Raw genomic sequence first — 54,590 nt, 5'->3', positions numbered from 1 at the left:
AAGCCGTCGAAGCGCCCCTCGTCGACCAGCGTGCGCGCGGCGCGGATGAATCCGCCCCAGGCCGCGCGCGCCATCGCGCCGCCCACACTGACGCGGCGCACGCCGAGCGCCTCGATGTCCTTCATCGTGAGTTCGCTGGTCGCGCCGACCAGCAGGTTCACCGGCTTGGGCGCGACCGCCGCGACCACGGCCGCGATCTGCTCGCGCGTCTTGATGCCGGGCGCATAGAGGCAGTCGGCGCCGGCCTCGGCATAGGCCCTGAGGCGCGCGATCGCGTCGTCGAGGTCGGGCCGGCCGGCGAAGAAGTTCTCGGCGCGACCGATCAGCAGCGTGTCGCCGCCCGCCGCATCGATGGCGCCGCGCGCGGCGCGCATGCGCTCGACCGCGACCTCGATGGGGAACAGCGGCGCATCGGCGTTGCCGGTCGAGTCCTCGATCGACAGGCCGGCCACGCCGGTCTCGACCGCGAGCCGCACGCTCCGGGCCACGGCCTGCGGATCGGCGCCGAAGCCGTTCTCGAAGTCGGCATTGACCGGCAGCGAGGTCGCGGCCACCAGTTCGCGCAGGTGCGCGAGCACCGCGTCGCGCGCGATGGCGCCGTCGGCCTGGCCGTGCGACCAGGCGAAGCCCGAGCTGGTGGTGGCGAGCGCCTTGTAGCCCAGGCCTTCGAGGTAGCGCGCGCTGCCGGTATCCCACGGGTTGGGGATGACGAAGCAGCCCTGGGCATGCAGCGCGCGGAAGGCCGCGCGTTTCTCGGCGACGGTAGGGTTCGTGGGGGTCATGGAGTCTCTTCCTTCTTTCGATGAAATTCGATGCCGGGGCGGCGAAGGGCGCGAAGCCGTTCAGGATAAGCCAGCGCCCGGCTGCGAAGCGCCGGGCGGATGGGCCAGCAGGTGGTCGATGAAGGCGCGCACCGCCGGCAGCATGCCGCGGCGCGTGGCGAAGGCCGCCTGGATCTCGCTCGCGGTGCAGGCCCAGTCGGGAAACAGGCGCACCAGGCGGCCCTCGCGCAGCGCGTCGCGGCACAGGATCTCGGGCAGCAGCGCCACGCCCAGGCCCTGCAGCGCCACGTGCCGGAGCGCGAACATGTCGTCGGTGACCAGGCGCGGCACGAAGCCCAGCTCGTGCACCTGCCTGCCGCGCTCCAGCCGCCACAGGTGGCGCTCGCCGGTGTCGGGCAGCGAGAGCATCGGCCACGCGGCCAGGTCGTCGAGGCTCGCGGGCGTGCCCAGGCGCTCGAGCAGCGCCGGGCTCGCGAGCAGCACGTCGACCGTGCGGCCCAGCGGCCGCGCGACCAGGCTCGAATCCTCGAACGGCGGGCGCCGCACGCGCAGCACCACGTCGACGTTCTCCTGCAGCGGATCGACGCGCCGGTGGCTCACTTTCAGCGAGAGCCGCACCTCGGGAAAGGCGCGCATGAAATCGGGGATCAGCGGCGTGAGCCAGAACTGCGCGAGCGTGAAGGGCGCGCTCACGCGCAGCGGCCCCTGCGGCCGCGCGACGGCCTGGCGCACCACGTCGAAGGCCTCCTCGCCCGCGGCCACCGTGGCCTGGCAGCGCTCGTAGAACTGCTCGCCGACATGGGTCAGCAGCAGCCGGCGCGAACTGCGCTGCAACAGCCGCACGCCCAGCCGTTCCTCGAGCTGCGCGACGCGGCGGCTCAGGCGCGACTTGGGAATGCCCAGGTGCCGGCTCGCGGCGCTGAAGCCCTGCTGCTGCACCACGTGCGCGAACAGCGCGAGGTCGTTGAAATCGTCCATGTCTCCTGTTCCGCTGGCAGAACGATCCGTTCTTTTTTGGCGGATTGTTGTCGCTTCGTTCCATCAGCATCATCGATCGCCTCGTATCGGTCAATGTCCACGCCCATGAAAATCGCCAGCTTCCATCACCGCGGAGCCCTTCGCTTCGGCGTGGTCCGAAACGACGAAGTGCTCGACGCCAGCGCCCTGCCCGGCGCGCCGGCCGGCGTGCGCGAGCTGCTGGCGCGCGGCGACGAGGGCCTGGCCTGGCTGCGCGCGGCCATCGAGACGGCGCCGCGCCTGCCGCTGGCCGATGTGAAGCTCGCGGCGCCGGTGCCCGCGCCGCGCAAGTTCCTCGGCCTCGGCGGCAACTACGCCTCGCACCTCGAGGAGGCCGCGAAGCTGGGCCTCGTGCGGCCGCCGGGACAGGTGTGGTTCAACAAGCAGGTGTCGTGCGTGGCCGGCCCCTTCGACGAGGTGCACCGGCCGCGCGTGTCGGCGCAGTTCGACTACGAGGGCGAGCTCGGCGTGGTCATCGGCCGGCGCTGCCGCCATGTGCGCGCCGAGGAAGCGATGGCCATGGTCGCGGGCTACGTGGTGATCAACGACATGAGCGTGCGCGACTGGCAGCTGCGCGCGCCCACGCACACCCTGGGCAAGTCCTTCGATACCCACGGCCCCTTCGGCCCCTGGCTGGTGACGCGCGACGAGATTCCCGATCCGCATGCGCTGCGGCTGCGCACCTGGGTCAACGGCGAGCTGCGCCAGGACGGCAACACCGCCGGGATGATCCATCGCATCGAGGCCATGCTGGTCGAGCTGAGCACCGCCTTCACGCTCGAGCCCGGCGACGTGCTGAGCACCGGCAGCCCCGCCGGCGTCGGCGGCCTGATGGACCCGCCGCGCTACCTGGTGGCGGGCGACGTGGTGCGCGTGGAGATCGAGGGCATCGGCCACATCGAGAACCGCGTGGTGCAAGAACCCCTGGAGACCGCCCGATGAACGCCCCCCAGCGCACCCTGCCCGACCTCGCCTCCTCCGCACTGCGGCCCGTGAAGCTCGCCCACGTGGTGCTGCGCGTGGCCGAGCTCGCGCGTTCGCGCGCCTGGTACCTCGCGGTGCTGCAGGCGCGCGTGGCCTTCGAGAACGAGATGCTGTGCTTCCTGAGCTACGACGACGAGCACCACCGCATCGGCCTGATCGCGCGCCCCGACCTCGGCCGCGAGGCCGATGCGAACACCGGGCTCGAGCACATCGCCTTCACCTACGGCTCGCTGGCCGCGCTGCTCGCCAACCACCGTCGGCTGGCCGCGCTCGGCATCGTGCCCTACTGGTGCATCAACCACGGGCCGACGATCTCGATGTACTACCGCGACCCCGACGGCCATCGGCTCGAGCTGCAGCACGACGTGTTCGAGACCGCCGCCGAGGTCGATGCCTTCTTCGCGGGCGGTGCCTATGCCGAGAACTTCATGGGCGTGGTGTTCGACCCCGCGGACCTGGCCGCGCGCTTCGAGGCCGGCGAGCCGCTGGCCTCGCTGACCGCGCGGCCCGGCCTGCCAGTAGGCAAGGGGCCGTGGGACATGTTCGTGCCCTGACAAGGTGTGGGGCGGGCTCAGCACTCGACCACGTTGACCGCGAGCCCGCCGAGCGAAGTCTCCTTGTAGGTCGACTTCATGTCCTCGCCGGTCTGCTTCATGGTGCGGATCACGGCGTCGAGCGAGACATAGTGGCTGCCGTCGCCGCGCAGCGCCATGCGCGCCGCGTTGATGGCCTTCACCGCGCCCATCGCATTGCGTTCCACGCAGGGGATCTGCACCATGCCGCCGACCGGGTCGCAGGTCAGGCCGAGGTTGTGCTCCATGCCGATCTCGGCCGCGTTCTCGACCTGCGCCGGCGTGCCGCCGAGCACCGCGGCCAGCGCACCGGCGGCCATCGAGCAGGCCACGCCGACCTCGCCCTGGCAGCCGACCTCGGCGCCCGAGATCGAGGCGTTGGTCTTGTAGAGCATGCCGATCGCCGCGGCCGTGAGCAGGAAGTCGACGATGCCCGCGTCGCTCGCATTCGGCACGAAGCGCTGGTAGTAGTGCATCACGGCCGGCACCACGCCGGCCGCGCCGTTGGTGGGCGCGGTCACCACGCGGCCGCCGGCCGCGTTCTCCTCGTTCACGGCCATCGCGAAGGCATTGACCCAGTCCATGGCCGCGAGCGGATCGGCCGCGCCGGCCTGCGCCAGCAGCTCGCGGTGCAGCTCGCCCGCGCGCCGGCGCATGCGCAGCGGGCCGGGCAGCGCTTGGGCGGCCAGCGGGTTGTCGATGCCGAAGCCGCGCTGCACGCACTGCTGCATCACGCCCCAGATGCGCAGCAGGCCCGCGCGCACCTCGGCCTCGGGGCGCCAGGCGCATTCGTTGCGCAGCACCAGCGCGGCCACCGAGAGGCCGTTCTCCCGGCATTGCGCCATCAGTTCGTCGCCCGTCGAGAACGGATGCGGCACCGCCACCGCCGCGGTCTGGGCCACGGCCTGGCCGCCCTCGACGACGAAGCCGCCGCCGACCGAGAAATAGCTGCCCTCGGCGAGCACCGCATCGTCGGTGGCGAAGGCGGTGAAGCGCATCGCGTTGGGATGCTCGGGCAGCGACTCCTCGCCGCGAAACACGATGTCGCGCACGCGGTCGAAGGCGATCGGCGTGGTGCCGAGCAGCATCAGCGTGCCGGTGCGGCGCAGCGCCTCGAGCCGCGGCTGCACGGTCTCGGGTCGCACCGTGTCGGGCGCGTCGCCGAACAGGCCGAGGATCACGCCCTGGTCGGTCGCATGGCCGTGGCCGGTGGCGCCGAGCGAGCCGAACAGGTCGACGCGCAATCGCGCGACGCGCGCGAGCAGGCCCCGCTGCTCGAGCGAGCGCGCGAACAGCAGCGCCGCGCGCATCGGGCCCACGGTGTGCGAGCTCGAGGGCCCGATGCCGATCTTGAAGATGTCGAAGGCGGACAGCATCAGCGCATCATGCGGCCGGAAGCTGCTGCTTGACCAGTGCCACCCAGTAGGCCGCGCCCAGCGGCAGGATGTTGTCGTTGAAGTCGTAGTAGGGGTTGTGGACGTTCGGATCGTTCGGGCCCTCGCCCGCGCCGATGCCGATGTAGGCGCCCGGGCGCTTCTGCAGCATGAAGGCGAAGTCCTCCGAGCCCATGGCCGGCGGGATGTCGGTCAGCACCTGTTCGCGCTCGACCAGGCTGGCGGCCGCGGCGATCGCGGCATCGGTCTCGGCCGGCGTGTTGACCACACCCGGATAGCCGCGGCGGTAGTCGAGCGCCACCTTCGCGCCGTGGGTGGTGGCCACGCCCTCGCAGATCTGCTGCATCGCGGCCTGGGTCTTGTCCTGGATCGCGGCGTCGAGCGTGCGCACGGTGCCGCGCAGCACCACGGTCTCGGGGATCACGTTCCAGGTGTCGCCGCCATGGATCTGCGTGACGCTGACCACGGCCGAGTCGGTGGCGCCGGTGCGGCGGCTCACGATGGTCTGCAGCGCATTGATGAGCTGCGCGGCGACCACCACCGAGTCGATGCCGGTCTCGGGCATGGCGCCATGGCTACCCTTGCCGGTGACCACGATCTCGAAGGTGTCGAGGTAGGCCGTCATGGTGCCCTTGCGGATCGCGAAGCGGCCGCGCGGCAGGCTCGGGAAGTTGTGCATGCCGTAGACGGCATCGGCGGGGAACTGGTCGAACAGGCCTTCCTCGACCATCACGCGGCCGCCGCCCTCGTTCTCCTCGGCCGGCTGGAACACGAAGTGCACCGTGCCCTTGAAGGGCTTGTGGCGCGACAGGTGCTCGGCCGCGCCGAGCAGCATCGCGGTGTGGCCGTCGTGGCCGCAGGCGTGCATCTTGCCCACGCACTTCGAGGCATGGGCCTGCGTTCCCAGCTCCTGCATGTTGAGCGCGTCGAGGTCGGCGCGCAGCGCGATGCTCGGACCGTCGCCGTTCGAAAGCGTGCCGACCACGCCGGTGCCGGCCAGGCCGCGGTGCACCGGCAGGCCCATCAACATCAGCGCATTGGCGACCACGTTGGCGGTGCGGTGCTCCTCGAACGCGGTCTCGGGATTGGCGTGGATGTCGCGGCGCCAGGCCTGCATGCGCGCGCGGGTGTCTTCGGCGATTTCGGGGTCGCGGTACATGGTGGGGTTCTCTCGTGGGGTCAGTGGAAGAATTCGGCGATCAGGGTAGCGCCGAGGAAGGTACCGGCCGTGGCGGTCAGCGACACCACCACGATGCGCCAGCCGAGCTGGCGGAACACCGGCAGGTCCTTCGCGACCGAGAAGCCGGCCAGCGCGAGCACCGGCGTGGTGAAGGCCAGGAAGTTGAGCTTGGCGGTGAGCGCGATCAGCGCGTCGGAGAACGGCAGCAGCCCCGGGATGCCCACCACCGTGGCCACCACCGACAGCACCAGCACCATCGGCAGGCGCGGCACCAGGCGCTTGAGGCCCTCGACCGCCAGCGCGATCGCCACCACGGCCAGCATGCCCTCGAGCGAGACCAGGAGCGGCACCTTGTAGGTCAGCGAGTTGCCGATCAGCACGCCGCCGCCCACCACGGCCCAGGCGATCAGCGTGTCGCGCAGCGGCAGCGCGCCGCCATGCGCCACGCTGACCTGCGACATGGCGGAGGTGCCCGCATCGGTCGCGCCGCGCTTCGAGAAGCGGCCCAGCACCGGCTCGAGCTTGCCGTAGAGCCACGAGCACAGCGGCAGCGAGAGGAACAGCGTGAAGTAGAAGCCCGCGACCGTGGTCAGCAGGTTCGAGGCGGCGGCGATGGCCGTGAGCTGCGGCAGCATCTCGGCCGGCTGCTGCGCGGCGATGGCGCCGAGCGCGGCCGCCATCAGGCTGCCCGAGCCCACGCCGGCGCCCATGGCCAGCGAGCGCGGATCGAAGACGTGCAGGCTGGCGATGAAGCCCGCCAGCACCGCGATGAACAGCGCGCCCAGCACGGTGCCGGTGATGTATTCGGCCAGCACGCCGCGGCCCTCGGGCGAGGCCATGCCGTACTTCTCGCCGATGATCACGAGGTTGCCCTCACGCCCCACCGAGAAGGTGGCGCCCACGGCCTCGCGCTTGATGCCCAGCAGCAGCGCCAGCGGCAGGCCCAGCGCCAGGGTGCCGAGCGCATGGCCGAACTCCTGGAACAGCAGCGCCCAGCCGGCCTGCTTGACCTGCGGCAGCGCGGCGCCGACCGTGAGGCCCAGCTTCACCACGAACAGCAGCAGGCCGGCGTTGAGCAGGCCGCCCGCGAAGGACTGCTCGGCGGTGGCGACGCGCGCCACGCCCGGCACGCGGCGGTACGCGATGCCCCAGGCCGCGGCGATCAGCAGCGCCCACAGCATCGGCAGCAGCGCCACCTTGCCCGGGCCGACGCTGAACTGCACCGGGCCGACCAGCTCGGCCACGGCCACGATGGCCAGCGTGACGGCCACGAGCTTGAGTTTTCCGGAAGCGCCGGAGGGCGCGGCCGTGACGGGAACGGAGGCGGCGGAGGTCATGGTGGGGCGTCGGTCTGGAGCCGTGGGTGAAGCCTTTGCTGGCGGATGGCGGCGAGTTTCTCCATGTAGGCCTATTGCATCAATGACCGCAAATCGGGATATTCGATGCATTGAATGCAACACTCAGGAGACCGGGCATGGACGACAGGCTCGACACGCGCCGCGTGCGCTACTTCATGCAGGTGCTCGACAGCGGCTCGGTGCGCGGCGCGGCCGACGTGCTCGACATGGACCCCTCGGCCGTCAGCCGCGCGATCGGCATCCTCGAGCAGGAGTGCGGCGTGCCGCTGCTCGAGCGCCATGGCCGCGGCGTGGTGCCCACCGACGCGGGCGAGATGCTGGCCGGCTACGTGCGCCGGCAGAACAGCCAGAAGCAGCACCTGATGGCGCAGATGGACAGCATCCGCAAGATCGAGCGCGGCCACATCGACATCGTGGCGGGCGAGGGCTATGTGGACTGGCTGATGCGCCACAGCCTGCGCGAGTTCATGACCACGCATCCGAAGATCACCATCGACCTCGACGTGGCCAGCACCGACGAGATCGTGCGCCGCGTGGTCGAGGAGCGCGCCCACATCGGCATGCTGTTCCAGCCGCCGCGGGACGAGCGGCTGACCTCGCACCAGTCGCATCCGCAGCCGATCCAGGCGCTGGTGCTGCGCTCGCATCCGCTCGCGCAACTGGGCCGGCCGCTCAAGCTCGCCGACCTGCTGCCCTACCCGGGCGCCACGCTGCACCGCAACTTCGGCGTGCGCCAGCACATCGAGGCAGCCGAGATCAGCGAGGGCGTGCGGCTGCCTTCGGTGCTGACCACCACCTCGTTCAGCGCGCTCGGCCATTTCGTCTCGGCCGGGCTGGGCTACACGCTGGGCACGCGGATCTCGCTGACGCCGAATGCCGACCACCCCGAGCTGATCGAGCTGCCGATGAAGAACCCGCTGCTGTCGCAGGGCCGCTCGCACATCGTGTCGCGCCACGGACGCCTGCTGTCGCCGGCCGCGGCCGAGCTGCTGCGCTGCGTGGTGCGCGACATGAAGCGCTACGCGGACGCCGGGCCGGCCAAGGTTCGCAAGCCGGCGCCACGCGCGCGCGCGGGCTGAGGGGCGCGCGGGGAGATCGTTGCGCGCGGCGGGCTTCGGTGGTCTGATCGCCGCCATGTCCTACCTGCTCCCGCTCTTCGTCCACCTGCTGTGCGCCGCCTTCTGGGTCGGCGGCATGGCCCTCATGCACTTCGCGGTGCGCCCGGCCGCCGTCGCCACGCTCGAGCCGCCGCTGCGCCTGCGCATGATGGCCGCGACCCTGCGGCGCTTCTTCGTCGGGGTCGATGCCTCGGTCACGCTGCTGTTCGTGACGGGCGTGGCGATGATCCTGGCCACGGGCGGCTTCCGCGGCGTGCACTGGCGCGTCGAGGCGATGATGGGCATCGCGATCGTGATGGCCGCGATCTACGTCTACATCCGCGCCTCGGTATTCCGCGCGATGCGGCGCGCGGTCGACGACGGCGCCTGGCCGGTGGCCGCGGGCCGGCTCGACCTGGTGCGCAAGCTCGTGAGCCTGAACCTGGTGCTGGGCGTGGCGGTGTTCGCGGTCGCGGTGCTCGGGCGCGGTTAGGCCGCTGGCCCCTTGAGCTCGACGCCGTTGCCGTCGGGGTCGCGCAGATAGATCGAGGGCCCCGTGCCCTCGGCCCCGTAGTTGTTCTGCACCTCGCCATCGACCTCGACGCCATGGCGCGCCATGCGCTCGCGGATCGCGGCCTCGTCGAAGGGCTCGATGCGCAGGCACAGGTGGTCGAGGTTGCGGCCCTCGCGGCCGGCCAGCGCACCACCCGCGCGGCCCAGCTTGCCGTCGTGCGCGACGAGGTCGATCAGGCTTGCGCCCGCGCGCAGGTGCACCAGGCCGAGGTCGTCGCGCCGCTTGTCGACCGTGCAGCCGAGCACGCCGACATAGAAGGCGATGGAACGCTCGGCATCGCGCACGCGCAGCACCAGGTGATCGATGCGCCGCAGCGCGAACGGCGCGGCATCGGAAGGATCGTGCGGGCGGGTCATGCCCGCCAGTGTGTCAGACCACGCCCGCGGCGCGCAACGCCTCGAAACGCGCCGCGTCGATGCCCAGCTCGCCGAGCACCTCACGCGTGTGCTGGCCCAGCGCGGGCGGCGCACGGCGCAGCACCGGCGGCGTGGCCGACAGGCGCAGCGGGCTCGCCACGCCGGTGATGGCCGTGATGCCGTCGCCCGCGTCGCGCGGCAGCGTGACCGCGAGGCCGCGCGCCTTGACCTGCGCATCGTCGAAGGCCTGCGCGATGTCGTTGATCGGGCCGCAGGGCACGGCCTTGTCCTCGAGCAGCGCGACCCAGTCGGCCGTGGTGCGCGTGCGCGTGAGCTCCTCCATCATCGGGATCAGCACGCCGCGGTGCTTCACGCGCAGGGTGTTGCTCGCGAAGCGCGCGTCGCTGGCCCAGCCGGGCTGGCCCGCGGCCTCGCAGAAGCGCGCGAACTGGCCGTTGTTGCCGATCGCCAGCAGCATCGCGCCATCCAGCGTCGGGAAGTCCTGATAGGGCGCGAGGCTCGGATGGGTGTTGCCCTGGCGCGCCGGCGCCTTGCCGGTGTTGAGGAAGGCGCTGGCCTGGTTGGCGAGGATCGCCATGCCCACGTCGAGCAGCGCCATGTCGATGTGCTGGCCTTCGCCAGTGCGGTGCCGCACCTGCAGCGCGGCGAGGATCGCGGTGCTCGCGTAGACGCCGGTGAAGATGTCGGTGAGCGCGACGCCCACGCGCAACGGGCCGCCGCCGGGCTCGCCGTCGGGGCGGCCGGTGATGCTCATCATGCCGGTCATGGCCTGGATCATCAGGTCGTAGCCCGCGCGCTCGGCATAGGGGCCGTCGTTGCCGAAGCCGGTGACGCTGCAGTAGATGAGCCGCGGGTTGGCACGGCGCAGCGTCTCCTGGTCGAGGCCGTACTGCTTCAGGCCGCCGGTCTTGAAGTTCTCCACCACCACGTCGGCCTGCGCCGCCATCTGCCTGAGCAGCGCCTGGCCGTCGGGCGTGGCCATGTCGATGGTGACCGAGCGCTTGTTGCGGTTGCAGGCGGTGAAGTAGCTGGCCTGGTCGCTGTCGTTGCCGTTCGCGTCCTTCACGAAGGGCGGGCCCCAGGTGCGGGTGTCGTCGCCGACGCCGGGACGCTCGATCTTGACGACATCGGCGCCCAGGTCCGCGAGGATCTGCGTGCACCACGGGCCCGCGAGCACGCGGGACAGATCGAGAACCTTGATGCCGTCGAGGGCTGCTTGGGTCATGTCGGGAATGCGGGGGCAGAACGCGGAAGTCGCTTGGATCTTCCTTCCGCGTTCGGCTGTCCGTTTTCAGTTGGCGAACGCGGCGATGCCGGTGATGGCACGGCCCAGGATCAGCGCATGGATGTCGTGCGTGCCTTCGTAGGTGTTCACGACCTCGAGGTTCACGAGGTGGCGCGCCACGCCGAACTCGTCGCTGATGCCGTTGCCGCCCATCATGTCGCGCGCCAGGCGGGCGATGTCGAGGGCCTTGCCGCAGTTGTTGCGCTTCATGATCGAGGTGATCTCGACCGCGGCCGTGCCTTCATCCTTCATGCGGCCCAGGCGCAGGCTGCCCAGCAGGCCCAGCGAGATCTCGGTCTGCATGTCGGCCAGCTTCTTCTGGATCAGCTGGTTGGCGGCCAGCGGGCGGCCGAACTGCTTGCGGTCCAGCGTGTACTGGCGCGCGCGGTGCCAGCAGTCCTCGGCGGCGCCGAGCGCGCCCCACGAGATGCCGTAGCGGGCGCTGTTGAGGCAGGTGAACGGACCCTTGAGGCCCTGCACCTCGGGGAAGGCGTTCTCCTCGGGGCAGAACACGTTGTCCATCACGATCTCGCCGGTGATGCTGGCGCGCAGGCCGACCTTGCCGTGGATCGCCGGGGCGCTCAGGCCCTTCATGCCCTTCTCGAGCACGAAGCCGCGGATCGGGCCGACGGCGCCGCTCTCGCTGACTTCCTTGGCCCAGACCACGAACACGTCGGCGATCGGCGAATTGCTGATCCACATCTTGCTGCCGGTGAGCGCGTAGCCGCCCGGCACCTTCTTGGCGCGCGTGGCCATGCTGCCGGGGTCGGAACCATGGTCGGGCTCGGTCAGGCCGAAGCAGCCGATCCATTCGCCGGTGGCGAGCTTGGGCAGGAACTTCTGCTTCTGGCCCTCGGAGCCGAATTCGAAGATCGGCACCATCACGAGCGAGCTCTGCACGCTGGCCATCGAGCGATAGCCCGAATCGACGCGCTCGACCTCGCGCGCGATCAGGCCATAGGCCACGTAGTTGAGGCCGGGGCCGCCGTACTGCTCGGGGATCGTCGGGCCCAGCAGGCCCAGCGAACCCATCTCGCGGAAGATCGCCGGGTCGGTCTCGCCGGTGCGGAAGCCCTCGAGCACGCGCGGTGCCAGGCGCTCCTGGCAGTAGGCATTGGCCGCGTCGCGGATCATGCGCTCGTCGTCGGTGAGCTGCTGGTCGAGCAGGAAGGGGTCGTCCCAGTGGAAGGAAGCTTTGGCGGCCATGCGGCTGTCTCCGGAAAAGGGGAAAAGAGGGGGATCGGCCGATCCTAGCGAGGCAGAGGGCGCGGCGCAAACGATGAATCCTCACCCAGATATGCGGATCCAGAATGTCTTGGGCGTTGCCGGAACCGTGCTTTCATTGATGAAAGCCCTTCGCCAGTCATACACTCGCGGCATACATGCGCCGCAAGATCCCGCCCCTGCAGACCCTCGTGTGCTTCGACGCGGCCGCGCGCCACGAGAGCTACACGCGCGCCGCGCAGGAACTCGCGCTCACCCAGAGCGCGGTGTCGCGCCAGATCGGCACGCTCGAGGCCTTCCTCGGCGTGGCGCTGTTCCGCCGCACGCGCCACGGCGTGGCGCTGACCGCGAGCGGCGCGGCCTATGCGCGGCAGACCGCCAAGCGGCTCGAGGCGATGGAGCGCGACACGCTCGACGCGATGGCGCACCAGGGCGAGGGCGGCTCGCTGTCGCTGGCGGCCGTGCCCACCTTCGCCACGCGCTGGCTGATGCCGCGGCTCAAGGGCTTCGCGGCGCTGCAGCCCGACGTGGTGGTGCACATCGAGACGCGCACCCGGCCCTTCCTGTTCGCCGACGCGGAGTTCGACGCCGCGCTCTACGCGGGCACGGTGGCGCAGGTGCAGAACTGGGCCGGCACGCACGCGCTGCCGCTGATGCAGGAGGACGTGGTGCCGGTCTGCAGCCCCGCGCTGCTGCCGCGCGGCAAGCCGGTCTCGCCCACGGCCATCGCGCACATGCCGCTGCTGCAGCAGAGCACGCGGCCCGACGGCTGGCGCCAGTGGTTCGATGCGCAGCAGGTCGACGCGCCCAACGCGCGCGGCGGCCCGCGCTACGAGCTGTTCTCGATATTGGCCGCGGCCGCCTCGCAGGGCCTGGGCGTGGCGCTGATGCCGACCATGCTGGTGGCCGACGAACTCGCGCGCGGCGAGCTGGTGGTGGCCTGCCCGCGGCCGCTCGCGGGCGAGCGCGCCTACTACCTCGTGACGCCCGAGCGCGCCGACCAGCGGCCGCTCTTGAAGTTCTTCAGCGACTGGCTGCTCGAACAGGCCCGCCAGGGTTGAAGCCGATGCCGCGCGACAGCCGCTCCGAATACGAATGGCGCATGCACAAGGTGGTGACGCACATCGACGACCACCTCGAGCGCCCGCTCGACCTCGCGGAGCTGGCCGACGTCGCGCATTTCTCGGCCTTCCATTTCCACCGGCTGTTCGCGGCCTGGGCCGGCGAGACGCTCGGTGACTACGTGCGCCGGCGCCGGCTCGAGGTCGCCGCGCTGCGGCTCGCGACGCAGCCGCGGCTGTCGGTGCTCGAGGCCGCGGTGTCGGTCGGCTTCGGCTCGGGCGAGGCCTTCTCGCGCGCCTTCCGCGCCCGCTTCGGCAGCGCGCCCAGCAGCTGGCGCGCGGCCCACGACTGGTCGCTGCTGCCCGAGGCGAACAGCAATCCCGATCAGATCGAACGGCACGGCTTCACGAAGAATGGGCCCGGTCCGCGCCGCGATCCCGACGGCGCTGCTTCCCCGGAGCCCCCCATGAACGTCGAACTGATCATCCGCCCGCCCGTCACCATCGCCTACCTGCGCTACGTGGGCCCCTTCGGCGCGCCCGTGGGCGCGTTCTGGGGCGAGCAGGTGGCGCCCTGGATCACCCGGCACCGGCTGTGGTCGGGCGCGCGCTACGGCATCAGCCACGATGACCCGAGCATCACGCCGCCCGAGCAGTCGCGCTACGACGCCTGCGTGGAAGTGCCCGAAGACTTCGTGCCCGACGGCGGCTTCCAGAAAACGGTGCTGCCGGGCGGGCGCTATGCGGCGCTGCGCTTCCACGGCCTGCCGGCCGAGATCAACACGGCCTGGACCCGCCTCTTGCGCGACTGGCTGCCGGGCAGCGGCTTCCAGTTCGACAACCGGCCGGCCTTCGAGCACTACGCGGCGAGCTACGCCTACGACGACAACACGCACGCCTTCGAGTGCGACATCTGCATTCCGATCGCGCCGCTCTGAGGCATTCCCGATCCGGAATCACCGCACGGCTGTCTTCGGTCGTCGGGCGCGGGGTGGCTTGAACGGCCCCGTGACTTTCTCGAGCCACGGATCGCAGACCGCCCGAAGCTCGGGGTCCACGTCGAATTGAGTGTCACGCGCATCGAACAACACCGTTTTCTTAGCCTGGGCCCGCACCAGCGCGAAGGCGTTCTTTTCCGAGCGGCTGTTGTCGAACATCAGCGTCATGTTCGCGATCTGCGTCGCGTGCCCGACCGCCGCCTGCGTGCGTGGAAAACGCTCGATCAACTTCTTGCGCTCCACATCGTGGCCGCCTTGCTGCTTGCGCGTGCTCACGCGAAAGACGGACATGTCGACCGAGACCAGTCCGACGAAGAGCAGCACGACGAAATAGCCCGCCTCCTGCATGGCACGGATGTCGTCCGCCTTCGACTCGTGACTGCCGCCGGGCAGCGGCTTCCAGTGGGAGAAGACCGTCTCGAACGCGAAGGGCATGCGCTGGTCCATCACCAGGCTCTTGAAGGCGCGCACGCCTTTCTGGGACAGCGCCTGCCACCGCTCGTCATCGTCGCGCAGGCGTTCGGCCCACGCCGGGATGCGCCCCGTGAGCGGGTCGGCATCCGGCAGGATGGACATCATCATGCGGTCGGCGTTGACCAGCGGCATGCGCAGCGATTCCGCGAGGCGCGAATACCAGAGTGTCGATTTGCCGGACCCGTTGTGGCCAGCCAGCACGAACGCCACCGGACGCGGCCCCTGCGTCTGCGCCAGCAGCTTCTCGAGCCGGGGTGGGCGGCGACTCACGCCTTGCTGGCGCGGAACCTGCCATCGACCATGCGGCCGATGACCTTGGTGCCATCGGCCGCCTCGCGCACGACCTTGCTCAGGTCCTGGGGGTAGGCGGAATAGGCGTAGACCTTGGCCGCGTTCGGCCCGCGAAAGACTTCCGACCGATCGATGCCGGGCTTGCCGAGTGCGCGAGCCGCCTTCTTCAACAGCACCGTGGTCTTGTCTTCGGGACGAACGACCGGACGCGGCGACTTGCCGACCTTGACCAATGCCATGCCGCGTCCCAGCGCGGCAACGGAACGCCCCTGCACCAATTGCCCGGCCGGGTTCTCGTGTGGAGTGGGTTTTTCGCGCGCCATGGCCGGATGATCGCTCAAAAGGCCGGATGACTGCCGCAAGGAAGCGGCAAAACCGTGCCGAAAGCCGCGTCCGGAAACGGCGAGCCCGAAGCCTCCGCCCGGGCCACACTCGCCCCATGCCCTCCCCCGCTTCCGTGATCGATGCGCTCGACTGGCCCCGCATCGAAGCCGACCTCGCCGCGCGCGGCTGCGCCACCACCGGCCGCCTGCTCGGTCCGCGCCAATGCGCGACGCTGGCCGCGATGTACGACGAACCGCAACATTTCCGCAGCCGCGTCGTGATGCAGCGCCATGGCTTCGGCCAGGGCGAATACCAGTACCTCGCCTATCCGCTGCCCGAACCGGTCGCGGCATGGCGCGCCGCGCTCTACGAACGGCTCGCGCCGCTGGCCAATGCCTGGGCCCAGGCGATGGGCCTGCCGGCCGACTATCCCGCCGCGCACGCGGACTATCTCGCGCGCTGCCACGCGGCCGGGCAGCAGCGGCCGACACCCCTGCTGCTGCGCTACGGCGAGGACGACTACAACTGCCTGCACCAGGATCTGTACGGCGAACTGCAGTTCCCGCTGCAGCTCACGGTGCTCCTGAGCCGGCCCGGCGAGGACTTCACGGGCGGCGAGTTCGTGCTGACCGAGCAGCGCCCGCGCATGCAGTCGCGCGCCGAGGTGGTGCCGCTGGCGCAGGGCGAGGCGGTGATCTTCGCGGTCAACCAGCGGCCCGTGGCGGGCACGCGCGGCAGCTACCGCGTGACGATGCGCCATGGCGTGAGCCGCGTGCGCTCGGGCCGGCGCCAGACGCTGGGGCTGATCTTCCACGACGCCCAATAGGCGCGCGCCAAGGCCGAATCTCCGACTGTCCCGGCACAGCTTTCGCCCACTTCGAGGGAGTGGAGCGAGAATCCGCCCCGCATCCGGCACTCGCCAGCATTTCCGACGCACTGATCGGACAGCGAGACCGCCGGCTGCCGATCCGCGGCCCTTCGGCCCCGGATGCGCGTGGGCAGACAGGGAGCAGTATGAACAGATATCCGTCCGGCGTGCCGGACCCGGCCGCGCGGCCGTCTTCCGAAGCGGCCGCTTCTGTCACACGGCCATCGGATCTCGGTCCCGCCTCGAACCCGGCGCCCTCGCGGCGCCGTACCCGTCACTTCCGGGTCGACGTGGGCACCATCGTGAGCGTGGTCGCGCTCACGCAATCGCTGCTGCTGGTCGCGCTCGGCTATTGGGGCTCGCAGCGGCTGGTCTCGCGCATCGGGATATCGGCCCACAAGTCGAACCACGACCGCACCGAGGACAAGGTCAATGCCTTCCTCGCCAAAGCCGAGTCGGTGGTCGGCGCCATCGCGGGCACGCCGAGCCTGCGGCCCGCGGGCGACCGCAGCGAATGGACGGCCGAGATGCTGTGGACCATGCTGCAGCAGTCGCCCGAGCTCGACAGCCTCTATGTCGCCAACGACGAGGGCCGGATGCTGATGGCGCTGCGCTATCCCGCGCCCGCGGTCCGCTACATCGAGGCCGGGCAGCAGGGCACCACCGAGACCTGGCAGTACAAGCGGCCGCTGGCGGCCGAGGCCGACTTCCAGCAGCGCTACGAGACGATCCGCCTCGAGGCCTTCCAGAGCGGCTACGACCCGCGCACCCGCAGCTGGTTCATCGAGGCGCGCACGGCCAGGGGCCCGGTGTGGACCCAGCCCTACGTGTTCGCGGCCGCTCAGGAGCTGGGCGTGACCTACGCGCTGCCGAGCCAGCGCCGCTACGCCGACGGCAAGCCGCAGGCGCTGGTGGTGGCCGGCGACGTGTCGCTGGGCCGGCTCTCGGATTTCGTGCGGCAGTTCAGCAGCAGCGGCTTCGGCGGCAGCGCGCTGCTCACGCGCGACTATCGCGTGCTCGCGCGCAGCGACATGCCCGGCGTGCAGCACCGGCTCGAAGCCAGCACGGGCGTGCTCGACGAACTGCATCGCCACATGGTGAACGACGGCACGGCGGGCAGTCAGGTCGACACCGCGTTCTCTTTCAGCTACCAGGGGCAGCGCTTCCTGGTGCAAACCTCGCGCATCCAGGCCACCGGCTGGGAGCTGGTGAGCTGGGTGCCCGAGGACGTGCTGCTCGGCAGCCTGCGCCGCGCGGTGCTGTGGTCGATGCTGCTGGTGCTGGGCTTCCTCGCGGTGGCGCTCGCGATCTCGCTGCGGCTGTCGAAGCTGGTGACGGCGCCGGTCGAGAACCTGTCGCGCATCGCGCGCCGCATCGGCATGCTCGAGCTCGACAGCCTGCCGCGCGAGCCGAGCCGGGTGCTCGAGATCCAGCACCTGGACCAGGCGCTCGACGAGTCGGCGCGCAGCCTCAAGGCCTTCAGCAAGTTCGTGCCGGTGGACGTGATCAACCAGCTCATCGCGCAGGGCCATGCGCTCGCACCCAACGGCTCGCCGCGCCGCGTGACCGTGATGTTCACCGACGTGGAGGGCTTCACGAGCATCTCCGAGTCGATGCCGCCGGCCGTGCTGGTGGGCCAGCTCACCGACTACTTCAACCTCGCGGCGCGCGTGTTCGCGCGCCATGGCGGCGTGATCGACAAGTTCATCGGCGACGGGATCATGGTGCTGTGGGGCGCGCCCGCCGACCTGCCCGATGCCGAGTACAAGGCCTGCCTCGCGGCGCTCGAGCTGCAGGCCGAGATGCGCGCGCTCAACCGCCAGTGGCACAGCCAGGCGCTGCCCGAGTTCCGCACCCGCGTGGGCATCCACACGGGCATGGTGATCGCGGGCGTGCTGGGCTCGAACGACCGGCTGTCGTACACGGCCTTCGGCGACGTGATCAACGTGGCGAGCCGCATCGAGGGCATCAACAAGCAGCTCGGCACGCAGCTGCTGGTGTCGGAAGTGACCCATGCCGGGCTCAAGGGCCGGCTCGCGACGCGCCGCGTGGAAGAGCAGGTGGAGCTGCGCGGCCGGCAGACGAAGATGGTGCTCTACGAGCTGCTCGCTTGACGAGGTGTGAATCAACCTGCTGCGCGCCCCGATCTCGCACCTGCGGTCCTCACCGTACAAGGTACGGCTCCGGTCCTCGGCGCGACCTCGGGGCGCTCGCTACGGTTTCTTCACACCTCGTGAGGCTCAGCGCGGCGGCGGCGCGGGCGTGACGCGCACCAGCACCAGGTCCGCGCGCGTGCCCTGGCCCTGCGTGAGCACGCTGTACTGCGTGTCGTTGATGAACAGCAGCTGTTCGCCGCGCACGATGCGCGCCGCCACGGCGTAGCGCATGCGCGGATCGATGCGGGCCGCGTCGACCTGCAGCGTGTAGGCGAACGGCGGCTGGCGACCGTCGGCGCGGATGCGCTGCTCGGCCAGCACGACCGAGGGCGCGTCCATGCGCGAGACGTCGAGCAGCTGCACGCGCACCTCGGCGGCGGGATCGAGCGCGATGCGCTCGCGGTAGCTCACGGTGCCGCTCACGACGAGCGGCGCGACCGCGGGTGCGGGAGTGGAGGAGGTGGCGCAGGCGCTCAGCAGCGTGGCGCCGGCCACGCCGCCGGCGATCGCGAGAAGGAATACGTTGCGTCTGGAAAGCATCGCGCCATCATACGGACGCGCGCTGCGCCGCGAAGGCCACGTACCAGTCGAGGCTGCCGGGGTTGGCCATCGCCTCGCGGTTCACCACCTTCTCGATCGGCTGGCCCAGCAGCAGCTTCTTGATCGGCAGCTCCTGCTTCTTGCCCGAGAGCGTGCGCGGGATCTCGGCCACCTGGAAGATGTCGTTGGGCACGAAGCGCGGCGACAGCGAGGTCTTGATCGCATGGTTGAGCCGCGCGCGCACCGCATCGTCGAGCGCGACGCCGGGGCGCAGCACCACGAACAGCGGCATGTAGCTCTCGCGGCCCAGGTACTCGAGGTCGACCACCATCGAGTCGAGCACCTCGGGCAGGCCCTCGACCGCGCTGTAGATCTCGCTGGTGCCCATGCGCAGGCCCTGGCGGTTGATGGTGGCGTCGCTGCGGCCGTAGATGATGCAGCCGCCGTCGCTGCCGATCCGGATCCAGTCGCCGTGGCGCCAGACGCCGGGGTAGGTGTCGAAGTAGCTCGAGACGTAGCGCGCATTGCCCTCGTCACCCCAGAAGTAGAGCGGCATCGACGGGATGGGCTGGGTGCAGACCAGCTCGCCGACCTCGCCGATCACCGGCTGGCCCTGCTCGTTCCAGGCCTCGACCGCATGGCCGAGCTCGCGGCACTGCATCTGGCCCGGCACCTCGGGCAGCTCGCGGTGGCCGCCGACGAAGGCGCCGCAGAAATCGGTGCCGCCCGAGATGTTGCACCACCACACGTCCTTCGAGCCCGCCTCGCGCAACTGCCGCGTGCCCCAGCGTTGCACCTCCTCGGGCAGCGGCGAGCCGGTGCTGCCGAGCGCGCGCACGCGCGAGAGATCGCCGCAGTCCTTCGCGACCAGCCCGGCCTTCATGCAGTTGCTGAAGTAGGCCGCGCCCGCGCCGAAGAAGGTGACCTGGTGCCGCGCGACGAAGCGCCACAGCACGCCCCAGTCGGGCTTCTCCTTGCTGCCGGCCGGGTTGCCGTCGTAGATGCAGATGGTGGCGCCGAAGGCCAGGCCCGAGAGCTGCGAGTTCCACATCACCCAGCCGGTGGAGCTGTACCAGTGGTAGCGCTCGCCGAAGTTGTTGGCGCCGTAGCTCGCGCCCACGTCGTTGTGCAGGCCGCAGGCATGCATGGTGAGGATGATGCCGCCCTGGCCGTGCACGATGGGCTTGGGCAGGCCGGTGGTGCCGCTCGAGTAGACGATCCAGATCGGATGGTCGAAGGGCAGCCACTCGGGTTCGAAGGCGGCGACCTCGGCGTCGTCGCGCGCGGTGGCCCGGGCCCAGTCGACGTCGTGCGCCACCTGGCCCGTGGCATGGGGCGAGGGCACGAGCAGCAGCCGGCGCACGCTCGGCAGCTGGCCGCGCAGTTCCTGCAGCACGGCGCTGCGGTCGAGCGGCTTGCCGCCGTAGTGCACGCCGTCGACCGCGATCAGCAGGGTGGGTTCGATCTGGCGGAAGCGGTCGGCCACGGCGGCCGTGCCCATGTCGGGCGCGCACACGCTCCAGATCGCGCCGATGCTCGAGCAGGCCAGGAAGGCCACCATGGTCTCGGGCACGTTGGGCATGTAGGCCGCGACGCGGTCGCCGCGCTTCACGCCGAGCGATTTCAGCGTGAGCGCGACCGACGCGACCTGGCGCCGCATCTCGGGCCACGACAGCTCGCGCACCTCGCCGCGCTCGTTGTCGCTGACGATCGCGGGCATGCCGGCCGCGTGGGCCGCGTCGACATGACGCAACACCTCGCGCGCATAGTTGACCTGGGCGCCGGGAAACCAGCGCGCGAGCGGCATGCGCGATTCGGCGAGCACGGCCGTGTGCGGCGTGGGCGATTCGATGCGGGCGTAGTCCCAGATGCTCTGCCAGAAGGCATCGAGCTCGGTGACGGACCAGCGCCACAGGGCGTCGTAGTGGTCGAAAGCGAGGCCGCGCGTGTCGCGCAGCCAGTCTTGGTAGAGGCGGATCTGGGGAATGTTGGGAGCGGGCATGGACCGAGCGTAGCGCCGTGACGGAGTGCGCTCAAGGGGGGTTGACCTCAGGGTTTGTACGTGTGTTCAACATTTTTGTACAAGCGTTCAATACACCTCCATGAGCACCCGCACACCCACCGCCAAGCGCCGCGCCGCGCGTCCGAGCGCATCGTCCGCCGCCGCTGTCGCCATCGAGACGGCGCGGCCCGATCGCAAGCAGGCGATCCTGCTGGCGGCCGAGAAGCTGTTCGCGCAGCACGGCTACCACGCGGTGACGATCCGCCAGATCGCCGAGGAGGCCGGCGTGCCGCTGGCGCTGGTGGGCTATTACCACGGCCAGAAGCACGAGCTGTTCCACGCCATCTTCGAGCACTGGGCCCACTCGATCGAGGCGCGGCTCGCGGGGCTGGCGGCGGTGAACCTCGACCCCGACGACGCGCGCACGCTGCCGCGCATCATCGAGGCCTTCATCGCACCGGTGCTGGCGCTGCGCGCGAGCTCCGAGGGCGAGTACTACGCGCTGCTGGTGGCGCGCGAACTCGCCAACACCACCGAAGAGGCCGACCGCGTGCTGCGCGCCTACTTCGATCCGCTGGCCGAGGCCTTCATCGATGCGCTGCACCTCGTGCTGCCGCATGCCACGCGCGGCGAGGTCGCCTGGGGCTACCAGTTCGCGCTCGGCGCGCTCATGAACCATCTGAACAGCAGCCGCATCGCGCGCCTGTCGCGCGGCGAGAACACGCCCGGCGATCCGGCCATGGCGCCGATGCTCGTGAACTTCATCGTCGGCGGCCTGCGCCATGCGCTGCCACGGCCGAAGAGCGCCAAGTCACCCCAGAAGAAAGCACCCCTCAGGAGAGAAAAACCATGATGAAGAGACGCACCCTGCTGTCGGCCCTGGCCGCGGCATCGACGGCCGCGGCACTGCCCGCGCGCGCTCAGCCCCAGCCGAAGATCGTGTTCGGCTACACGGCCGTGACCGATTTCGGCTCGGTGTTCGTGGCGGCCGACGAGGGCTTCTTCAGGAAGCGCAACCTCGAGGTCGAGCTCAAGTTCATCCCGCTCAACTCCACCATTCCCGCGGCGCTGCAGTCCGACTCGCTGCAGATCGGCGGCCCCACGCCCTCGGTGTTCCTGCAGGCGGTCGACGGCGGCCTCGACCTGGTGCTGGTGGCCGGCGGCGGCCTCACCTCGAAGACCCTCACGAGCACGGGCCTGGTGGCGCGCGCGGGCAGCGGCATCAAGAGCGCGCAGGACTGCGTGGGCAAGAAGATCGGCGTGCCGGGCCTGGGCGCGTTCCTGCACGTGACCTTCCGCGCCTGGCTCAAGGACAGCGGCGTCGACCACCGCAAGGTCAACTTCGTCGAGGCCGCCTTCCCGCAGCATGCCGACCTGCTGCGCGGCGGCTCGGTCGATGCCGTCGTGTCGACCGATCCGTTCATGACCCGCATCACCGAGAGCGGCGCGGGCTACGTGGCCTCGTACTACTCGACCTTCCTGCCCGACAACAACCAGACCATCGTGCACGCGGCCAAGCGCGAATGGGTGGCGAAGAACCCGGGCGCGGCACGCGCCTTCCGCGAGGCGCTGGTCGAAGCCGCGGCCTTCATGCAGCAGCCGAGGAACGATGCGAAGGTGCGCGCCTCGATCGGCAAGTACACCCGGCTGCCGGCCGACGTGCTCGCGAAGATCCAGGTCTCGCCGCCGGGCCCGGTGGTGAGCGAGAAGCAGCTCGCCTACTGGAGCGGGCTGATGAAGGACCAGGGCATGCTGCGCTCGGACATCGACGTGGCGAAGCTGTTGGCGCCATGATCGCGACGCCCCTTCCAAACCCGGCGCGCAGCGCGCTGCCGTCGGGCGCCGCGCTGCCGGGCAGCGGCCCCGCGCGGCACGCCGCGCCCTTCCTGCGCTTCGACGGCGTGACCATCCGCCTCGGTGGCCGCGAGATCCTCTCGCCCACCTCCTTCGACGTGGCGCGCGGCGAGTTCGTCTGCATCGTCGGCCCGAGCGGCTGCGGCAAGACCACGCTGCTGCGCGCGGCCAGCGGGCTGGTCGCGGCCAGCGCGGGCGAGGTGCGGCGCAACGGCGTGAAGATGCTCGAGCCCTCGCGCGAAGTGGCCTTCGTGTTCCAGGACTACGGCCGCGCGCTGCTGCCCTGGCGCACGGTCGAGGGCAACGTGAGCCTCGCGCTCGAGGCCGGCGGCGTGCCCGCGGCCGAGCGCGCGCCGCGCATCGCCGACGTGCTCGCCAAGGTCGGGCTCGCGAAGCATGCCCACAAGTTTCCGGTGCAGCTCTCGGGCGGCATGCAGCAGCGCGCGCAGATCGCGCGCTGCCTCGCGCAGAAGCCCGAGCTGATGATGATGGACGAGCCCTTCGGCGCGCTCGACGCGCTGACGCGCCAGAGCCTGCAGGACGAGCTCGCGCGGCTGGTGCGCGAGGACGGCCTCACGGTGCTGTTCGTCACGCACGACCTCGAGGAGGCGATCTACCTCGGTGACCGCGTGATCGCGCTGCAGGCCAACCCCGGTCCCGGGCGGCCCAGCCTCGCGCGCATGATCGACGTGAAGATCCCGCGCCCGCGCGACCAGCTCACGACCAAGGAGCATCCCGACTACCTGCGGCTGCGGCGCGAGCTGTTCGCCTTCATCGAGCACGGCCATGACTGAGAACCGGCTCGTGCGCGGGCTGCGGCCCTGGGTGTTTCCGGCGCTGCTGATCGGTGCCTTCGAGTGGTACGCGCGCCGCGCGGCGGCGCTGGGCAGCGATGCGCTGGCGCCGCCGAGCGCCGCGGCCAGGGCCTTCGCCGGCGCCGCGCTCGACGGCTCGCTGTGGCAGGCCACCGGCTTCACGCTCGGCACCGCCGCGCTGGGCCTGCTGCTGGGCGCGGTGCTCGGCATCGCGCTGGGGCTGGTGCTCGGGCTGTCGCGCCGCGCGGCCCGGCTCGGCTCGGTCACGATCGAGGTGCTGCGCCCCGTGCCCTCGGTCGCGCTGATCCCGCTCGCGATGCTGGGCTTCGGCTTCGGCGTGCGCATGGAGCTCGCGATCGTCGCCTTCGCCACCTTCTGGCCGCTGCTGGTGCTGGTGCAGGCGGCGGTGCAGCAGGTCGAGCCGCGGCTGCTCGAGGTCAGCCGCGTGCTGGGCCTGTCGGCGCGCGAGCGGGCCTTCAAGATCGTGCTGCCGGCCATCGTGCCGCGCCTGTTCGTCGCGCTGCGGCTCGGCGTGGCGGTGGCGCTGGTGGTGGCCGTGACGGTGGAGATCGCGGCCAATCCCAACGGCATGGGCTACGCGATGATGATCGCGCAGCAGAGCTTCGACCCCGCGCTGATGCTGGCCTGGCTGGGCTGGATCGGCGTGGTGGGCTTCGCAATCAACGCGGCCATGCTGTGGCTGCAGCGCGGCGTGTCGCGCCGCATGGGAGCCGCGCCATGAACGGCCACGACGAACGCCAGGGCCTGGAGCGGCTCGGCGCGCTCGGCGTGCTGCTGGCGCTGGTCGCGCTGTGGTGGGTCGCGAGCAACGCGGGCTGGGTCAGCCGCGTGTTCCTGCCGACCCCGCAAGCCACCTTCGCGAGCCTGCGCGAAGGACTGAACCTGTCGGGCGAAGGCGGCGGCGAGCTGCTCGCCTTCACCGGCGCGACGGTGGGCCGCATGGTGCAGGGCTGGCTGCTCGCCTCGCTGGCCGGCGTGCTGCTCGGCGCGGCCATCGGCGTCTCGCCCGCGGTGCGTGCCTGGGTCCAGCCCACGCTGGAGTTCGTGCGCCCGCTGCCGGCCTCGGCGCTGCTGCCGCTGGCGATCTCGATCTTCGGGCTCAACCCCGGCATGGTGCTGTTCGTGGTCGCCTTCGGCGCGATGTGGCCGGTGCTGCTGGCCACGGTGCACGGCTTCGCGGCCGTGGAGCCGCGCCTGGCCGAGGTGGCGCGCTGCCTGCAGATGTCGCGCGCGGCCTATGTCTGGAAGATGGGCCTGCCCAACGCGATGCCCGACATCCTGGCCGGCATGCGGCTCGCGCTGACCATCGCGCTGATCGTCGCGGTGGTGGGCGAAATGATCGCCTCGCAGAGCGGCCTGGGCCAGGCCATCCTGCTGGCCGCGCGCGCCTTCCGCGCCAGCGAGCTGTTCGCCGGCATCGTGCTGCTCGGGCTCATCGGCTTCGCGAGCAATGCGCTGCTGGCCCAGGCCGAACGGCGCCTGCTGCGCTGGCAGCAGCCCTGATTCCTCCCTTCTTCTCTTTTCCCTCCGCTCGAACGAACACCCCACAAGGAGCCCACCCATGCCACGCAAACTGGTCGACCTCTCGATCTTCCTGGAGAACGACGTGCTCTCCGACCCGCCGGCCTTCGCGCCGAAGATCCAGTACTTCACGCACGACAACACCTACGAGCAGATCGAGCCCTTCTTCCCCGGCCTCAAGAAGGAAGACCTGCCCGACGGCGAAGGCTGGGCGGTGGAGATGGTGCAGCTGTCCACGCACAACGGCACCCACCTCGACGCGCCCTACCACTTCCATTCGACCATGGACAAGGCGCTCGGCGAGAAGAAGCCCGCGATCGCGATCCACGACGTGCCGCTCGACTGGTGCTTCCAGCCCGGCGTGAAGCTCGACTTCCGCCATTTCGCCGACGGCTACGTGGTGCGCGCGGCCGACGTCGAGGCCGAGCTCAAGCGCATCGGCCACACGCTCAAGCCGCTGGAGATCGTCGTGATCAACACGCGCGCCGGCTCGCGCTACGGCAACCCCGACTACGTCTCGGCCGGCGCCGGCATGGGCTACGAGGCGACGATGTACCTGCTCGAGCGCGGCGTGCGCCTCACGGGCACCGATGCCTGGAGCTGGGACGCGCCCTTCGTCCACACCGCGAAGAAGTACGGCGAGACGCAGGACGCCTCGCTGATCTGGGAAGGCCACAAGGCCGGCCGCGACATCGGCTACTGCCACATCGAGAAGCTGCACAACCTCGAGGCGCTGCCGCCCACGGGCTTCTTCATCAGCTGCTTTCCGCACAAGATCCGCGGCGCCTCGGCCGGCTGGACGCGCGCGGTCGCGATCTTCGACGACGCATTGATGGCCTCGGTCTAAGGATTTTTCTTTCATGCACACGCTCAACCACACGCACGACGTCCACGCCCGCAGCTGGGTCGAATCGGCCAACCCCACGGCCACGACCGGCAGCGACTTCCCGATCCAGAACCTGCCGCATGCGGTGTTTCGCCGCGCCGGCGGCAGCGAGGCCTTTCGCGGCGGCGTCGCGATCGGCGACCAGGTGCTCGACCTGGCCGCGCTGGTGCATGCGCGGCAGCTCGACGGCCTCGCGCTCGAGGCCGCCACGGCGGCCGCGCAGCCCGCGCTCAACGACTTCTTCGCGCTCGGCCCCGCCGCCTGGCGGACGCTGCGCCATGCGCTGTTCGCGCTGCTGAAGAACGATGCGCCGGTCGCGGCGGTGCAGGCCGTGCGCGCCTGCCTGGTGCCGCAGGCCGAGGCCGAGTACGCGATCCCCGCGCGCATCGGCGACTACACCGACTTCTACACCTCGATCGACCATGCGCTCAACATCACGCGCCTCTTGAACCCCGGCGGCGACGTGACCTCGAACTTCCGCTGGATCCCGATCGCCTACCACGGGCGCGTGTCGACCATCGGCGTGAGCGGCCAGCAGTTCCGCCGGCCCATGGGTCAGGCGATGGCGCCGGGCGCGAAGGCGCCCACCTACCAGGCCTGCGCGCGGCTCGACTACGAGCTCGAGCTCGGCGTCTGGATCGGCACCGGCAACGCGCACGGCGAGGCCATTGCGCTCGAGCATGCGGAGCAACACATCTTCGGCATCTGCCTGCTCAACGACTGGTCGGCGCGCGACATCCAGTTCTGGGAGATGGCGCCGCTCGGTCCCTTCCTCGCGAAGAACTTCGCGACCACGATCTCGCCGTGGATCGTGACCATGGAAGCGCTCGCCCCCTACCGCCAGCCCTGGACGCGCGCGGCCACCGATCCGCAGCCGCTGGCCTATCTCGAGGACGCGGCCAACCGCGAGGCCGGCGCGATCGACATCCGGCTCGAGGTCTGGCTCGAGAGCGAGAAGGCGCGCGCCGAGAAGCGCGGGCCGTCGCGCCTGTCGTCCACCAGCTTCCGCCACCAGTACTGGAGCGTGGCGCAGATGGTGGCGCACCACACGGTGGGTGGCTGCCAGCTCAACCCCGGCGACCTGTTCGGCAGCGGCACCATCTCGGGCCCCGGCGAGGGCGAGGCCGGCGCCATCATCGAACTCGCGCGCGGCGGCCAGACGCCCGTGGCGCTGGGCGACAGCGGCGAGCAGCGCAGCTTCATCGAGGACGGCGACGCCGTGCTGCTGCGCGGCTGGTGCGAGAAGCCCGGCCACGCGCGCATCGGCTTCGGCGAGAGCCGCGGCACGGTGCTGCCGGCGCGCGGCTGAGACCCCGGACCTTTCTCAGTCGACGAAGATCAGCGAGCGGTGCAGCGAGGCTCCGGCCCGCACGCCATCGGCCGAGGCCAGCGTGGCGTTCTGCATCGCGAGCGCCGCGTCGCCGGCCGCGAACACGCCGGGCACCGAGCTCGTCTTCATCATCGGATCGGTGCGCACCACGAGGCCCAGCGGTCCCTCGTCGAAGGCGCAACCGAGTTGCGCGGCCAGCGTGCTGCCCTGGCGCTGGGCCGGCGCCACGAACAGTGCGTCGAGCGGCAAGCGGCGCCCGTCGTCGAAGCGCACCGCCTCGAGCGCGTTCGCGGGGCCTTCGAGCGCGACCACGCGGCCCGGGTCGATCGCGATGCCGCGCGCATCGAGCTGCGCGCGCGTTTTGGCATCGAGCGGCGGCATGCCGTGCGTGAACAGCGTCAGCGGCCCCCAGTCTGCCACCAGCATCGCCTGGTGCACCGACAGCTCGCCGCTGCCGAGCACGCCGAGGCGGCGGTCGATGAACTCGTAGCCATGGCAGTAGGGGCAGTGCAGCACGCTGGCACCCCAGCGCGGCGCGAGGCCCTCGATGCCCTCGGGCAGCAGGTCGTGCACGCCCGTGGCCAGCAGCAGCCGGCGCGTCACCAGGGTCTGGCCCGAAGCCAGCGTGACGGCGAAGCGGGTGTCGCCCTCTTCGGCCGGCAGCACGCGCGCCGTCTGTGCCGCGTCGGCGACGAAATCGACAGAGGGATAGGCCAGCAGTTGCGCGCGCGCCTGGTCGCGCAATGCCAGCGGCGCCGCGCCGTCGTGGCCGAAGAAGCCGTGCGAGGCCTCGGCGAAGCGGTTGCGCGGCTGGCCCGCGTCGACCACGCAGATGCGCCGGCGTGCGCGCGCGAGCTGCATCGCGGCCGAGAGGCCCGCGAAGCTGCCGCCGACGATCAATGCGTCGTAGGGGAGGGAAGAACTCGTGGAATCAGGCATGGGCAATGTCCTTGGCAGTGAAGCCGCCTTCGTGCATGCGGCGGTGGAAATCCTTCGAGAGATCGGCCAGCGTGATGCGACCCAGGCGCGCGAGCAGCAGCGCCTCGGCCTCGCGGCAGGCGCCGTCGAGGGCGGTGTTGACCGCCTGCTCGACGATGCAGCCCGGGCTCTCGGTGCGGTTGCCGAAGGCCAGCAGCGCGGGCGCGCCCACGGCCGCGTGGATGTCGGCCAGCGTCACCTTCGACAGCGGGCACGACAGCACCCAGCCGCCGCCATGGCCCTTGGCCGAGCTCACGAAGCCAGCCTGCCGCAGCCCGGCCATGAGCCGGCGCACCACCACCGGATTGGTGTGCATCGCCTGCGCGAGCGACTCGGAGGTCGCGGGCTCGTCCATCTCGGCCATGTGCAGCAGCACGTGCAGGATGGCGGAAAGCTTGCTGTCTCGTTTCATGCAACATTATGAGTTGCTTGAAATGAAAAGCGCGGCGGAGCCCGGCCAATGCCCCTTCGCGGGAAACGGTTGGGTTGCGTCGACCCGCGGCTCAGGACACCGGATGCCACGCAAGCGCCGCGGCGTAGCCCGCGGGCGCGTCGAGCCGGATCGCGCGCACCGCCCGCCAGGCCGGCACGCGCATGACGATGTCGATCGCCGCGCCGGCACCGGCCGCGATGTCGAGCGACTGCAGGTGCTCGGCGATGCCGACGCCGATCGCCTTGAGCACCGCCTCCTTGCCGGTCCAGCGCAGGTAGAAGGCCGCGAGCCGGTCGTCGGCCGCGCGCAGCGCGGCGCGCTCGGCGGGCGTGAACACGAGTTCGCCCAGGCCTTCGATGTCGATGTCCTCGCTGCGGTGCTCGATGTCCACGCCGACCTCGAGCCCCATGGCGCGATCGGCCAGCGCGATCAGCGCCTGCGTGCCCGAATGCGCGACGTTGAAGCGCGGCGCCCCGCGCACGAACGGCTTGCCCTGCGGGCCCGCCTCGAAGCGCAGCCCGAGCGGATCGCGACCCATGCGCTCGGCCAGCAGGCCGCGCAGCGCCGAGCGCGCGGCCGCGAAGCGCACGCGATCGGCGCGCTGTACGAAACGCTGCAGCCGCGCGTCCTCCTCGCTCGACAGCGCGGCGCGCAGCGCGGTGGGTTCGGTGGCCAGGTCCAGCTCGAGGCGGAACAGCTCGATGCCGGCCGGCAGGGAGTCATCGGCCCGGGGAAGGATGCGCATGCGGCATTGTCTTGCACGCGCTGCTATCGTCCGGCCCGCGGCGCCCCACCTTCGCCGCGCCCGCATGCCTCTTTCCGATCCCGCCCCCCTGCTGCTCGATGCCGCCCTGCGCGGCGTGCTGATGGCCCTGCTGCTCGTGCTGGCGCTGGTGCTCGGCCGCGACCGGCCGCGGCTGCCGGCGGCGCGCGTCGGGGTGGCCCTGGCGCTGGGCCTCGCGCTGCAGGTGGCGGGCTCGACGCCCTCCTTCGAGGCCTGGGCGCCACGGCTGTGGCAGGCGCCGCTGGTGGCGGTGGCGGCAGGCAATGCGGTGCTGTTCTGGGTGTTCGCGCGGGCCCTGTTCGACGACGACTTCGCACCACGACCGCGGCACGCCGTGGCCTGGGCCGCGGTGGCGCTGCTCGCGGGCGCCAACTGCGCCGTGTTGATCGGAAGCGGCCTGGCGATCGCACCCCTCGCGCTGGGCCTGCAGCGCGCGGCGCCGCTGGTGTTCGCGCTGCTGGCCATGGCCGCGGCGGCCGCGCGCTGGCGCGTCGACCTGGTGGAGCGGCGGCGCCGGCTGCGCGCCTTCATCGTGGGGGCCGGCGCGCTCTACAGCATCGCCATGATCGGCGCGCGCTGGCAGTCGCCGCGCTGGCAGCTCGGCGGGGCAATGGCAACGCTGGACGTGGCGCTGCTGCTGGCGATCGTGGCGGTGGTCGCCTGGCGGATGCTGCGGCTCGCGGGGTCGGACCTGTTCCCGGCGGCGGCGCCGAGGCCGGCGCTGCCAGAGGCGGTGCTGGCGCCGGTGCCCGACATCGCGCCGGCGCCGACGGTCGAGCCTCCTCCGCTCGCTCGCCCCGAACCCGCGCCCGCCCCTCCGGCACCGCCCGAGCCGGCGCCGGACGTCGATCCCGCCGAGGACCGCCTCGCCGACGCCCTGCACCGCCTCATGACGGCCGAACGCGCCTACCGCGACGAGAACCTGGGCATCGCCCAGCTCGCCGCGCGGCTCGCGGTGCCCGAGTACCGGCTGCGCAGGCTCATCAACCAGCGGCTCGGCCACCGCAACTTCAACGCCTACATCAACGGCTTCCGCCTGCAAGAAGCACTGGCGGCGCTGGCCGATCCGGCCAGGCGCGAGCGGCCGGTGCTGAGCATCGCGCTCGAGGCCGGCTTCCAGTCGATCGGCCCGTTCAACCGCGCCTTCAAGGCCGCCACCGGGCTCACGCCGACCGAATTCCGGCGCCAGAAGCTGGCCGATTCCTGAAATCGCCGGGCCCGAAGCCGCCCTTGCGGTTTTCGGCGAGACGCGGCCCGGGCGGCGCCGGCATCGTGCCGGCTTCGTTCCATCACCAGGAGTTGTCTTGCTTCACCGTTGCTCATTGCTCGGCCGGATCGCCGGCATGCTGGCGCTCTTCGCCTTCCTCACTGGCCTGGCCCAGGCCGCCACGCTGGGCCTGGGCCAGCTTCCCGCCACCCCCACCGATGGCCCCGTCACGCTGTTCTATCCCGCCGAGTCGCCGCCGCAGCGCGTGCAGCGCGGCCCCTTCGCCTTCGACGCCGCCTCCGGCGCGGCGCCCGTGCGCGGCAATGGCCGGCTGGTCGTGGTGTCGCACGGCTCGGGCGGGGCGCCGTGGGTGCACGTGGACCAGGCGCGCAGCCTGGTCGCGGCCGGCTTCGTGGTCGCGATGCCCGAGCACCGCGCCGACAACGCGCGCGACGGCAGCGACCCCGGCCCCGACAGCTGGACGCAGCGGCCGGCCGAGGTCTCGCGCGCGATCGACGCCGTGGGCCGCGACCCGCGCTTCGCGCCGCTGCTGCGGCTCGACCGGGTCGGCCTCTACGGCATCTCGGCCGGCGGGCACACGGCGCTGAGCCTCGCGGGCGGCCGCTGGTCGCCGGCGGCGTTCGCGCGCCATTGCGACGCCCACCTGGACGAGGATTTCCAGTTCTGCGTCGGCCTGATCACGCGGCTCACGGGCGGCCCGCTCGACGGCCTCAAGCGCTGGGGCGCGCGCACGGTGATCCGCCACCGCTTCGCGGCCGACACGCGGCTGCGCGAGGACCACGACCCGCGCATCGCCGCCGCGGTGGCCGGCGTGCCGGGCGCGGCCGATTTCGACCTGGCCTCGCTCGCGACGCCGCGCATCCCGCTGGCGCTGATCGGTGCCCGGCAGGACCGCTGGCTGATCCCGCGCTTTCACGGCGACGCCGTGCTGGCGGCCTGCCGGCCGCGCTGCGAACTGCTGGCCGACCTGGCGCTCGGCGGCCACGGCTCGCTGCTGTCGCCCCAGCCGCCGGCGCTCGACGGGCTGATCGGCGACCTGTTGAACGACCCGCCGGGCTTCGACCGGGCAGCGGTGCGCGCTGCAGAAACCGCGACAACCTCCTTCTTCAGCCGCCATCTCCTGCCTTGATGCCGTCATTTCCGCTTCGAACGCGCTAACGCACGAGCTCCAGATTCCGCCGACGGACAGCTCCCACAGCCAGGCGCGGCCCCGGCGCTCACGGCCCCCACCCCGCCCTTCCCTATGTTTCATTCCGAGCCGGCACCCTGCCGGCTCTGTGTTTTCAGCGATCCCCGTATCACTCGAAAAGGAAGGAATCCCAGCCATGAAACAACAACACCATCGCATCGTCTTCGGCGCCCTGCTTGCGGGGCTGCTGGCCACCGCGGGCATCCAGGCCGGCGCACAGGTCTCCACCCCGAACGTCGGGGTGGGCGTGGGCGTGAACGCCGGAGTGGGCGCCTCGGGCGGCGGCAGCGCGGGCGGCGCACAGGCCGGCGCGCGCGGCGATGCTGCGGCGCAGACCCGCGCCAATGCCGGCGGCACCGGCGTGAATGCCGGCACGAACGCCGGCGGTAGCGCGGCCGCGGCGAGCCATGCGAACGGCCATGGCGCGGGTGCGGCCGGCAACGCCGGCGCGGGCGGCAATGCCTCGGGCAACGCGAACGGCGGCGGCCTCGGCAATGCCGTGGGCGGCGTGCTCGGCGGCGCGACCGGCGCGACCGGCGCGGTGGGCAATGTCGGCAACACGGTCGGCGGCGCCACGGGGGCCGTGAACGGTGCCACCAATGCGGTCGGCGGCGTGGCGGGCACGGCCAATGGCGCGACCGGAGCGCTCGGCGGTGCGACCAGCACCGTGGGCGGCGCGGTGAATGGCGTCACCGGCGCGGCCGGCTCGGCAGGCGGCGCGCTGAAGCCGATCGGCACCGGGGCCGGCGCGGCCGGCCAGGCCGGTGGCAGCGGTGGCGTGAAGCTGGGCAAGTAAGCACGCCCGCCCGGTGCAACAAGGCCCGTGGCCCTTCGAGGCCGCGGGCCTTTTTCGTGTGCTCAGGCGGAAGCGTCTTCGCGCAGCCTGAACAGGCTCGTCACTTCCACATCGAGCACCATCAGCTCCCGCTGGTTGAACAGCCGCCAGCGCCAGCGCAGGATGCCCAGCGTGGGCTTGCTCTCGGAACGGCGCACCTCGATCACGTCGGCCACCAGCCGCAGCGCGTCGCCGGGGCGCACGGGGTTCGGCCAGCGTACGTGCTCGAGGCCCGGCGAGGCGAAGGATTCGGAACCCGCGAGCGCGGCCTCGACCACCAGCCGCATCGCGATCGCGCAGGTATGCCAGCCGCTCGCGATCAGGCCGCCGAAGGGGCTCTCGCGCGAGGCCTCGGCGTCGGTGTGGAACCACTGCGGGTCGTAGCTGCGGGCGAAGCCGACCAGCTCCTCCTCGCTGAGCAGGTAGGGGCCGGCCTCGATGACCTGGCCGGCATGGAAATCGGCGAACTTCATCGGCGCAGCCTGCCCGGCACCCGAGTGAGGGTCAGTAGGTCTCGAGATGCAGCCGGCCTTCGCGCTTGAGCGCGGCGCCCACGGTGTCCCAGTCCAGGCCCGCCTCCTTCGCCACGTCGCGCAGCGCGAGCACCACGCCCTCCTCCATGCTCTTGAGGCCGCAGACGTAGAAGTGGCTGGCGCCGTCCTTGAGCAGCGCGGCGAGGTCGGCCGCGCGCTCGCGCATCAGGTCCTGCACGTAGCGCTTGGGGCTTCCCGGCGTGCGCGAGAACGCGAGGTTGATGTCGATGAAATCCTTGGGCAGCGACTGCAGCGGGCCGAAGTACGGCAGCTCCTGCTGCGTGCGCGCGCCGAAGAACAGCATGAGCTTGCCGCCCTCGAACTTGCCGCTCTTGCGCAGCCGGCGACGCCACTCGGTCATGGCGCGCATCGGCGCGCTGCCGGTGCCGGTGCAGATCATCACGATGTGCGACTTCGGATGGTTCGGCATCAGGAACGAGGCGCCGAACGGGCCGACCACCTGCACGGTGTCGCCGACCTTGAGGTCGCAGACATAGTTCGAGGCGATGCCGCGCACCGGGTTGCCCTGGTGGTCCTCGGTCACGCGCTTCACGGTGAGCGAGACGTTGTTGTAGCCGGGCCGCTCGCCGTTGCGCGGGCTGGCCACCGAGTACTGGCGCGCATGGTGGCGCTTGCCGATGGCGTCGACGCCGGGCGGCACGATGCCGATCGACTGGCCCTCGAGCACCGGGAACGGGATGGCACCGAAGTCCAGCACGATGTGGTGGGTCTCGCTGTCGAAGCCGGCCTCGGTGCAGTTGAAGTTGCCCACCACGGTGGCGGTGGTCGGTGTCTTCGGCGGGAACAGGTTGGTGTAGGCATGCGCGGCCGACCAGGGCGGCACGGTGGCGCCGTACTGGGCCGAGTGGAAGACCGGCTCGGCCGCTTCCGCGCTCGCCTGCACCAGTGCCGGCTCGGCCACCTCCGCGGCATCGGCCGCGTCGGCCGTCACGCCCGCGGCCTCGAGCTCCTCGGGCGTGAGTTCGGCCGGCAGCGATTCCCAGCCGAGCTGCTCCTCGATCGAATAGGCGCGCACCACGGGCATGGTGCGCCAGTTGTCGATCGAGCCCGTGGGGCACGGCGAGATGCAGGCCATGCAGCCGTTGCAGACGTCGGCGCGCACGACGTAGTTGTTGTCGTCGTGCGTGATCGCGTTGACGGGGCAGGTGGCCTCGCAGGTGTTGCAGCGGATGCAGATCTCGGGGTCGATCAGGTGCTGCTTGATGACCCCGGCTTCAACGGCCATGTCCATGTTGTTCTCCATCCCCTCGCCGTGGGGACGAGGGATTCATATCCAGGCTTTCAGCCGAAGCGGACGTACTCGAAGTCCACCGGCTGGCGGTTGATGCCCATCACCGGCGGCGCGATCCAGCCCGCGAACTTGCCCGGCTCGACGACGCGGCCCATCAACGATGCCACGAAAGCGAAGTCTTCGGCGCTCGGCAGCCATTCGTCGCGCTTGGCGGCCCATTCCATGTCGTTCACCACGCGGCCCTCGGGCGACATCTTGATGCCGGCGAGCGCGCCGATCTGACGGTTGAAGGCCTTGTGCGGCACGACCAGGCGGGTGGGAATGCCGGCCTTCTCGAGCACCTTGTTCCAGCGGCCGACGCCGGCCACCGAGTCCTTGATGAAGTCGTCGCGCAGCACCTCGTTGAGCGCGTTGAGCATCGGCACGTCCTTCTCGACGAGCTGGCCGTCCTTGACCTCGAGCACCTTGTAGGTCTGGCCCTTGAGCACGTGGTCGTCGGTGCGCTTGCCTTCCTCGTAGCGGCCCTTGAGGCCCGAGCTGTAGAAGATGGCGGCGTTGCTCGACTGATCGGCACCGAACAGGTCGATGGTCACGCTGTAGTGGAAGTTCAGGTAGCGCTGGATGGTGCCGAGGTCGATGGCACCGGCCGCGCGCACCTTCTGCGGATCGTCGGTCTTCAGCTCGTTCATGACCTGCGCGGTGCGCGCGATCACGCGCGACACGCCGCTCTCGCCCACGAACATGTGGTGCGCTTCCTCGGTCAGCATGAACTTGGTAGTGCGCGCCAGCGGGTCGAAGGCGCTCTCGGCCAGCGCGGAGAGCTGGAACTTGCCGTCGCGGTCGGTGAAGTAGGTGAACATGAAGAACGCGAGCCAGTCGGGCGTGCGTTCGTTGAAGGCACCGAGGATGCGCGGGTTGTTCTCGTCGCCCGAGGTGCGCTGCAGCAGCGCCTCGGCTTCCTCGCGGCCGTCGCGGCCGAAATGCTTGTGCAGCAGGTAGACCATCGCCCACAGGTGGCGGCCTTCTTCCACGTTGATCTGGAACAGGTTGCGCAGGTCGTACATCGAGGGCGCGGTCAGGCCCAGGTGGCGCTGCTGCTCGACCGAGGCGGGCTCGGTGTCGCCCTGCGTCACGATGATGCGGCGCAGGTTGGCGCGGTGCTCGCCGGGCACGTCCTGCCAGGCCTTCTCGCCCTTGTGGTCGCCGAAGTGGATCTCGCGGTTGGCGTCGCCCGGATTCAGGAAGATGCCCCAGCGGTAGTCGCGCATCTTCACGTGGCCGAACTGGGCCCAGCCCTGCGGGTCGACGCTCACGGCCGTGCGCAGGTAGACCTCGTGGTTGATCGAGCCCTCGGGGCCGACGTCGTCCCACCAGTTGATGAAGTTGGGCTGCCAGCCTTCGAGCGCGCGCTGCAGCGTGCGGTCTTCGCCGAGGTTGACGTTGTTGGGGATCTTCTCGCTGTAGTTGATCGTGCTCATCGTTGTTCCTTGGGTTGTACGGGCTGCAGGTTCAGACGCGGTTGAGATCGAAGCCGGCCTTCTCGCCGGTGCCGTAGACCTTGAGCGCGCCCTTCTCGCCGACGGCGTTGGGGCGGTTGAAGATCCAGTTCTGCCAGGCCGAGAGACGGCCGAAGACGCGGGTGATCATGTTCTCCTTGCTCGCGAAGCGCAGGTTGGCCTCGAGGCCGGTCAGCGAGTCGGGCGACATGGCGGCGCGTTCCTCGATCGCGATGCGGATCTCGTCGTCCCAGTCGATGTCGTCGGGCGCGGCCGTGACCAGGCCGAGCTTGAGCGCCTCGTCGGCATCGAGCGGCTTGCCGGCGGCCGCGCGCGCGGCCTCGAGCGGCGCGGCCTCTTCGTAGAAGCGGCGCTGCAGGCGGCTCTGGTCGTTGACCATCGGGAAGAAGCCGAAGTTGAATTCGTTCAAGACCAGCTTGGGCGCGCGCTCGGCGTCGTCGGGCAGCGCGAGCATGTAGGTGCGGTCGGCCGCGAAGGCCAGCTCGGCCAGCGTGCCGGCGAAGCAGGAACCGGCCTCGACCAGCGCGAACAGGCTGCGCGAGGACACGTCGAGGCGCGCCAGCGTGCGGCGCAGCGCGCCGAGGGTCTCGCGCACCAGCCAGTGGTCCTTGTTCGCGAGCATCACGGCGTCCGAGGCCAGCACGGCCTGGGCGTCGCCCTCGGTCTTCAGGAGCCAGGTGCCGATGTCGAGTTCGTTGGTGCGCAGGTTGAGGATCGCGTCGTCGAGCTCGCGGCACACGGCCAGCGGCCACCAGGCGGCGCCCGCGGCCTCGATGGCGGCGATGTCGGCCGGCTGCGCGCCGCTCGGCGCCTTCACCGTGATGGAGGCGGTGCGCTTGCTGCGGTCGATCTGCACGTTCACGTGCGAGTAGGCGATGCCGTCGGCGCTGTCGGTGCGCTCGAGGCGCGTGAGGGCCACGCCCTTGGCGCCGGCGGGACGGTCGCTGCCGGCCGCGAGCTGCGAGGCGCGTTCCTGCACGGCGGCGGCGAACTGCGCGGGCTTGGCGACCGCGTCGACCAGGCGCCATTCGACGGCACGCTGGCCGCGCACGCCTTCGACGCTGGTGCAGAAGATGTCGGCGAGGTCGTGGCGCACGTGGCGCTTGTCGGTCACGCGGGTCAGGCCGCCGGTGCCGGGCAGCACGCCGAGCAGCGGCACCTCGGGCAGCGAGACGGAGGAGGAGCGGTCGTCGACCAGCAGGATCTCGTCGCAGGCCAGCGCCAGTTCGTAGCCGCCGCCGGCGCAGGCGCCGTTCACGGCCGCGAGGAACTTCAGGCCCGAGTGCTTCGAGGTGTCTTCCATGCCGTTGCGGGTCTCGTTGGTGAACTTGCAGAAGTTCACCTTCCAGGCGTGGCTGGAGACGCCCAGCATGAAGATGTTGGCGCCCGAGCAGAAGATGCGGTCCTTGCCGCTGGTCACGATCACGCTGCGCACCTCGGGGTGCTCGAAGCGGATGCGGTTGAGCGCGTCGTTGAGCTCGATGTCGACACCGAGGTCGTAGCTGTTGAGCTTGAGCTTGTAGCCGGGGCGGATGCCGCCGTCCTCTGCGATGTCGAGCGTGAGGCGCGCGATCTCGCCGTCGAAGCCGATCGACCAGTGGCGGTACTGGGAAGGCTCGATGCGGTAGTCGACGCGCGGGGCGGCGGTGGATGCGGTGGTTTCGGTCATGGCGGGGTCTCCTGGGTCTTCCGTGGGCTTGAAAGGCCGCGGGACAAGGTCGATGCACGAATAATAATGCACTTTCCTGCGGCGATGACATGCATCATGCTGCATGTTTACGGGCACGTCAATGCCTGATGCGTTTTTTTTCGAGGATGTGACCGAAACCCGTTCCGGCGCGCGGCGGCGCCGGCCGTGTCAGGCCTTCAGGCCCATCGCCTGGCGGGCCGCGGCGCGCAGGCTCTGGAAGCTCTGCGGCAGGGTCTGGCGGCTGGTGTCGACCGTGAGGTCGGCCTTCGAATAGAAGGCGGCGCGGCCGTTGAGGATGCGGCGCAGGTCGTCCATGGCCTCGCGGCTGGCGGCCATCGGGCGGGTGTCGCCCTGGGCGGCCACGCGGCCCATGTGCTCCTCGGGCGCGGCCTGCAGCCAGACGGTGGTGCAGTGCGCGAGCAGCTCGTTGAAGGTGGCGGGGTCGGAGACGATGCCGCCCGGCGTGGCGATCACCACCTCGCTGTAGATCTGGATCGCCTCCTCGAGCGCGCGGCGCTCGTAGCGGCGGTAGGCATTGGTGCCGTAGAGGTCGTGGATCTCGCGCACGCTGCAGCCGGCGAGCTTCTCGATCTCGCGGCTCAGCTCGACGAACGGCACCTCGAGGTCGTCGGCCAGCATCTGGCCCAGGGTGGACTTGCCCGCGCCGCGCAGGCCCACGAGCGCGATGCGCCGGTGCCGCGCCGGGTCGACCGAGGCCGTGCCCAGCAGTTCGCCGAGCGCCACGCGCACGCGGCGCAGGTCGGCCTCGCTGCGGTGCTCGAGCAGCTCGCGGATCAACAGCCACTCGGGCGAGCTGGTGGTCACGTCGCCGACCAGCTCGGCCAGCGAGCAGTGCAGCGCGCCCGCCACCTGCTGCAGCACCAGGATCGAGGCGTTGCCGATGCCGTACTCGAGGTTGGCGAGATGGCGCTCCGACACCTCGGCCGCGATCGCCACCGCCTTGCGCGTGAGCCCGCGCTGCGCGCGCAGGTTGCGCACGCGCTCGCCGAGCGCGACCAGCAGCGGGTTCTTCACCTCCCCGGGCGCGGCGGGGGCGGCGCCTTCCGGCGCGGTGGCCAGCACCGCGTCTACATGCTCATTCATGCCATTCCTCTTGTTTCGCCGGCATTGTGCGCGCTCAGGGTAAACACCATAGATGCACTATATTGCTTGACACTGATTGTCTCGATGCTTATTGTTCGGCCACACGCAAGATACTGCACGTGCAGCATTCCTGCAAGGCAATACCAAAGTTCGAGGCCCACGATGTCCGACAGCAGCCACCCTGCCAGCCCCAGCGGCAAGGAAGCCTTCCACCAACTGATCGCCGGCCTGACCGCCGAGATCGCCGGCCGACCGCTCGACGCCGAGCTCGACCGCTGGCTCAACGCGAACCATGGCGCCGGCAGCCCCAGCTTCGCGCGGCTCGGCGCCGCCTGCCGCCAGGGCGTGGCCGAAGGCTGGCTGTGCGAGCGCGAAGGCGGCGGCATCAAGTACGGCCGCGTCTTCAAGGCCGAGGACACGCTGCACCGCTTCTCGGTCGACGTGGTCGACATGCAGGACATCGCTGGCCCGCACCACACCCATCCCCAGGGCGAGATCGACCTGATCATGCCGCTGGACGACAGCCCCGGCGCCACCTTCGACGGCCGCCCCGCGGGCTGGTGCGTCTACGGCCCCGGCAGCGCGCATCGCCCGACCGTCGCGCAAGGCCGCGCGCTCGTTCTCTACCTCTTGCCCGAAGGGCAGATCAAGTTCACCGTATGACCGAACTCCTCGCCAATCACGTCGCCGGCCGCTGGCAAAGCGGCTCGGGCGCCGGCACGCCCCTCTTCGACCCGGTTCTCGGCACCGAGCTCGTGCGCGTCGACGCCACCGGGCTGGACCTGCCCGGGGCCTTTTCGTTCGCCCGCGAACAGGGCGGCCAGGCGCTGCGCGCCCTTGGCTACCGCCAGCGCGCTGGCCTGCTGGCCGCCATCGTCAAGGTGCTGCAGGCGAACCGCGATGCCTATTACGAGATCGCGACCGCGAACTCGGGCACGGTGAAGAACGACTCGGCCGTCGACATCGACGGCGCGATCTTCACGCTGGGCCAGTACGCGAAATGGGGCGACGCGCTCGGCGACGTGCGCGCTTTACGCGACGGCGAGGCCGCCAGGCTCGGCAAGGAACCGCTGTTCCAGTCGCAGCACCTGCAGGTGCCCACCCATGGCGTGGCGCTGTTCATCAATGCCTTCAACTTCCCCTCGTGGGGCCTGTGGGAGAAGGCCGCGCCCGCGCTGCTCTCGGGCGTGCCGGTGATCGTGAAGCCGGCCACCGCCACCGCCTGGCTCACGCAGCGCATGGTCAAGGACGTGGTCGACGCGGGCGTGCTGCCCGCGGGCGCGCTGTCGGTGATCTGCGGCAGCTCGGCCGGCCTGATGGACCAGCTCCAGCCCTTCGACGTGGTCTCGTTCACCGGCTCGGCCGATACCGCCGCGCTGATCCGCTCGCACGACGCCGTGGCGCGGCGCTCGGTGCGCGTGAACATCGAGGCCGACAGCCTCAACAGCGCGCTGCTGCTGCCCGGCGCCGCGCCCGGCAGCGAGGCCTTCAACCTGCTGGTGCGAGAGGTGGTGCGCGAGATGACGGTGAAGGCGGGCCAGAAGTGCACCGCGATCCGCCGCATCCTCGTGCCGGCCGAGCTCTACGACGCCGCCGCCGAGGCGATCGCCGCCAAGCTCGCGGGCGTGAGCGTGGGCAACCCGCGCAACGAGGGCGTGCGCATGGGCTCGCTGGTGAGCCGCGCGCAGCTCGCCGCGGTGCGCGAGGGCCTCGATGCGCTCGCCGCGCAGACCCAGGTGCTGCACGACGGCCGCGATCGCCCGCTGGTCGACGCCGACCCCGCCGTGGCTGCCTGCATCGGCCCAGTGCTGCTGGGCGCGCGCGACGCCGACGCGGCGCGGCAGGTGCACGACATCGAGGTCTTCGGCCCGGTCGCCACGCTGCTGCCCTACCGCGACACGGCCCATGCCTTCGCCCTCGCCCACCGCGGCCAGGGCTCGCTCGTGACCTCGCTCTACGGCGCCGACGAAACCGCGCTCGCTCAGGCGGCGGTCGAACTCGCGGCCAGCCATGGCCGCGTGCACGTGATCACACCCGAGGTGGCGCAGGCCCAGACCGGCCACGGCAACGTGATGCCGATGTCGCTGCACGGCGGCCCGGGCCGCGCGGGCGGCGGCGCCGAACTCGGCGGCCTGCGCGCGCTGGACTTCTACCACCGCCGCAGCGCGGTGCAGGCGAGCAACGGCGTGCTCGCCGCCCTGGGGCTGTAGCCGCCCCTTCATATAGATACAGAGCCGCAGCGCCCCCCACTGAGGCCCCAAGGAGACACACGATGAGCCTGCCACCCCGCTTCAACTTCGCCGAGCACCTGTTCGCGCTCAACCGCGAACGCGCCGCGCGCACCGCCTACATCGACGACCGCGGCACGCTGAGCTACGGCCAGCTCGAGGACCGCGCGCGCCGCCTGGCCGCGGCGCTCAAGGCCGCGGGCGTGCGCCGCGAGGAACGCGTGCTGCTCTTGATGCTCGACGGCAACGACTGGCCCGTGAGCTTCCTCGGCTGCCTCTATGCCGGCATCGTGCCGGTGGCCGTCAACACGCTGCTCACGCCCGAGGACTACGCCTACATGCTCGACCACAGCCGCGCGCAGGCCGCGCTGGTGTCGGGCGCGCTGCTGCCGGTGCTGCAGGAAGCGATGGCGCGCGGCGGCCACGAGCTGCACACGCTGCTGGTGTCGCAACCGGCGGGCGCGCTGCCCGAGGGCGCGCGGGACTTCGAGGCCGCGCTCGCCGCCGCCGAGCCGCTGGCCGCGCCCGCGCTCACGGCCTCCGACGATCCGGGCTTCTGGCTCTACTCCTCGGGCTCCACCGGCAAGCCCAAGGGCACGGTCCACACGCAGGCCAACCTCTGGTGGACCGCCGAGCTCTACGGCAAGCCGGTGCTGGGCCTGAGCGAGAACGATGTCTGCTTCTCGGCCGCCAAGATGTATTTCGCCTACGGCCTGGGCAATGCGCTGACCTTCCCGCTGTCGGTGGGCGCCACCGTGGTGCTGATGGCCGAGCGGCCCACGCCCGATGCCACCTTCCGCCGCTGGGTGGAGCACAAGCCCACCGTCTTCTTCGGCGCCCCCACCGGCTTCGCGGGCATGCTCGCCTCGCCCAAGCTGCCGGCGCGCGAGGCGGTGGCGCTGCGCATGTGCTCGTCGGCCGGCGAAGCGCTGCCCGGCGAGATCGCGCAGCGTTTCAAGACGCACTTCGGTTGCGACATCATCGACGGCATCGGCTCCACCGAGATGCTGCACATCTTCATCTCGAACCGGCCCGACGACGTGCGCTACGGCACCACGGGCAAGCCGGTCGAGGGCTACGAGGTCGAGCTGCGCGGCGAGGACGGCCGCGCCGTGCCCGACGGCGAGGTCGGCGACCTCTACATCCGCGGCCCGAGCTCGGCGCTGATGTACTGGACCAACCGCGAGAAGTCGCGCGAGACCTTCCAGGGCGGCTGGACCAAGAGCGGCGACAAATACACGCGCGACGCCGACGGCTACTTCACCTATGCGGGTCGCAGCGACGACATGCTCAAGGTCAGCGGCATCTACGTCTCGCCCTTCGAGGTCGAGGCCACGCTGATGCAGCACCCGGCCGTGCTCGAGGCCGCGGTGATCGGCAAGGAGGACGGCGAGGGCCTCACGAAGACCAAGGCCTTCGTAGTGCTCAAGGACGGCGGTGCCACCACCGAGGACGAGCTCAAGGCCTTCGTGAAGGAGCGCCTCGCGCCCTACAAGTACCCGCGCTTCCTCGAGTTCGTGGCCGAGCTGCCGAAGACCGCCACCGGCAAGATCCAGCGCTTCCGGCTGCGCGAGCGCGAGAAGCAGGCATGAGCTTTCCAGACTTCGCCACCATCGACTGGCGCGGCCGCGCGGTGCGCATCGAGTGCCAGTGGATCGCGCCCGAGCGCGCCGACGCACCGCTGGTCGTGTTCCTGCACGAGGGCCTCGGCTCGGTCGCGATGTGGAAGGACTTCCCCGCGCGCCTGTGCGAAGCCGCCGGCGTGCGCGGCCTGGTGTTCTCGCGCCCCGGCTACGGCCGCTCCACGCCGCGCGCCGAGGACGAGATCTGGGACGTGGACTTCATGCACCGCCAGGCGCACGAGGTGCTGCCCGCGCTGTTCAGCGCGCTCGCGCTCGACGGCGAAAAGCCCTGGCTGTTCGGCCACAGCGACGGCGGCTCGATCTCGCTGCTCTACGCCGCGCGCTTTCCCGACCGCGTCGCGGGCCTGGTCGTGCTCGCGCCGCACATCTTCGTGGAAGACGTGACGGTGGCGAACATCGAGCTCGCGCGCACCGCCTACCTCGGCACCGACCTGCCCCGGAAGCTCGGCCGCTACCACGACAGCGCCGACTCGGCCTTCTGGGGCTGGAACCGCATCTGGCTGCATCCGCCGTTCCGCGACTGGAACATCGAGGCCGAGCTCGACGCGATCCGCTGCCCCGTGCTCGCCGTGCAGGGGCTCGGCGACGAGTACGGCAGCCTCGCGCAGATCCGCGGCATCGCCGCGCGCGTGCCCGGCTGCGAGCTGCTCGAGATCCCCGAATGCGGGCATTCCCCGCATCGCGATCAGCCGGATCGTGTCATCGTCGCGGCCACTTCGTTCATCACCAAAAACAGGAGACAAACCTCATGACCATTCGCCACACCACCCGCCTCGCGCTGACCGCGCTGTCCTTCGCCGCGCTGTGCACGGCCGCCTCGGCCCAGGGCACGGGCAAGCTCAAGGTCGGCCTGATGCTGCCCTACAGCGGCACCTACACCGCGCTCGGCGTGGCGATCGAGAACGGCTTCAAGCTCTACGTCGACGAGCAGGGCGGCAAGCTCGCGGGCCGCGAGATCGAGTACTTCAAGGTCGACGACGAGTCCGATCCCGCCAAGGCCACCGACAACGTCAACAAGCTGATCAAGCGCGACAACGTCGACGTGATCGTGGGCACCGTGCACTCGGGCGTGGCGATGGCCATGGCCAAGGCCGCCAAGGAGAGCGGCACCGTGCTGATCGTGCCCAACGCCGGCGCCGACGCCGTCACCGGCCCGATGTGCGCGCCCAACATCTTCCGCAGCTCGTTCAGCAACTGGCAGCCGGCCTACGCCATGGGCGAGGTGGCGGCCAAGCAGCAGGGCAAGAAGAAGGTCATGACCATCACCTGGAAGTACGCGGCCGGCGAGGAGTCGGTCAACGGCTTCAAGGAAGGCTTCGAGAAGGCCGGCGGCAAGGTCGACAAGCAGCTCACGCTGCCGTTCCCGAACGTGGAGTTCCAGGCGCTGCTGACCGAGATCGCGGCGGCCAAGCCCGATGCCGTGTATGCCTTCTTCGCGGGCGGCGGTGCGGTGAAGTTCGTCAAGGACTACCAGGCCGCGGGCCTGAACAAGACCATCCCGCTGTACGGCCCGGGCTTCCTCACCGACGGCACGCTCGAGGCGCAGGGCGAATCGGCGCAGGGCATGCTCACCACGCTGCACTACGCCGACGGCCTGAACACGCCGCGCGACAACGCCTTCCGCACCGCCTACGCCAAGACCTTCAAGCTGCAGCCCGACGTGTACGCGGTGCAGGGCTACGACGCCGCGCAGATGCTGGGCGTGGGCCTCGCGGCCACCAAGGGCGACATCACGAAGAAGGCCGACTTCGCGGCCGCGGTCGAGAAGGCGAAGATCGACAGCCCGCGCGGCGCGTTCACGGTCAGCAAGTCGCACAACCCGGTGCAGGACATCTATCTGCGCAAGGTGGACGGCAAGGAGAACAAGCTGGTGAGCACGGCGATCAAGGGCCTGGCCGACCCCGCGCGCGGCTGCAGGATGTAACCCGCCCCCGTCCCTCGCTCACTTCGTGTAGCTCGACTCCCCCCTCGAGGGGGCGACGCCTGCGGACCGGCCAAGCCGGATCCGCGGTGTCTCCCGAACATCGCGGCGCTTCGCGCCCGCTTCTCCAGCCCAACCCGGATGACCTAACGTGGACTTCGGCACCTTCCTCGTCCAGTGCCTGAACTCGGTTCAGTACGGACTGCTGCTCTTTCTCGTGGCCTCGGGCCTGACGCTGATCTTCGGGATCATGGGCGTGATCAACCTCGCGCACGGCAGCTTCTACATGATCGGCGCCTACATGGCGTTCTCGCTGGCGCCGCTGTTCGGCGACCAGTTCCTTTTGATGCTGGCGGCCGGCGTGGTGCTCGCCGCCATCTTCGGCTACCTGCTCGAGTGGGCCTTCTTCAGCTACCTCTACCAGCGCGACCACCTGCAGCAGGTGCTCATGACCTACGGCCTGATCCTGGTGTTCGAGGAACTGCGCTCGATCCTGGTGGGCAACGACGTGCACGGCGTGAAGGTGCCGGCCTGGCTCGACGGCAGCTTCGCGCTGGGCAGCGTGATGAGCTATCCCTGGTATCGCCTGTTCGCCTCGGCCGCCTGCATCGTGCTGGCGCTGGCGCTGTACTGGGTGGTCAACCGCACGCGCCTGGGCATGATGATCCGCGCCGGCGCGAGCAACCGCGACATGGTGCGCGGCCTGGGCATCGACGTGAAGCGGCTCTACCGCATCGTCTTCGCGGCCGGCGTGGCGCTCGCGGCGCTGGCCGGCATGATCGCCGCGCCGATGTCCTCGGTCTATCCCAACATGGGCGCGAGCGTGCTGATCATCTGCTTCGTGCTGGTGGTGATCGGCGGCATCGGCTCGATCACCGGCGCGCTCGTCGCCTCGCTGCTGGTGGGCTTCGTCGACACCTTCGGCAAGGTGTTCTTCGCCGACCTGAGCGGCATCGGCATCTACCTGCTGATGGCGATCGTGCTGATCTGGAAGCCCGAGGGGCTGATGGGACGGCGTCCATGAGTTCGATCCCCAGGACCTCCACGCGCATGATTGCCTCCACGCCCTCTTCTTCACTCGCCCGGAACGCCGGCTCGTTCGGCGGCACGGCGCTGCCGCTGGCCTGCGCGCTGGCCATCGGCATCGCCGGCCCGCTGCTGGGCAACTACGCCTCGGACTTCATCGTCAAGGTGATGATCCTGTCGATCTTCGCGCTGAGCCTCGAGCTGCTGGTCGGCATGACCGGCCTCGTGAGCCTGGGCCACGCGGCCTTCTACGGCATCGGCGCCTACGTCACGGTGCTGGCCTCGGGCGCGGAGGGCGGCAACTTCGCGCTGCTGCTGCCCGCGGCCATGGGCGCGGCCGGGCTCTATGCCCTGTTCGTCGGCGCGCTGAGCCTGCGCACGCGCGGCGTCTACTTCATCATGGTGACGCTGGCTTTCGCGCAGATGGCCTTCTTCGTGTTCCACGACACCAAGGTCGGCGGCGGCAGCGACGGCATCTACCTCTACGTGCGCCCGGCCCTCGGTGCGCTCGACCTCGAGAACCGCACGGTGCTGTTCTACGTGGTGCTGACGGCGCTGGTGTTCACCTACGCGCTGCTCGCGCTGCTGCGCCGCTCGCGCTTCGGCGCGGCGCTCGCGGGCATCCGCGTCAACGAGCAGCGCATGCGCGCGGCGGGCTTCCCCACCTACGCCTACAAGCTCGCGGCCTTCGTGCTGGCCGGCGCGCTGGCCGGCCTCGCGGGCTTCCTGCTGGCTTCGCGCGACGGCGTGGTCAACCCCGAGCTGATGGCCTGGCACAACTCGGGCGAGGTGCTGCTGATGGTGATCCTCGGCGGCCTGGGCCACCTGCGCGGCGCGGTGATCGGCGCCATCGCCTTCACGCTGCTCAAGGAGATCTTCTCGACCCACGCGCTGCTCGGGCCGCTGGCCGACCACTGGCAGCTCACGCTGGGGCTGACCATCATCGTGTTCGTGGCGCTGCTGCCCAAGGGCCTGATCGGGCTGGTGCAGCGGCTGTCGCCGAGGAGCGGGGCATGAACGATTCCGTGCTGCTGTCCGTCGAGGGCCTGACCCGCCGCTTCGGCGGCCTGGTCGCGGTCAACGCGGTCACGCTCGACCTGCACGTGGGCGAGGTGCATGCGGTGATCGGCACCAACGGCGCGGGCAAGTCGACCCTGATCAACATGCTCTCGGGCGAAATCGAGGCCTCGGCCGGCCGCATCCGCCTCGACGGCGAGGACATCACGACGCGCGCGCAGTTCCGCCGCGCGCTCGCGGGCGTGGGCCGCAGCTACCAGCGCACCACCATCTTCCCGGAGTTCAGCGTGCACGAGAACTGCCGCCTCGCGGCGCAGGCGGCCACGCCGCGGCCCTGGGCGATCTGGCAGTCGTCGCGCGGCTGCGCCGCGAGCTCGGCCTCGGCCGACGCGGCGCTCGAGGCCGCGGGCCTCGCCGCCGAGGCGCACCGCATCGCCGGCACGCTGAGCCACGGCGCGCAGCGCCAGCTCGAGGTGGCGATGTGCCTGGCCACGCATCCGCGCGTGCTGCTGCTCGACGAGCCGCTGGCCGGCATGGGCGCGGAGGAGACCGACCGCATGCTGAACCTGCTCGCGCAGCTCAAGGCCACGCACGCCATCCTGCTGGTGGAGCACGACATGGACGCGGTGTTCCGCGTGGCCGACCGCATCACGGTGATGGTCAACGGCACGGTGATCGCCACCGGCAGCCCCGACGCGATCCGCGAGAACCCCGAAGTCCGCACCGCCTACCTGGGAGAGGAACACTGATGCCCCCACGCTCCGCACTTCGTGTCATCGCTGCCCCCCGGGGGGGCGCAGGCCTGCCTTGGGGCGGCCCGGCGGGAGGCCTCTGATGCTCAACGTCAAGGACCTCAACACCTACTACGGCAACAGCCACATCCTGCGCGGCGTGCATGCCGAGATCCCGGCCGCGACCTCGGTCGGCCTGCTGGGCCGCAACGGCATGGGCAAGACCACGCTGATCCGCACGATCATGGGCTACGTGCGCCCCGCCTCGGGCGAGGTGCAGGTCGACGGCCGCACGGTCACCGGCCTGCCGCCCGAGAAGATGGCGCGCCTGGGCATCGGCTACGTGCCCGAGGGCCGCGGCATCTTCCCCAACCTCTCGGTGCGCGAGAACCTCGTGATGAGCGAGCGCGCGGGCATCGACGGCCGGCGCGCCTGGACCTTCGAGCGCGTGATGGCCACCTTCCCGCGGCTGGCCGAGCGGCTGTCGCACGGCGGCCAGCAGCTCTCGGGCGGCGAGCAGCAGATGCTGTCGATCGGCCGCGCGCTGATGACCAACCCGCGCCTGCTGATCCTCGACGAAGCGACCGAGGGCCTGGCGCCGCTGATCGTGGCCGAGATCTGGCGCGTGATCGAGCAGATCCGCCAGACCGGCATCGCCACCCTGATCGTGGACCGCGACTACCGCAAGGTGCTGGCCCACACCGAGCTCGCGGTGGTGATGGAGAAGGGCCAGATCGTGCGCCAGGGCGCCTCGGGCGCGCTGCTCGCGCAGCCGCAGGCGCTGGAGGCCTTGCTCGGGGTCTGAGAACGTGCCATGACGCGCGAGATCAGCCTGCTCGACACCGCGGGCAAGCCGCTGCGCATGGACGGCCGGCTGCTGCTGAACGCCGGCGCCACGCCGTGGCAGGGCTTCGCGCTCGAGGTCCGCTCGATGATCGGCGACGGCGAGAACCCGGCCTGCTACAACCCGCATCCGCTGATCGCGCTGTGCGTGCGCGGCCATGTGCACGGCGTCATGACGCAGGGCCGGCGTTCGCATCGCACCGAGACGCACTCGGGCGGCATGAGCATCTTCGAGCGGGGCTACGAGGTCGACCGCGCGAGCTGGACCGGCCGCATCGAGGAGATGGTGGCGATCGAGATCCGCCCCGAGGCGCTGCGCCGCCTCATGCCCGAGAGCGACGGCGAGCTGCACCTGCAGACCCAGCTCTCGACCACCGATGCCACCTTGCAACTGCTGGCCAGCGCCATGCGCGACGAGATCGAGCGCGGCTGCAGCTCGGGCCGGCTGCATGCGCAGGGGCTGTCGATGGCGCTCGCGAGCTACCTGCAGGCGCGCTACGGCTGCGCGCGCAACGTGCAGCGCCCGCGCGGGCGGCTCTCGCAGGCCGACCTGCGCCGCGTCTACGACTGGGTGATGGCGCACCTGGCCGAGGATTTCGGCATCGACGCGCTCGCGGCCGAGCTGCAGCTGAGCGCGGTGCACTTCACGCGGCTCTTTCGCGCCAGCACCGGCGCCACGCCCTATCGCTACGTGATGGAGCAGCGCGTGCGACAGGCGCTCGCGCTGCTCGACGGCCCGCTCGCGCTGGCCGAGATCGCGCAGGCGGTGGGCTTCTCGAGCCAGGCGCATTTCACGCAGGTGTTCCGCCAGCTCGTGGGCAGCACGCCCGCGCGCACGCGTGCATCGCGGGTAAGTCCGAAGGCCGGTTGAGGGAATCCTGCAAGCGCCGATCGCATGTCGATAGACCGTGCGAGGCACGCTCGGCACATTCGATGTCTGCCAACACAGGAGACAGAAGATGCGCCACGACAACAGATCCCACACCCGTTCCGTTCCACCCTCCATCGCCCTGCTGTGCCTCGCCGCGGCCGCCGCGCTCTCGGCCTGCGGCGGCAGCGGCTCGTCGGGCACCGCGCTGCCGATCGTGCCGGCCGCGCCGCCACCCGCCGCACCGCTCGCGCTGACTTGCGACGACAGCCTCAAGACCGCGTTCAAGCCCGATGCGAACACCACCGTGCGGCTGGTGAAGCAGTTCAGGAAGGGCGACGACCTCAACCTCGACGGCAAGGCCACCGGCACGCTCGCGGCCAGCGACCTGTGCATGGTCAAGCTCAACGTCGGGCCGGGCAACCCAGGCCCCGCGGGCGCGCCCTCGACTTCGCCGGGCATCGGCATCGAGGTCTGGCTGCCGGCCAGGGCCGCGTGGAACCAGCGCGTGCGCGTGCTCGGCGGCGGCGGCTTCGCGGGCGAGCCTTCGATCGGCGCGCTCGACCGCACCGGCAGTTCCACCGGCCTCAACTCGCCCGCGCTCGTCGCCGGCATCGAGGGGTCGGTCAGTGCCGTCACCGACACCGGCCATGCCTCGTCGAACCCGGTGGCCGGCGCCGACGGCTCCTTCGCGATGAACCCCGACGGCACCATCAACACCGCGCTGTGGACCGACTTCGCGAGCCGCGGCATCCACGAGATGGCGGTCAAGGCCAAGGCGCTCGCGGCCGGCTTCTACGGCGCGGCGCCGAAGTACTCGTACTGGGACGGCTGTTCCACCGGCGGCCGCCAGGGCCACATGCAGGCGCAGGCCAATCCCGACGACTTCGACGGCATCCTCGCGGGCAACAGCGCGATCAACTGGACCCGCTTCATCACGGCCGAGCTCTATCCCCAGGTCGTGATGCAGCGCGACCTCGGCGGCACGCCGCTCACGCCCGCGCAGGCCACGCTGGTGTCCTCGGCCGCGGTCAGCGCCTGCGACAGCCAGCTCACCGGCAAGCACGAGGGCTTCATCAGCGACCCCGCCGCCTGCCGCTACGACCCGGTGCAGGACAAGGCCGTGCTGTGCACCGCGAGCGGCGGCAGCAATGCCACCGCCGCCTGCCTGAGCACCGCGCAGGCGCAGGCCGTCAACAAGATCTGGTATGGCCAGACCCGCGACGGCAGCGTGCCGCCGGCCGCGGCCGACATCGGCTACGGCCCCGTGCTGGCGTCGAACCAGCTCTGGTACGGCCTCCCGCGCGGCACCGCGCTCTCGGGCCTGGCCGGCTCGGCCGGCGGCGTGCCCGCGCCCTTCCCCGTCGCCGTGCACCAGGTCGCGCTGAACCTGCAGGACCCGACGCTCGCCACGCCCGATTTCATCAACGCCACCGGCAACGGCGCCGACCGCTGGAAGGGCCTGGGCTACGCGCAGCTCGCCAATGCCAGCGACCGCGGCAAGGCGCTGCAACGCGCGTTCGCGAACATCGACACCGACAACCCCGACCTCGCGCGCTTCCGCGACCGCGGCGCGAAGATGCTGACCTACCACGGCCTGGCCGACCAGCTGATCCCGAACTCGGGCACCGCCCACTACTACGAGCGCGCGGCCGGCGCGATGGGCGGCATCGATGCGCTGCAGAAGTTCTACCGCTACCTCGAGATCCCCGCGATGGGCCATTGCCTGGGCGTGGGCTCGGTCGACGGCCTTCCCGGCACCAGCCCCGCGGCCAACCCGCCGCTGCCCGCGCCGAACCAGTTGTTCACCGCGCTCACCGACTGGGTCGAGAAGGGCATCCCGCCCGAGAACATCGTGCTGAGCAACAGCGACAAGTCGCTCGCGCGGCCGCTGTGCACCTATCCGAAGAAGATCGCGTACCTGGGCGGCGATACCTCGAAGGCGGAGAGCTTCGCCTGCCGCTGAGCCGTGCGCTCAAGCCGCGCGCTGCTTGACGACCGTGGGCTCGATGGCCGGCGCCGGCCACAGCGCGAGGTGGTAGCGGTCCTCGCCCTCGAGCCCGTCCTCGGACAGCGTCGCGAGCCCCGCGTAGCAGGCGCGCACGCGGTAGGTGCCCGGCGCGATCGCCATGCGCGCCGCATCGGGAAAGTAATCGGTGCACCCCGCGATCGCGAGGCGCCCGCTCGCCGTCGCGAGCGTGCACTCGACCACGTGGTCCCACGCATCGGCATCGAGCGGCGGCGCGGCCTCGAGGATCTCGAGCGTGACCGGCACGTTCATGTTGCGCGCCGTGCCGATGCCGACCACGCCGGGCGCGGTCGCGAGCATGCGTTCCACGGCCTCGTCGCTCCATGCATCGGAAAGATCGCCTTCGGCGGATTCGTCCTGGATGTAGAACTGAAAGTAGTCGGCGAAGAGCTGGAAGGTGTGCATGCATCGGTCTCCGGTGGAGACCAAGCGTAGCGCGTCCCGGTGAAAGTCCGGTGGCGCACCGGGTTTCACCTCTGTGCCGCGACAGCGCGACAGCCGAATGATGTCCGGCTGCGCGGCCGCGCCCCGATCTTCCGGCGGCCGCGCGCCATCGCGAGGTCGAGCATGCCTTCCCTGCAATCGCGCCACATCGACAACGTCTATTCGATCGCCACCGGCACCGCGCTGGCCGATCCGGCGACCAGCCTGGTCCACAAGTCGTGGGCGCGCTGCGTGCGCGACCATGGCCTCGATCCCTCGCGGCCCACGCCCGCGCGCATCCTGCCGGCGCACGAGGTGCGCGCGCACCAGCAGCAGCTCGAGCACTTCCTGTGCACCGCGCGCGCGGGCATGGAGGACATCTACCGCCGCGTGGCCGACCTCGGCTACATGGTGCTGGTGACCGATGCCGAGGGCATCACGGTCGACTACATCGGCAACCCGGCCTGGGACGACCAGTTGCGCAAGGCCGGCCTCTACCTCGGCGCCGACTGGAACGAGGCGCATGCGGGCACCTGCGGCGTGGGCACCTGCCTGGTCGAGCAGGCACCGATGACCTGCCACCAGACCGAGCACTTCGACGCCACCCACATCGCGCTGACCTGCACCACCGCGCCGCTGTTCGACCATGGCGGGCGGCTCACGGCGGTGCTCGACGTGTCGGCGCTGCATTCGCCCGAGGCCAAGGAGAGCCAGCACCTGGTGCGGCACCTGGTCGCGATCTACGCGCGCATGATCGAGGACGCCGATTTCCTGCGCCACTTCCGCGGCCACTGGGTGCTGCGGCTGGGCAGCGCCTTCGGCCTGGTCGACGTGGCCGGCGAGCTGATGCTCGCGCTCGACGAGGCGGGCACGGTGGTCGGCGCGAACAGCAGCGCGCGGCGGCTGTTCGCGGCCCATCCGGTCGGCACCGGCGTGGCCGAGCTGCTGCGCATGCCGCTCGATGCGATCTGGCGCCTGGGCGCGAGCGCATCGGCCATGCCCTTCGCCCACACGGTGCTGCTGCCGGACGGCGGCGAGTACCACGCCTCGCTGCTCGCGCCGCGCGTGGCGCGCCGCACGGCCGCGCCGGTGCCGCCCGCCGAGCGCAAGCCTCTCCATGGCGTCGACCGGCTGCCGCCGCTCGAGCGCATCGCGGGCGACGATCCCGCGATGCAGTCGCTGCTCGCGCAGGCGCGCCGGCTGGTCGACCGCGGCATCCACGTGCTGATCGAGGGCGAGACCGGCAGCGGCAAGGAGGTGCTGGCGCGCGCGCTGCACGACGCGAGCCGCCGCGCGGCCCTGTCGTTCGTGGCCGTGAACTGCGCGGCCATTCCCGATTCGCTGATCGAGAGCGAGCTGTTCGGCTATTTGCCCGGCACCTTCACCGGCGGCCGCAGCAAGGGCATGAAGGGCCTGATCGCGCAGGCCGACCGCGGCACGCTGTTCCTCGACGAGATCGGCGACATGCCGATGGCCCTGCAGACACGGCTGCTGCGCGTGCTGTCCGAAGGCGAGGTGCTGCCGCTGGGCGGCGACGCACCGCAGCGCGTGGACCTCGCGGTGGTGGCCGCCACGCACCGGGGCCTGAGCGAACTCGTCGCGGCAGGCCGCTTCCGCGAGGACCTCTACTACCGCCTATGCGGCGCCGTGCTGAAGCTGCCGCCGCTGCGCGAACGCCGCGACCGCCGCCATCTGATCGACAGCCTGTTCGCCGAGGAGGCCGCCGCCGTGGATTCGAACGCGCGGCTCTCGGCCGAAGCGATCGAGGCGCTGATGGCGCACCGCTGGCCCGGCAACCTGCGCGAGCTGCGCAACGTGCTGCGGCTCGCGCTGGCGTTGTGCACGGGGCGCGAAGTGAGGATGGAGGATCTTCGGCTGCCGGAGCGTGTTGCGGTGGCGATGCCCGCGGCGGCCGTGGTCGACGCGGCCGAGGACACGGCCGCCGAATCGGACCGGCTGCTCGCGGCACTGCGCCAGCACCGCTGGCGCGTCGCGCAGGCGGCCGATGCGCTGGGCCTGAGCCGCGCCACCGTGTACCGGCACATGAAGCGGCTCGGGATCGTGGCGCCCCGGCGCGGCTGATCGCACACCGCTACAGCGCGGTCCATGCGTTCGATTCGTAGCAGGCCTTCAGGCGCTCGTGCAGCGGATGCGTCACCGGGAACTCGGTCGCATCGATGCGCCGCAGCGGCCGCACCGTGTCGGGCACGTTGGTCCAGAAAGCCAGCTCGAAATCCTTGATCTCGTCGATGCGGATGTCGCGCTCGACGAAGGGAATGCCATGCGAGCGCATGCCCAGCCGCAGCAGATGGATGGCACCGCCGGGCAGCGCGGGCGCGGTCGGCAGCACCACCCGGCGCCCGTCGTAGAAGCCGACGTTCCACGTGCTTCCCTCCGAGATGCTGCGCCGCGCGTCGAGGAACAGCGCGTCGTCGAAACCCGCCGCCTGCGCGAGCTTGCGGTGGTGGAACAGGCCGAAGGTGCCGACGTGCTTGACCTCGGGCAGCACGCGCTCGTGCTGCACCGAGCGCACGGCGCGTGGCGGCGGCGCCTCGGCCGCGAGCGGCGACTGGGTGACGAACACGCCGGCGGGCATCGGCCTGGTGAGATCGGCGAAGCCCGCCACGCGCGGGAAGACGTTGATGCGCACCAGCCAGGTCCGGTCGTCGTCGGGCACGGCCTCGCGCACCAGCCGGCGCACCCGCTCGCCATCGAGCTCGCTGCCGAACAGGAGCCGCGTGCTGCGGTCCAGCCGGGCCAGCTGGAAGTCCAGGCCCTGCACGCTGCGCCGGCGGATGCGCATGGTGCTGAAGTGCCCGTAGTTGGCGAGCGCCATCGCGCGCAGGTCGCCGACCGAGGGCGGCTCGCCGTCGATGCGACCCACGGCCGGTGCGGGTGCGGGCACATCGGCCGCGCCGACGCCGCCGACGGCCGACAGGCCCATGGCGAGCATCGCGCGACGCCCGAGGAAGGAAGCGTTCTCGAATCGCATCTCAAGCTCCTGCAGTTGGAAAACCCTGGCGCGCGCCGGCCCAGGCGTCGACGAGAAAGGCCAGCACCGCGGCGTTGAAGTTCTGCGCCTGTTCGAAGTACGGCGAGTGCCCCGCGGCCGCGATCTCGGCCACGCGGCTGCCCTCGACCTGGCGCGCGATGTCGCGCACCACCGCGGGCGTGACCACGCGGTCCTCGGCCCCGACCACGAACAGCGTCGGGCAGCGCAGGTGGCGCAGGTCGTCGAGCGCGAGCAGCTGCCCCGGTGCGAACAGCGATGCGAGGCGCTCGCCCCACCCCGGGCCGGGGGGGGGGGGGGGGGGGGGGGGGGGGGGGGGGGGG

General features: G+C 70.9%; 53 protein-coding genes (1 of these 53 running past the window's edge). 30 read left to right on the top strand and 23 right to left on the bottom strand.

Annotation, left to right across the window (positions count from 1 at the left end):
• Window positions 1–782 carry the 5' portion of an isocitrate lyase/PEP mutase family protein gene (locus tag ACODT0_RS35260; protein WP_489043370.1) on the bottom strand. 58 nt of this gene lie to the left of the window's left edge, so 782 of the gene's 840 nt are visible here — the first part of the coding sequence; its start codon is at window positions 780–782; its stop codon lies beyond the left edge, outside the window.
• A gap of 60 nt (window positions 783–842) precedes the next feature.
• Window positions 843–1,760 carry a LysR substrate-binding domain-containing protein gene (locus ACODT0_RS35255; protein WP_489043369.1) on the bottom strand — a complete coding sequence of 306 codons (918 nt, stop codon included), beginning with the start codon at window positions 1,758–1,760 and terminating at the stop codon, window positions 843–845.
• A gap of 105 nt (window positions 1,761–1,865) precedes the next feature.
• Between ACODT0_RS35255 and ACODT0_RS35250 the strand changes: the two genes are divergently transcribed.
• Window positions 1,866–2,741, top strand: a complete 876-nt coding sequence (locus ACODT0_RS35250; protein WP_489043368.1) for a fumarylacetoacetate hydrolase family protein — start codon at window positions 1,866–1,868, stop codon at window positions 2,739–2,741.
• Window positions 2,738–3,337: a VOC family protein gene (locus ACODT0_RS35245; RefSeq protein ID WP_489043367.1), complete on the top strand. Its 600-nt coding sequence runs from the start codon at window positions 2,738–2,740 to the stop codon at window positions 3,335–3,337. The genes ACODT0_RS35250 and ACODT0_RS35245 overlap by 4 nt, the downstream gene beginning before the upstream one ends.
• Window positions 3,338–3,354: 17 nt before the next feature.
• Here the strand turns inward: ACODT0_RS35245 and ACODT0_RS35240 are convergent, their stop codons facing one another.
• The 3 genes from ACODT0_RS35240 to ACODT0_RS35230 are packed head-to-tail and all read right to left on the bottom strand — an operon-like array spanning window position 3,355 to window position 7,266.
• Window positions 3,355–4,734 (bottom strand): L-serine ammonia-lyase, encoded by a 1,380-nt coding sequence (locus ACODT0_RS35240; RefSeq protein WP_413764582.1) that lies wholly within the window; start codon window positions 4,732–4,734, stop codon window positions 3,355–3,357.
• A gap of 4 nt (window positions 4,735–4,738) precedes the next feature.
• Window positions 4,739–5,908, bottom strand: coding sequence for a M20 aminoacylase family protein (locus ACODT0_RS35235; protein ID WP_489043366.1), 1,170 nt, complete (start codon window positions 5,906–5,908; stop codon window positions 4,739–4,741).
• A gap of 20 nt (window positions 5,909–5,928) precedes the next feature.
• Window positions 5,929–7,266 (bottom strand): DUF3100 domain-containing protein, encoded by a 1,338-nt coding sequence (locus ACODT0_RS35230; RefSeq protein WP_296732753.1) that lies wholly within the window; start codon window positions 7,264–7,266, stop codon window positions 5,929–5,931.
• A 137-nt stretch (window positions 7,267–7,403) separates the two neighbouring features.
• Between ACODT0_RS35230 and ACODT0_RS35225 the strand changes: the two genes are divergently transcribed.
• Window positions 7,404–8,366, top strand: a complete 963-nt coding sequence (locus tag ACODT0_RS35225; RefSeq protein WP_261212253.1) for a LysR family transcriptional regulator — start codon at window positions 7,404–7,406, stop codon at window positions 8,364–8,366.
• A 55-nt stretch (window positions 8,367–8,421) separates the two neighbouring features.
• Window positions 8,422–8,877 carry a CopD family protein gene (locus ACODT0_RS35220; RefSeq protein WP_057592357.1) on the top strand — a complete coding sequence of 152 codons (456 nt, stop codon included), beginning with the start codon at window positions 8,422–8,424 and terminating at the stop codon, window positions 8,875–8,877.
• On the opposite strand, the gene ACODT0_RS35215 is transcribed toward ACODT0_RS35220, so the two are convergent.
• The 3 genes from ACODT0_RS35215 to ACODT0_RS35205 all read right to left on the bottom strand — a co-directional run bounded on the left by ACODT0_RS35215 (window position 8,874) and on the right by ACODT0_RS35205 (window position 11,826).
• Window positions 8,874–9,314, bottom strand: a complete 441-nt coding sequence (locus ACODT0_RS35215; RefSeq protein ID WP_489043365.1) for a VOC family protein — start codon at window positions 9,312–9,314, stop codon at window positions 8,874–8,876. The two genes, ACODT0_RS35220 and ACODT0_RS35215, sit on opposite strands and share 4 nt — an antisense overlap.
• Before the next feature lie 13 nt (window positions 9,315–9,327).
• Window positions 9,328–10,560: a CaiB/BaiF CoA transferase family protein gene (locus ACODT0_RS35210; protein WP_489043364.1), complete on the bottom strand. Its 1,233-nt coding sequence runs from the start codon at window positions 10,558–10,560 to the stop codon at window positions 9,328–9,330.
• A gap of 66 nt (window positions 10,561–10,626) precedes the next feature.
• Entirely contained in the window at window positions 10,627–11,826 is a 1,200-nt protein-coding gene (locus tag ACODT0_RS35205) for an acyl-CoA dehydrogenase (protein WP_296732768.1), read from the bottom strand.
• Between the two features lie 176 nt (window positions 11,827–12,002).
• On the opposite strand from ACODT0_RS35205, the gene ACODT0_RS35200 reads away from it, so the two are divergent.
• Both ACODT0_RS35200 and ACODT0_RS35195 read left to right on the top strand, forming a co-directional pair.
• Window positions 12,003–12,905 (top strand): LysR substrate-binding domain-containing protein, encoded by a 903-nt coding sequence (locus tag ACODT0_RS35200; protein WP_057592353.1) that lies wholly within the window; start codon window positions 12,003–12,005, stop codon window positions 12,903–12,905.
• 5 nt (window positions 12,906–12,910) lie between these two features.
• Window positions 12,911–13,843 carry an AraC family transcriptional regulator gene (locus tag ACODT0_RS35195; protein WP_208507556.1) on the top strand — a complete coding sequence of 311 codons (933 nt, stop codon included), beginning with the start codon at window positions 12,911–12,913 and terminating at the stop codon, window positions 13,841–13,843.
• A gap of 18 nt (window positions 13,844–13,861) precedes the next feature.
• On the opposite strand, the gene ACODT0_RS35190 is transcribed toward ACODT0_RS35195, so the two are convergent.
• Both ACODT0_RS35190 and ACODT0_RS35185 read right to left on the bottom strand, forming a co-directional pair.
• Window positions 13,862–14,647, bottom strand: coding sequence for a zeta toxin family protein (locus tag ACODT0_RS35190; RefSeq protein WP_489043363.1), 786 nt, complete (start codon window positions 14,645–14,647; stop codon window positions 13,862–13,864).
• Window positions 14,644–14,991: a hypothetical protein gene (locus ACODT0_RS35185; protein ID WP_412179374.1), complete on the bottom strand. Its 348-nt coding sequence runs from the start codon at window positions 14,989–14,991 to the stop codon at window positions 14,644–14,646. The genes ACODT0_RS35190 and ACODT0_RS35185 overlap by 4 nt, the downstream gene beginning before the upstream one ends.
• A gap of 116 nt (window positions 14,992–15,107) precedes the next feature.
• On the opposite strand from ACODT0_RS35185, the gene ACODT0_RS35180 reads away from it, so the two are divergent.
• Window positions 15,108–15,818: a 2OG-Fe(II) oxygenase gene (locus ACODT0_RS35180; RefSeq protein WP_057592350.1), complete on the top strand. Its 711-nt coding sequence runs from the start codon at window positions 15,108–15,110 to the stop codon at window positions 15,816–15,818.
• Window positions 15,819–16,006: 188 nt separating this feature from the next.
• Window positions 16,007–17,974: an adenylate/guanylate cyclase domain-containing protein gene (locus ACODT0_RS35175; RefSeq protein ID WP_489043362.1), complete on the top strand. Its 1,968-nt coding sequence runs from the start codon at window positions 16,007–16,009 to the stop codon at window positions 17,972–17,974.
• Window positions 17,975–18,100: 126 nt separating this feature from the next.
• Here ACODT0_RS35175 and ACODT0_RS35170 read toward each other — a convergent pair whose 3' ends face one another.
• Window positions 18,101–18,556: a YbaY family lipoprotein gene (locus tag ACODT0_RS35170; RefSeq protein WP_489043361.1), complete on the bottom strand. Its 456-nt coding sequence runs from the start codon at window positions 18,554–18,556 to the stop codon at window positions 18,101–18,103.
• 7 nt (window positions 18,557–18,563) lie between these two features.
• A complete protein-coding gene (locus ACODT0_RS35165; protein WP_296738557.1) occupies window positions 18,564–20,558 on the bottom strand; it encodes an acetoacetate--CoA ligase in 1,995 nt (664 codons plus the stop codon).
• Window positions 20,559–20,658: 100 nt separating this feature from the next.
• On the opposite strand from ACODT0_RS35165, the gene ACODT0_RS35160 reads away from it, so the two are divergent.
• The 7 genes from ACODT0_RS35160 to fahA are packed head-to-tail and all read left to right on the top strand — an operon-like array spanning window position 20,659 to window position 26,964.
• Window positions 20,659–21,411 carry a TetR/AcrR family transcriptional regulator gene (locus ACODT0_RS35160; RefSeq protein WP_057592346.1) on the top strand — a complete coding sequence of 251 codons (753 nt, stop codon included), beginning with the start codon at window positions 20,659–20,661 and terminating at the stop codon, window positions 21,409–21,411.
• Entirely contained in the window at window positions 21,408–22,352 is a 945-nt protein-coding gene (locus ACODT0_RS35155; protein ID WP_057592345.1) for an ABC transporter substrate-binding protein, read from the top strand. The genes ACODT0_RS35160 and ACODT0_RS35155 overlap by 4 nt, the downstream gene beginning before the upstream one ends.
• Window positions 22,349–23,206: an ABC transporter ATP-binding protein gene (locus tag ACODT0_RS35150; RefSeq protein ID WP_261212241.1), complete on the top strand. Its 858-nt coding sequence runs from the start codon at window positions 22,349–22,351 to the stop codon at window positions 23,204–23,206. The genes ACODT0_RS35155 and ACODT0_RS35150 overlap by 4 nt, the downstream gene beginning before the upstream one ends.
• Window positions 23,199–23,969 carry an ABC transporter permease gene (locus ACODT0_RS35145; protein WP_057592343.1) on the top strand — a complete coding sequence of 257 codons (771 nt, stop codon included), beginning with the start codon at window positions 23,199–23,201 and terminating at the stop codon, window positions 23,967–23,969. The genes ACODT0_RS35150 and ACODT0_RS35145 overlap by 8 nt, the downstream gene beginning before the upstream one ends.
• Window positions 23,966–24,751: an ABC transporter permease gene (locus tag ACODT0_RS35140; RefSeq protein ID WP_489043360.1), complete on the top strand. Its 786-nt coding sequence runs from the start codon at window positions 23,966–23,968 to the stop codon at window positions 24,749–24,751. Before ACODT0_RS35145 ends, ACODT0_RS35140 begins: the two co-directional genes overlap by 4 nt.
• A gap of 58 nt (window positions 24,752–24,809) precedes the next feature.
• A complete protein-coding gene (locus tag ACODT0_RS35135) occupies window positions 24,810–25,616 on the top strand; it encodes a cyclase family protein (RefSeq protein WP_489043359.1) in 807 nt (268 codons plus the stop codon).
• Between the two features lie 13 nt (window positions 25,617–25,629).
• Window positions 25,630–26,964: a fumarylacetoacetase gene (gene fahA / locus ACODT0_RS35130; protein ID WP_489043358.1), complete on the top strand. Its 1,335-nt coding sequence runs from the start codon at window positions 25,630–25,632 to the stop codon at window positions 26,962–26,964.
• 15 nt (window positions 26,965–26,979) lie between these two features.
• Here fahA and ACODT0_RS35125 read toward each other — a convergent pair whose 3' ends face one another.
• From ACODT0_RS35125 to ACODT0_RS35115, 3 genes are all read right to left on the bottom strand, one after another.
• Complete coding sequence (locus ACODT0_RS35125) at window positions 26,980–27,924, bottom strand: NAD(P)/FAD-dependent oxidoreductase (protein WP_489043357.1); 945 nt, start codon at window positions 27,922–27,924, stop codon at window positions 26,980–26,982.
• A complete protein-coding gene (locus ACODT0_RS35120; RefSeq protein WP_093343749.1) occupies window positions 27,917–28,375 on the bottom strand; it encodes an Rrf2 family transcriptional regulator in 459 nt (152 codons plus the stop codon). The genes ACODT0_RS35125 and ACODT0_RS35120 overlap by 8 nt, the downstream gene beginning before the upstream one ends.
• Window positions 28,376–28,466: 91 nt before the next feature.
• Window positions 28,467–29,141 carry a 4'-phosphopantetheinyl transferase family protein gene (locus tag ACODT0_RS35115; RefSeq protein ID WP_489043356.1) on the bottom strand — a complete coding sequence of 225 codons (675 nt, stop codon included), beginning with the start codon at window positions 29,139–29,141 and terminating at the stop codon, window positions 28,467–28,469.
• A 64-nt stretch (window positions 29,142–29,205) separates the two neighbouring features.
• On the opposite strand from ACODT0_RS35115, the gene ACODT0_RS35110 reads away from it, so the two are divergent.
• The 3 genes from ACODT0_RS35110 (at window position 29,206) to ACODT0_RS35100 (ending at window position 32,393) form a co-directional block, all read left to right on the top strand.
• Window positions 29,206–30,387: an AraC family transcriptional regulator gene (locus ACODT0_RS35110; RefSeq protein ID WP_479671233.1), complete on the top strand. Its 1,182-nt coding sequence runs from the start codon at window positions 29,206–29,208 to the stop codon at window positions 30,385–30,387.
• 136 nt (window positions 30,388–30,523) lie between these two features.
• Window positions 30,524–31,537, top strand: coding sequence for an alpha/beta hydrolase family protein (locus ACODT0_RS35105; RefSeq protein WP_413761891.1), 1,014 nt, complete (start codon window positions 30,524–30,526; stop codon window positions 31,535–31,537).
• 196 nt (window positions 31,538–31,733) lie between these two features.
• Window positions 31,734–32,393 carry a hypothetical protein gene (locus ACODT0_RS35100; protein WP_489043355.1) on the top strand — a complete coding sequence of 220 codons (660 nt, stop codon included), beginning with the start codon at window positions 31,734–31,736 and terminating at the stop codon, window positions 32,391–32,393.
• 62 nt (window positions 32,394–32,455) lie between these two features.
• Here the strand turns inward: ACODT0_RS35100 and ACODT0_RS35095 are convergent, their stop codons facing one another.
• From ACODT0_RS35095 to ACODT0_RS35075, 5 genes are all read right to left on the bottom strand, one after another.
• Entirely contained in the window at window positions 32,456–32,905 is a 450-nt protein-coding gene (locus tag ACODT0_RS35095; RefSeq protein ID WP_489043354.1) for a MaoC family dehydratase, read from the bottom strand.
• Between the two features lie 31 nt (window positions 32,906–32,936).
• Window positions 32,937–34,217 carry a benzoyl-CoA 2,3-epoxidase subunit BoxA gene (gene boxA, locus ACODT0_RS35090; protein ID WP_489043353.1) on the bottom strand — a complete coding sequence of 427 codons (1,281 nt, stop codon included), beginning with the start codon at window positions 34,215–34,217 and terminating at the stop codon, window positions 32,937–32,939.
• A gap of 50 nt (window positions 34,218–34,267) precedes the next feature.
• Complete coding sequence (gene boxB / locus ACODT0_RS35085; RefSeq protein ID WP_057595302.1) at window positions 34,268–35,695, bottom strand: benzoyl-CoA 2,3-epoxidase subunit BoxB; 1,428 nt, start codon at window positions 35,693–35,695, stop codon at window positions 34,268–34,270.
• Window positions 35,696–35,726: 31 nt separating this feature from the next.
• Window positions 35,727–37,403 (bottom strand): 2,3-epoxybenzoyl-CoA dihydrolase, encoded by a 1,677-nt coding sequence (gene boxC, locus ACODT0_RS35080; RefSeq protein WP_489043352.1) that lies wholly within the window; start codon window positions 37,401–37,403, stop codon window positions 35,727–35,729.
• A 189-nt stretch (window positions 37,404–37,592) separates the two neighbouring features.
• A complete protein-coding gene (locus ACODT0_RS35075; protein ID WP_057595304.1) occupies window positions 37,593–38,528 on the bottom strand; it encodes a helix-turn-helix transcriptional regulator in 936 nt (311 codons plus the stop codon).
• A 162-nt stretch (window positions 38,529–38,690) separates the two neighbouring features.
• On the opposite strand from ACODT0_RS35075, the gene ACODT0_RS35070 reads away from it, so the two are divergent.
• The 11 genes from ACODT0_RS35070 (at window position 38,691) to ACODT0_RS35020 (ending at window position 50,771) form a co-directional block, all read left to right on the top strand.
• On the top strand, window positions 38,691–39,191 hold the full coding sequence (locus ACODT0_RS35070) for a DUF4863 family protein (protein WP_489043351.1): 501 nt from the start codon (window positions 38,691–38,693) through the stop codon (window positions 39,189–39,191).
• A complete protein-coding gene (locus ACODT0_RS35065) occupies window positions 39,188–40,738 on the top strand; it encodes a 3,4-dehydroadipyl-CoA semialdehyde dehydrogenase (RefSeq protein WP_261212217.1) in 1,551 nt (516 codons plus the stop codon). Before ACODT0_RS35070 ends, ACODT0_RS35065 begins: the two co-directional genes overlap by 4 nt.
• Before the next feature lie 62 nt (window positions 40,739–40,800).
• Entirely contained in the window at window positions 40,801–42,348 is a 1,548-nt protein-coding gene (locus ACODT0_RS35060; RefSeq protein WP_057595307.1) for a benzoate-CoA ligase family protein, read from the top strand.
• On the top strand, window positions 42,345–43,151 hold the full coding sequence (locus tag ACODT0_RS35055) for an alpha/beta fold hydrolase (protein WP_057595308.1): 807 nt from the start codon (window positions 42,345–42,347) through the stop codon (window positions 43,149–43,151). The genes ACODT0_RS35060 and ACODT0_RS35055 overlap by 4 nt, the downstream gene beginning before the upstream one ends.
• Window positions 43,148–44,323: an ABC transporter substrate-binding protein gene (locus ACODT0_RS35050; RefSeq protein WP_057595309.1), complete on the top strand. Its 1,176-nt coding sequence runs from the start codon at window positions 43,148–43,150 to the stop codon at window positions 44,321–44,323. The genes ACODT0_RS35055 and ACODT0_RS35050 overlap by 4 nt, the downstream gene beginning before the upstream one ends.
• 148 nt (window positions 44,324–44,471) lie before the next feature.
• Window positions 44,472–45,344: a branched-chain amino acid ABC transporter permease gene (locus ACODT0_RS35045; protein WP_057595310.1), complete on the top strand. Its 873-nt coding sequence runs from the start codon at window positions 44,472–44,474 to the stop codon at window positions 45,342–45,344.
• 26 nt (window positions 45,345–45,370) lie between these two features.
• Window positions 45,371–46,363, top strand: coding sequence for a branched-chain amino acid ABC transporter permease (locus tag ACODT0_RS35040; protein WP_489043373.1), 993 nt, complete (start codon window positions 45,371–45,373; stop codon window positions 46,361–46,363).
• A complete protein-coding gene (locus tag ACODT0_RS35035) occupies window positions 46,360–47,112 on the top strand; it encodes an ABC transporter ATP-binding protein (protein ID WP_057595312.1) in 753 nt (250 codons plus the stop codon). Before ACODT0_RS35040 ends, ACODT0_RS35035 begins: the two co-directional genes overlap by 4 nt.
• A gap of 85 nt (window positions 47,113–47,197) precedes the next feature.
• Window positions 47,198–47,899 carry an ABC transporter ATP-binding protein gene (locus ACODT0_RS35030; RefSeq protein ID WP_296740393.1) on the top strand — a complete coding sequence of 234 codons (702 nt, stop codon included), beginning with the start codon at window positions 47,198–47,200 and terminating at the stop codon, window positions 47,897–47,899.
• Between the two features lie 9 nt (window positions 47,900–47,908).
• Window positions 47,909–48,808 (top strand): helix-turn-helix domain-containing protein, encoded by a 900-nt coding sequence (locus ACODT0_RS35025; protein WP_489043350.1) that lies wholly within the window; start codon window positions 47,909–47,911, stop codon window positions 48,806–48,808.
• Between the two features lie 88 nt (window positions 48,809–48,896).
• Entirely contained in the window at window positions 48,897–50,771 is a 1,875-nt protein-coding gene (locus ACODT0_RS35020) for a tannase/feruloyl esterase family alpha/beta hydrolase (RefSeq protein ID WP_489043349.1), read from the top strand.
• A 9-nt stretch (window positions 50,772–50,780) separates the two neighbouring features.
• Here ACODT0_RS35020 and ACODT0_RS35015 read toward each other — a convergent pair whose 3' ends face one another.
• The gene (locus tag ACODT0_RS35015) at window positions 50,781–51,239 is read right to left on the bottom strand and encodes a hypothetical protein (protein ID WP_489043348.1); all 459 of its coding nucleotides are present in this window, start codon (window positions 51,237–51,239) and stop codon (window positions 50,781–50,783) included.
• A 162-nt stretch (window positions 51,240–51,401) separates the two neighbouring features.
• Here ACODT0_RS35015 and ACODT0_RS35010 point away from each other — a divergent pair, with 162 nt between their 5' ends.
• Window positions 51,402–53,339 (top strand): sigma-54-dependent Fis family transcriptional regulator, encoded by a 1,938-nt coding sequence (locus tag ACODT0_RS35010; RefSeq protein ID WP_489043347.1) that lies wholly within the window; start codon window positions 51,402–51,404, stop codon window positions 53,337–53,339.
• A 10-nt stretch (window positions 53,340–53,349) separates the two neighbouring features.
• Here ACODT0_RS35010 and ACODT0_RS35005 read toward each other — a convergent pair whose 3' ends face one another.
• A complete protein-coding gene (locus ACODT0_RS35005) occupies window positions 53,350–54,249 on the bottom strand; it encodes an aminotransferase class IV (protein WP_057595317.1) in 900 nt (299 codons plus the stop codon).
• Window position 54,250: 1 nt separating this feature from the next.
• Window positions 54,251–54,590 (bottom strand): alpha/beta fold hydrolase (locus tag ACODT0_RS35000; protein WP_489043346.1); only part of this gene is annotated, 340 nt, incomplete at its 5' end.

The sequence above is a fragment of the Variovorax sp. FG153 genome (assembly GCF_057809595.1).
The sequence above is the reverse complement of the archived record's forward strand: the minus strand, read 5'-3'. Positions and strand labels throughout refer to the sequence as shown.

What these genes read in the sequence shown, in the direction of transcription:
- ACODT0_RS35255 (WP_489043369.1), bottom strand. Translation starts at nt 1,760, where the DNA reads ATGGACGATTTCAACGACCTCGCGCTGTTCGCGCACGTGGTGCAGCAG.
- ACODT0_RS35250 (WP_489043368.1), top strand. Translation starts at nt 1,866, where the DNA reads ATGAAAATCGCCAGCTTCCATCACCGCGGAGCCCTTCGCTTCGGCGTG.
- ACODT0_RS35245 (WP_489043367.1), top strand. Translation starts at nt 2,738, where the DNA reads ATGAACGCCCCCCAGCGCACCCTGCCCGACCTCGCCTCCTCCGCACTG.
- ACODT0_RS35235 (WP_489043366.1), bottom strand. Translation starts at nt 5,908, where the DNA reads ATGTACCGCGACCCCGAAATCGCCGAAGACACCCGCGCGCGCATGCAG.
- ACODT0_RS35230 (WP_296732753.1), bottom strand. Translation starts at nt 7,266, where the DNA reads ATGACCTCCGCCGCCTCCGTTCCCGTCACGGCCGCGCCCTCCGGCGCT.
- ACODT0_RS35225 (WP_261212253.1), top strand. Translation starts at nt 7,404, where the DNA reads ATGGACGACAGGCTCGACACGCGCCGCGTGCGCTACTTCATGCAGGTG.
- ACODT0_RS35220 (WP_057592357.1), top strand. Translation starts at nt 8,422, where the DNA reads ATGTCCTACCTGCTCCCGCTCTTCGTCCACCTGCTGTGCGCCGCCTTC.
- ACODT0_RS35215 (WP_489043365.1), bottom strand. Translation starts at nt 9,314, where the DNA reads ATGACCCGCCCGCACGATCCTTCCGATGCCGCGCCGTTCGCGCTGCGG.
- ACODT0_RS35210 (WP_489043364.1), bottom strand. Translation starts at nt 10,560, where the DNA reads ATGACCCAAGCAGCCCTCGACGGCATCAAGGTTCTCGATCTGTCCCGC.
- ACODT0_RS35205 (WP_296732768.1), bottom strand. Translation starts at nt 11,826, where the DNA reads ATGGCCGCCAAAGCTTCCTTCCACTGGGACGACCCCTTCCTGCTCGAC.
- ACODT0_RS35200 (WP_057592353.1), top strand. Translation starts at nt 12,003, where the DNA reads ATGCGCCGCAAGATCCCGCCCCTGCAGACCCTCGTGTGCTTCGACGCG.
- ACODT0_RS35195 (WP_208507556.1), top strand. Translation starts at nt 12,911, where the DNA reads ATGCCGCGCGACAGCCGCTCCGAATACGAATGGCGCATGCACAAGGTG.
- ACODT0_RS35185 (WP_412179374.1), bottom strand. Translation starts at nt 14,991, where the DNA reads ATGGCGCGCGAAAAACCCACTCCACACGAGAACCCGGCCGGGCAATTG.
- ACODT0_RS35180 (WP_057592350.1), top strand. Translation starts at nt 15,108, where the DNA reads ATGCCCTCCCCCGCTTCCGTGATCGATGCGCTCGACTGGCCCCGCATC.
- ACODT0_RS35175 (WP_489043362.1), top strand. Translation starts at nt 16,007, where the DNA reads ATGAACAGATATCCGTCCGGCGTGCCGGACCCGGCCGCGCGGCCGTCT.
- ACODT0_RS35170 (WP_489043361.1), bottom strand. Translation starts at nt 18,556, where the DNA reads ATGCTTTCCAGACGCAACGTATTCCTTCTCGCGATCGCCGGCGGCGTG.
- ACODT0_RS35165 (WP_296738557.1), bottom strand. Translation starts at nt 20,558, where the DNA reads ATGCCCGCTCCCAACATTCCCCAGATCCGCCTCTACCAAGACTGGCTG.
- ACODT0_RS35160 (WP_057592346.1), top strand. Translation starts at nt 20,659, where the DNA reads ATGAGCACCCGCACACCCACCGCCAAGCGCCGCGCCGCGCGTCCGAGC.
- ACODT0_RS35155 (WP_057592345.1), top strand. Translation starts at nt 21,408, where the DNA reads ATGATGAAGAGACGCACCCTGCTGTCGGCCCTGGCCGCGGCATCGACG.
- ACODT0_RS35150 (WP_261212241.1), top strand. Translation starts at nt 22,349, where the DNA reads ATGATCGCGACGCCCCTTCCAAACCCGGCGCGCAGCGCGCTGCCGTCG.
- ACODT0_RS35145 (WP_057592343.1), top strand. Translation starts at nt 23,199, where the DNA reads ATGACTGAGAACCGGCTCGTGCGCGGGCTGCGGCCCTGGGTGTTTCCG.
- ACODT0_RS35140 (WP_489043360.1), top strand. Translation starts at nt 23,966, where the DNA reads ATGAACGGCCACGACGAACGCCAGGGCCTGGAGCGGCTCGGCGCGCTC.
- ACODT0_RS35135 (WP_489043359.1), top strand. Translation starts at nt 24,810, where the DNA reads ATGCCACGCAAACTGGTCGACCTCTCGATCTTCCTGGAGAACGACGTG.
- fahA (WP_489043358.1), top strand. Translation starts at nt 25,630, where the DNA reads ATGCACACGCTCAACCACACGCACGACGTCCACGCCCGCAGCTGGGTC.
- ACODT0_RS35125 (WP_489043357.1), bottom strand. Translation starts at nt 27,924, where the DNA reads ATGCCTGATTCCACGAGTTCTTCCCTCCCCTACGACGCATTGATCGTC.
- ACODT0_RS35120 (WP_093343749.1), bottom strand. Translation starts at nt 28,375, where the DNA reads ATGAAACGAGACAGCAAGCTTTCCGCCATCCTGCACGTGCTGCTGCAC.
- ACODT0_RS35115 (WP_489043356.1), bottom strand. Translation starts at nt 29,141, where the DNA reads ATGCGCATCCTTCCCCGGGCCGATGACTCCCTGCCGGCCGGCATCGAG.
- ACODT0_RS35110 (WP_479671233.1), top strand. Translation starts at nt 29,206, where the DNA reads ATGCCTCTTTCCGATCCCGCCCCCCTGCTGCTCGATGCCGCCCTGCGC.
- ACODT0_RS35105 (WP_413761891.1), top strand. Translation starts at nt 30,524, where the DNA reads ATGCTGGCGCTCTTCGCCTTCCTCACTGGCCTGGCCCAGGCCGCCACG.
- ACODT0_RS35100 (WP_489043355.1), top strand. Translation starts at nt 31,734, where the DNA reads ATGAAACAACAACACCATCGCATCGTCTTCGGCGCCCTGCTTGCGGGG.
- ACODT0_RS35095 (WP_489043354.1), bottom strand. Translation starts at nt 32,905, where the DNA reads ATGAAGTTCGCCGATTTCCATGCCGGCCAGGTCATCGAGGCCGGCCCC.
- boxA (WP_489043353.1), bottom strand. Translation starts at nt 34,217, where the DNA reads ATGGACATGGCCGTTGAAGCCGGGGTCATCAAGCAGCACCTGATCGAC.
- boxB (WP_057595302.1), bottom strand. Translation starts at nt 35,695, where the DNA reads ATGAGCACGATCAACTACAGCGAGAAGATCCCCAACAACGTCAACCTC.
- boxC (WP_489043352.1), bottom strand. Translation starts at nt 37,403, where the DNA reads ATGACCGAAACCACCGCATCCACCGCCGCCCCGCGCGTCGACTACCGC.
- ACODT0_RS35075 (WP_057595304.1), bottom strand. Translation starts at nt 38,528, where the DNA reads ATGAATGAGCATGTAGACGCGGTGCTGGCCACCGCGCCGGAAGGCGCC.
- ACODT0_RS35070 (WP_489043351.1), top strand. Translation starts at nt 38,691, where the DNA reads ATGTCCGACAGCAGCCACCCTGCCAGCCCCAGCGGCAAGGAAGCCTTC.
- ACODT0_RS35065 (WP_261212217.1), top strand. Translation starts at nt 39,188, where the DNA reads ATGACCGAACTCCTCGCCAATCACGTCGCCGGCCGCTGGCAAAGCGGC.
- ACODT0_RS35060 (WP_057595307.1), top strand. Translation starts at nt 40,801, where the DNA reads ATGAGCCTGCCACCCCGCTTCAACTTCGCCGAGCACCTGTTCGCGCTC.
- ACODT0_RS35055 (WP_057595308.1), top strand. Translation starts at nt 42,345, where the DNA reads ATGAGCTTTCCAGACTTCGCCACCATCGACTGGCGCGGCCGCGCGGTG.
- ACODT0_RS35050 (WP_057595309.1), top strand. Translation starts at nt 43,148, where the DNA reads ATGACCATTCGCCACACCACCCGCCTCGCGCTGACCGCGCTGTCCTTC.
- ACODT0_RS35040 (WP_489043373.1), top strand. Translation starts at nt 45,371, where the DNA reads ATGATTGCCTCCACGCCCTCTTCTTCACTCGCCCGGAACGCCGGCTCG.
- ACODT0_RS35035 (WP_057595312.1), top strand. Translation starts at nt 46,360, where the DNA reads ATGAACGATTCCGTGCTGCTGTCCGTCGAGGGCCTGACCCGCCGCTTC.
- ACODT0_RS35030 (WP_296740393.1), top strand. Translation starts at nt 47,198, where the DNA reads ATGCTCAACGTCAAGGACCTCAACACCTACTACGGCAACAGCCACATC.
- ACODT0_RS35025 (WP_489043350.1), top strand. Translation starts at nt 47,909, where the DNA reads ATGACGCGCGAGATCAGCCTGCTCGACACCGCGGGCAAGCCGCTGCGC.
- ACODT0_RS35020 (WP_489043349.1), top strand. Translation starts at nt 48,897, where the DNA reads ATGCGCCACGACAACAGATCCCACACCCGTTCCGTTCCACCCTCCATC.
- ACODT0_RS35015 (WP_489043348.1), bottom strand. Translation starts at nt 51,239, where the DNA reads ATGCACACCTTCCAGCTCTTCGCCGACTACTTTCAGTTCTACATCCAG.
- ACODT0_RS35010 (WP_489043347.1), top strand. Translation starts at nt 51,402, where the DNA reads ATGCCTTCCCTGCAATCGCGCCACATCGACAACGTCTATTCGATCGCC.
- ACODT0_RS35005 (WP_057595317.1), bottom strand. Translation starts at nt 54,249, where the DNA reads ATGCGATTCGAGAACGCTTCCTTCCTCGGGCGTCGCGCGATGCTCGCC.